The organism is Gluconacetobacter asukensis, from assembly GCF_014174375.1.
Classification (GTDB): Bacteria; Pseudomonadota; Alphaproteobacteria; order Acetobacterales; family Acetobacteraceae; genus Gluconacetobacter; species Gluconacetobacter asukensis.
Map to the genome: position 1 here is coordinate 114,240 of NZ_JABEQE010000003.1, position 57,671 is coordinate 171,910.

46 protein-coding genes, 3 tRNA genes and 1 pseudogene (2 of these 50 cut by a window edge) are annotated in these 57,671 nt (G+C 64.9%); 23 read left to right on the forward strand and 27 right to left on the reverse strand.

All coding sequences use genetic code 11. From position 1 onward, the window contains the following. On the reverse strand, positions 1-147 hold the start of the coding sequence (betB, locus tag HLH35_RS04830) for a betaine-aldehyde dehydrogenase (protein WP_182978071.1). 1,947 nt of this gene lie to the left of the window's left edge; only the first 147 of its 2,094 coding nucleotides appear in the window; its start codon is at positions 145-147; its stop codon lies beyond the left edge, outside the window. A 169-nt stretch (positions 148-316) separates the two neighbouring features. Here betB and choW point away from each other — a divergent pair, with 169 nt between their 5' ends. The 3 genes from choW to HLH35_RS04845 all read left to right on the forward strand — a co-directional run bounded on the left by choW (position 317) and on the right by HLH35_RS04845 (position 4,921). After that, a complete protein-coding gene (gene choW / locus HLH35_RS04835; RefSeq protein ID WP_182978072.1) occupies positions 317-1,165 on the forward strand; it encodes a choline ABC transporter permease subunit in 849 nt (282 codons plus the stop codon). Further along, positions 1,162-2,346, forward strand: coding sequence for an ATP-binding cassette domain-containing protein (locus HLH35_RS04840; protein ID WP_182978073.1), 1,185 nt, complete (start codon positions 1,162-1,164; stop codon positions 2,344-2,346). The genes choW and HLH35_RS04840 overlap by 4 nt, the downstream gene beginning before the upstream one ends. Positions 2,347-2,740: 394 nt before the next feature. After that, on the forward strand, positions 2,741-4,921 hold the full coding sequence (locus HLH35_RS04845) for a TonB-dependent receptor domain-containing protein (RefSeq protein ID WP_182978074.1): 2,181 nt from the start codon (positions 2,741-2,743) through the stop codon (positions 4,919-4,921). 72 nt (positions 4,922-4,993) lie between these two features. Here HLH35_RS04845 and flgH read toward each other — a convergent pair whose 3' ends face one another. The 4 genes from flgH to HLH35_RS04865 all read right to left on the reverse strand — a co-directional run bounded on the left by flgH (position 4,994) and on the right by HLH35_RS04865 (position 7,926). Beyond that, positions 4,994-5,716, reverse strand: a complete 723-nt coding sequence (gene flgH, locus HLH35_RS04850) for a flagellar basal body L-ring protein FlgH (RefSeq protein ID WP_182978075.1) — start codon at positions 5,714-5,716, stop codon at positions 4,994-4,996. A gap of 30 nt (positions 5,717-5,746) precedes the next feature. Next, on the reverse strand, positions 5,747-6,769 hold the full coding sequence (flgA, locus tag HLH35_RS04855) for a flagellar basal body P-ring formation chaperone FlgA (protein ID WP_182978076.1): 1,023 nt from the start codon (positions 6,767-6,769) through the stop codon (positions 5,747-5,749). 1 nt (position 6,770) lies between these two features. After that, positions 6,771-7,556: a flagellar basal-body rod protein FlgG gene (flgG, locus tag HLH35_RS04860; RefSeq protein ID WP_182978228.1), complete on the reverse strand. Its 786-nt coding sequence runs from the start codon at positions 7,554-7,556 to the stop codon at positions 6,771-6,773. A gap of 280 nt (positions 7,557-7,836) precedes the next feature. Next, a tRNA-Ser gene (locus HLH35_RS04865) sits at positions 7,837-7,926 on the reverse strand. Positions 7,927-8,850: 924 nt separating this feature from the next. On the opposite strand from HLH35_RS04865, the gene HLH35_RS04870 reads away from it, so the two are divergent. Beyond that, positions 8,851-9,789: an acyltransferase family protein gene (locus tag HLH35_RS04870; RefSeq protein WP_182978077.1), complete on the forward strand. Its 939-nt coding sequence runs from the start codon at positions 8,851-8,853 to the stop codon at positions 9,787-9,789. Between the two features lie 312 nt (positions 9,790-10,101). On the opposite strand, the gene HLH35_RS04875 is transcribed toward HLH35_RS04870, so the two are convergent. The 5 genes from HLH35_RS04875 to HLH35_RS04895 all read right to left on the reverse strand — a co-directional run bounded on the left by HLH35_RS04875 (position 10,102) and on the right by HLH35_RS04895 (position 11,546). After that, positions 10,102-10,178, reverse strand: a tRNA-Arg gene (locus HLH35_RS04875). A 33-nt stretch (positions 10,179-10,211) separates the two neighbouring features. After that, positions 10,212-10,517 carry an ETC complex I subunit gene (locus HLH35_RS04880; protein ID WP_182978078.1) on the reverse strand — a complete coding sequence of 102 codons (306 nt, stop codon included), beginning with the start codon at positions 10,515-10,517 and terminating at the stop codon, positions 10,212-10,214. A gap of 27 nt (positions 10,518-10,544) precedes the next feature. Continuing rightward, a tRNA-Pro gene (locus HLH35_RS04885) sits at positions 10,545-10,621 on the reverse strand. 77 nt (positions 10,622-10,698) lie between these two features. Beyond that, entirely contained in the window at positions 10,699-11,181 is a 483-nt protein-coding gene (gpt, locus tag HLH35_RS04890; RefSeq protein ID WP_182978079.1) for a xanthine phosphoribosyltransferase, read from the reverse strand. Next, a complete protein-coding gene (locus tag HLH35_RS04895; RefSeq protein WP_182964330.1) occupies positions 11,181-11,546 on the reverse strand; it encodes a tRNA-binding protein in 366 nt (121 codons plus the stop codon). The genes gpt and HLH35_RS04895 overlap by 1 nt, the downstream gene beginning before the upstream one ends. A 113-nt stretch (positions 11,547-11,659) precedes the next feature. Here HLH35_RS04895 and HLH35_RS04900 point away from each other — a divergent pair, with 113 nt between their 5' ends. Further along, the gene (locus tag HLH35_RS04900) at positions 11,660-12,937 is read left to right on the forward strand and encodes an MFS transporter (RefSeq protein ID WP_182978080.1); all 1,278 of its coding nucleotides are present in this window, start codon (positions 11,660-11,662) and stop codon (positions 12,935-12,937) included. 122 nt (positions 12,938-13,059) lie between these two features. Further along, positions 13,060-14,277 (forward strand): GGDEF domain-containing protein, encoded by a 1,218-nt coding sequence (locus HLH35_RS04905; RefSeq protein WP_182978081.1) that lies wholly within the window; start codon positions 13,060-13,062, stop codon positions 14,275-14,277. 61 nt (positions 14,278-14,338) lie between these two features. Here the strand turns inward: HLH35_RS04905 and HLH35_RS04910 are convergent, their stop codons facing one another. Next, positions 14,339-17,476, reverse strand: a complete 3,138-nt coding sequence (locus HLH35_RS04910; RefSeq protein ID WP_182978082.1) for a methyltransferase domain-containing protein — start codon at positions 17,474-17,476, stop codon at positions 14,339-14,341. A gap of 530 nt (positions 17,477-18,006) precedes the next feature. Here HLH35_RS04910 and HLH35_RS04915 point away from each other — a divergent pair. Beyond that, positions 18,007-19,131: a hypothetical protein gene (locus HLH35_RS04915; RefSeq protein WP_182978083.1), complete on the forward strand. Its 1,125-nt coding sequence runs from the start codon at positions 18,007-18,009 to the stop codon at positions 19,129-19,131. 51 nt (positions 19,132-19,182) lie between these two features. Next, complete coding sequence (locus tag HLH35_RS04920) at positions 19,183-20,139, forward strand: glycosyltransferase family 2 protein (protein WP_182978084.1); 957 nt, start codon at positions 19,183-19,185, stop codon at positions 20,137-20,139. A 4-nt stretch (positions 20,140-20,143) separates the two neighbouring features. Here HLH35_RS04920 and HLH35_RS04925 read toward each other — a convergent pair whose 3' ends face one another. The 4 genes from HLH35_RS04925 to HLH35_RS04940 all read right to left on the reverse strand — a co-directional run bounded on the left by HLH35_RS04925 (position 20,144) and on the right by HLH35_RS04940 (position 24,973). Further along, positions 20,144-22,069, reverse strand: coding sequence for a glycosyltransferase family 2 protein (locus HLH35_RS04925; protein ID WP_182978085.1), 1,926 nt, complete (start codon positions 22,067-22,069; stop codon positions 20,144-20,146). A gap of 172 nt (positions 22,070-22,241) precedes the next feature. After that, the gene (locus HLH35_RS04930) at positions 22,242-23,021 is read right to left on the reverse strand and encodes an ABC transporter ATP-binding protein (RefSeq protein WP_182978086.1); all 780 of its coding nucleotides are present in this window, start codon (positions 23,019-23,021) and stop codon (positions 22,242-22,244) included. A gap of 5 nt (positions 23,022-23,026) precedes the next feature. Next, positions 23,027-23,908: an ABC transporter permease gene (locus tag HLH35_RS04935; protein WP_182978087.1), complete on the reverse strand. Its 882-nt coding sequence runs from the start codon at positions 23,906-23,908 to the stop codon at positions 23,027-23,029. Between the two features lie 96 nt (positions 23,909-24,004). Then, the gene (locus HLH35_RS04940; protein ID WP_338029294.1) at positions 24,005-24,973 is read right to left on the reverse strand and encodes a glycosyltransferase; all 969 of its coding nucleotides are present in this window, start codon (positions 24,971-24,973) and stop codon (positions 24,005-24,007) included. 149 nt (positions 24,974-25,122) lie between these two features. On the opposite strand from HLH35_RS04940, the gene HLH35_RS04945 reads away from it, so the two are divergent. The 4 genes and pseudogenes from HLH35_RS04945 (at position 25,123) to HLH35_RS04955 (ending at position 27,517) form a co-directional block, all read left to right on the forward strand. Next, a complete protein-coding gene (locus HLH35_RS04945; protein WP_182978088.1) occupies positions 25,123-25,374 on the forward strand; it encodes a hypothetical protein in 252 nt (83 codons plus the stop codon). A gap of 58 nt (positions 25,375-25,432) precedes the next feature. Continuing rightward, positions 25,433-25,606 carry a DUF1328 domain-containing protein gene (locus HLH35_RS04950; RefSeq protein ID WP_182947497.1) on the forward strand — a complete coding sequence of 58 codons (174 nt, stop codon included), beginning with the start codon at positions 25,433-25,435 and terminating at the stop codon, positions 25,604-25,606. Beyond that, positions 25,594-26,036: pseudogene (locus HLH35_RS19850) on the forward strand (transposase); the annotation flags it as partial. The gene HLH35_RS04950 and the pseudogene HLH35_RS19850, both read left to right, overlap by 13 nt. A gap of 416 nt (positions 26,037-26,452) precedes the next feature. Next, positions 26,453-27,517 carry a tetratricopeptide repeat protein gene (locus tag HLH35_RS04955; RefSeq protein ID WP_182978089.1) on the forward strand — a complete coding sequence of 355 codons (1,065 nt, stop codon included), beginning with the start codon at positions 26,453-26,455 and terminating at the stop codon, positions 27,515-27,517. Between the two features lie 394 nt (positions 27,518-27,911). On the opposite strand, the gene HLH35_RS04960 is transcribed toward HLH35_RS04955, so the two are convergent. From HLH35_RS04960 to HLH35_RS04975, 4 genes are read right to left on the reverse strand one after another with little or no spacing between them, the layout of a single operon-like run. Continuing rightward, a complete protein-coding gene (locus HLH35_RS04960) occupies positions 27,912-29,483 on the reverse strand; it encodes an efflux transporter outer membrane subunit (RefSeq protein WP_182978090.1) in 1,572 nt (523 codons plus the stop codon). 5 nt (positions 29,484-29,488) lie between these two features. Next, on the reverse strand, positions 29,489-32,800 hold the full coding sequence (locus HLH35_RS04965; RefSeq protein WP_182978091.1) for an efflux RND transporter permease subunit: 3,312 nt from the start codon (positions 32,798-32,800) through the stop codon (positions 29,489-29,491). Further along, positions 32,797-35,964, reverse strand: coding sequence for an efflux RND transporter permease subunit (locus HLH35_RS04970; protein ID WP_182978092.1), 3,168 nt, complete (start codon positions 35,962-35,964; stop codon positions 32,797-32,799). The genes HLH35_RS04965 and HLH35_RS04970 overlap by 4 nt, the downstream gene beginning before the upstream one ends. Before the next feature lie 46 nt (positions 35,965-36,010). Then, positions 36,011-37,366 (reverse strand): MdtA/MuxA family multidrug efflux RND transporter periplasmic adaptor subunit, encoded by a 1,356-nt coding sequence (locus tag HLH35_RS04975; protein WP_182978093.1) that lies wholly within the window; start codon positions 37,364-37,366, stop codon positions 36,011-36,013. A 344-nt stretch (positions 37,367-37,710) separates the two neighbouring features. Here HLH35_RS04975 and HLH35_RS04980 point away from each other — a divergent pair, with 344 nt between their 5' ends. The 3 genes from HLH35_RS04980 (at position 37,711) to HLH35_RS04990 (ending at position 39,939) form a co-directional block, all read left to right on the forward strand. After that, positions 37,711-38,019, forward strand: a complete 309-nt coding sequence (locus tag HLH35_RS04980) for a CsbD family protein (RefSeq protein ID WP_182978094.1) — start codon at positions 37,711-37,713, stop codon at positions 38,017-38,019. A 175-nt stretch (positions 38,020-38,194) separates the two neighbouring features. After that, the gene (locus tag HLH35_RS04985) at positions 38,195-38,842 is read left to right on the forward strand and encodes a ribonuclease HII (protein ID WP_182978230.1); all 648 of its coding nucleotides are present in this window, start codon (positions 38,195-38,197) and stop codon (positions 38,840-38,842) included. Further along, entirely contained in the window at positions 38,839-39,939 is a 1,101-nt protein-coding gene (locus tag HLH35_RS04990; protein ID WP_182978095.1) for a site-specific DNA-methyltransferase, read from the forward strand. The genes HLH35_RS04985 and HLH35_RS04990 overlap by 4 nt, the downstream gene beginning before the upstream one ends. A gap of 85 nt (positions 39,940-40,024) precedes the next feature. On the opposite strand, the gene HLH35_RS04995 is transcribed toward HLH35_RS04990, so the two are convergent. The 5 genes from HLH35_RS04995 to HLH35_RS05015 form a co-directional block, all read right to left on the reverse strand. After that, positions 40,025-40,639, reverse strand: a complete 615-nt coding sequence (locus HLH35_RS04995) for an ankyrin repeat domain-containing protein (protein ID WP_182978096.1) — start codon at positions 40,637-40,639, stop codon at positions 40,025-40,027. A 187-nt stretch (positions 40,640-40,826) separates the two neighbouring features. Further along, complete coding sequence (locus HLH35_RS05000) at positions 40,827-42,962, reverse strand: VWA domain-containing protein (RefSeq protein ID WP_182978097.1); 2,136 nt, start codon at positions 42,960-42,962, stop codon at positions 40,827-40,829. Between the two features lie 2 nt (positions 42,963-42,964). Further along, entirely contained in the window at positions 42,965-45,748 is a 2,784-nt protein-coding gene (locus HLH35_RS05005; protein ID WP_182978098.1) for a DUF4159 domain-containing protein, read from the reverse strand. Beyond that, entirely contained in the window at positions 45,745-46,740 is a 996-nt protein-coding gene (locus tag HLH35_RS05010) for a DUF58 domain-containing protein (RefSeq protein WP_246384851.1), read from the reverse strand. Before HLH35_RS05010 ends, HLH35_RS05005 begins: the two co-directional genes overlap by 4 nt. Positions 46,741-46,748: 8 nt before the next feature. Beyond that, positions 46,749-47,798 (reverse strand): AAA family ATPase, encoded by a 1,050-nt coding sequence (locus HLH35_RS05015; RefSeq protein ID WP_182978099.1) that lies wholly within the window; start codon positions 47,796-47,798, stop codon positions 46,749-46,751. An 85-nt stretch (positions 47,799-47,883) separates the two neighbouring features. Between HLH35_RS05015 and HLH35_RS05020 the strand changes: the two genes are divergently transcribed. The 8 genes from HLH35_RS05020 to HLH35_RS05055 all read left to right on the forward strand — a co-directional run bounded on the left by HLH35_RS05020 (position 47,884) and on the right by HLH35_RS05055 (position 55,433). After that, positions 47,884-48,495 carry a DUF1285 domain-containing protein gene (locus tag HLH35_RS05020; protein WP_408870095.1) on the forward strand — a complete coding sequence of 204 codons (612 nt, stop codon included), beginning with the start codon at positions 47,884-47,886 and terminating at the stop codon, positions 48,493-48,495. Beyond that, positions 48,468-49,721 carry a CCA tRNA nucleotidyltransferase gene (locus HLH35_RS05025; RefSeq protein ID WP_408870096.1) on the forward strand — a complete coding sequence of 418 codons (1,254 nt, stop codon included), beginning with the start codon at positions 48,468-48,470 and terminating at the stop codon, positions 49,719-49,721. The genes HLH35_RS05020 and HLH35_RS05025 overlap by 28 nt, the downstream gene beginning before the upstream one ends. A gap of 144 nt (positions 49,722-49,865) precedes the next feature. Continuing rightward, complete coding sequence (locus tag HLH35_RS05030; RefSeq protein WP_246384852.1) at positions 49,866-51,587, forward strand: ABC transporter ATP-binding protein; 1,722 nt, start codon at positions 49,866-49,868, stop codon at positions 51,585-51,587. Positions 51,588-51,656: 69 nt separating this feature from the next. After that, positions 51,657-51,911: a type II toxin-antitoxin system Phd/YefM family antitoxin gene (locus HLH35_RS05035; protein ID WP_182964353.1), complete on the forward strand. Its 255-nt coding sequence runs from the start codon at positions 51,657-51,659 to the stop codon at positions 51,909-51,911. Continuing rightward, positions 51,908-52,174 (forward strand): Txe/YoeB family addiction module toxin, encoded by a 267-nt coding sequence (locus HLH35_RS05040; protein WP_182978103.1) that lies wholly within the window; start codon positions 51,908-51,910, stop codon positions 52,172-52,174. Before HLH35_RS05035 ends, HLH35_RS05040 begins: the two co-directional genes overlap by 4 nt. 138 nt (positions 52,175-52,312) lie before the next feature. Further along, entirely contained in the window at positions 52,313-53,404 is a 1,092-nt protein-coding gene (locus tag HLH35_RS05045; protein ID WP_182978104.1) for an HlyD family secretion protein, read from the forward strand. Continuing rightward, positions 53,401-55,011, forward strand: coding sequence for a DHA2 family efflux MFS transporter permease subunit (locus HLH35_RS05050; protein WP_275944213.1), 1,611 nt, complete (start codon positions 53,401-53,403; stop codon positions 55,009-55,011). The genes HLH35_RS05045 and HLH35_RS05050 overlap by 4 nt, the downstream gene beginning before the upstream one ends. Then, positions 55,008-55,433: an NUDIX hydrolase gene (locus tag HLH35_RS05055; protein WP_182978105.1), complete on the forward strand. Its 426-nt coding sequence runs from the start codon at positions 55,008-55,010 to the stop codon at positions 55,431-55,433. The genes HLH35_RS05050 and HLH35_RS05055 overlap by 4 nt, the downstream gene beginning before the upstream one ends. A 12-nt stretch (positions 55,434-55,445) precedes the next feature. On the opposite strand, the gene HLH35_RS05060 is transcribed toward HLH35_RS05055, so the two are convergent. The 3 genes from HLH35_RS05060 to HLH35_RS05070 all read right to left on the reverse strand — a co-directional run. Next, positions 55,446-55,952 carry an RNA pyrophosphohydrolase gene (locus HLH35_RS05060; protein WP_182978106.1) on the reverse strand — a complete coding sequence of 169 codons (507 nt, stop codon included), beginning with the start codon at positions 55,950-55,952 and terminating at the stop codon, positions 55,446-55,448. After that, the gene (locus tag HLH35_RS05065) at positions 55,945-57,369 is read right to left on the reverse strand and encodes a S41 family peptidase (RefSeq protein ID WP_182978107.1); all 1,425 of its coding nucleotides are present in this window, start codon (positions 57,367-57,369) and stop codon (positions 55,945-55,947) included. The genes HLH35_RS05060 and HLH35_RS05065 overlap by 8 nt, the downstream gene beginning before the upstream one ends. Positions 57,370-57,669: 300 nt before the next feature. Next, a protein-coding gene (locus HLH35_RS05070) for a murein hydrolase activator EnvC family protein (RefSeq protein WP_338029295.1) crosses the window boundary here: on the reverse strand, positions 57,670-57,671 show a 2-nt sliver of it. Its footprint extends 1,330 nt past the window's final position; only 2 of the gene's 1,332 nt are visible here; its start codon lies beyond the right edge, outside the window; only part of the stop codon is in view: it crosses the right edge, with 2 bases visible at positions 57,670-57,671.

A 57,671-nucleotide genomic window follows, 5' to 3' on the forward strand; every position in this document is an offset into this window, starting at 1 on the left:
TGGCGGGGAGACGCCGGCATGACGGGCGATGCGTGCCACCGTGGCGCCGGCGAAACCATGATCGACCAATATGTCGCGCGTCGCGGCCACGAGTTCCCTGCGGCGCTTCAGTTCGACCGGCGTAAGAGCGGGAGGGGGCTGTTTCATGTGCGGAATGTGGCATGTATTGAACGTCTGTTCAATGTCGATTTCGTTCCTGTAAAAGTCGGAATTCTCTCTATCACTTTCCGATTTCATTTCGTTATATGTTCATTCAGTTCGCAGGGGTATCGACGTCCGCGATATCGAACACCGAGAGACGGGGGCCGCGCGGATCATGGCGCCGGAACAATGGATCGCGGAGCACAAGATTCCGGTGGGTGCCGTCATGGCGGCCGTGGTGGATGTGGTCCGGAAGCATGGTCTGGGTGTCTTCGACGTGATCACCGATAGTGTCGGTTTCTGTGCCGATGGCCTGACCACGCTGCTGCTGGATCTGCCGCCCCTGCTGCTGGTGGTGGCCGCCATGGCGGGGGCGTGGTTCCTCCGCCGGTCGGTGGGGCTGGCGGCTCTGGTCGCGCTGGGGCTGCTGTTCATCATCAATCAGGGATACTGGAACGAGACGATGGCGACGCTGTCGCTGATCCTGTTCTCGACCCTCTTCTGCATGGCGGTCGGCGTGCCGTTGGGGATCGCCTGTGCGCATCGCCCCCGGCTGGCGCGGGCGTTGCAGCCGCTTCTGGACCTGATGCAGACCCTGCCGACCTTCGTCTATCTGATTCCGACGCTGATCCTGTTCGGGCTGGGTACCGTGCCGGGCATGATCTCCACCATCATCTTCGCCGTTCCCGCACCGATCCGCATGACGCAGATGGGCATTGCCCGGGTGCCCCGGTCGCTGATCGAGGCCGGGGAGGCTTTCGGCGCCACCGAGCGGCAGATCCTGTGGAAGATCGAACTGCCTGCCGCGCTGCCGATGATCCAGGCGGGGTTGACGCAATGCATCATGCTCAGCCTGTCGATGGTGGTGATCGCGGCGCTGGTCGGGGCCGGGGGGCTGGGGGTGCCGGTGGTGCGGGCGCTGAATACCGTGCAGGTCGATGCCGGGTTCGAGTCCGGATTCGTCATCGTGCTGCTGGCGATCATGCTCGATCGGGTCTGTCGCCCGAAGGATTCGGCTTCGTGAGCGAAGGGATCAACGCGGCGCTGGAGTTCCGCAATGTCGATATCCTGTTCGATCGCGGCAATCGTCGCGGCGCGATCGAGGCTGCGCTGGCCCGGCTTGATGCCGGCGAGACGCGCGAGGAGATCGGCCGCGCCCTGAAGGTGACCGTGGGGGTGGCGGGCGCGAACCTCGCGGTGGCGCGGGGCGAGATCAGCGTGCTGATGGGGTTGTCCGGCTCGGGCAAATCGACCCTGCTGCGGGCGGCCAATCGGCTGAATCGGCCGGTACGAGGCGAAGTGCGGATCGGCAACGGCCTGGCGTGGCTGGATATCGCGCGCTGTGATGACGATACGCTGCGCACCCTGCGCAAGACGCGCATCGCAATGGTGTTTCAGCAGTTCGGCCTGCTGCCGTGGCGGACCGTGCGCGACAATGTGGGGCTCGGGCTGGAACTGCGCGGCATGGCGCCGTCGATCCGGCGGGATATCGTTGCCGAAAAGCTGGAACTGGTTGGTCTGGCGAACTGGGCCGATGCCCATGTCCATGAACTGTCGGGTGGCATGCAGCAGCGTGTCGGCCTGGCGCGCGCGTTTGCGACCGATGCCGACATTCTGTTGATGGACGAGCCGTTTTCAGCGCTCGACCCGTTGATCCGCCGGAAATTGCAGGACGAGCTGCTGGACCTCCAGAAGCGGCTGAAGAAGACGATCCTGTTCGTCAGCCACGATATCGACGAGGCGCTGAAGATCGGCAGCCGCATCACGATCATGCGCGAGGGCCGTATCATCCAGACCGGCACGCCGGATGATATCGCCCTGCGCCCGGTGGATGACTATGTCGCTGAATTCATCCGGCACATGAATCCGCTGCCGAGCATTGTGGCCACCGCCGTCATGCGGCGCTTCCAGGACCTGCCGCGCCGGCCGGACGGGATGCTGGATGGCGGGCGCATTGCCATAGCGCCGGACTCCGCTACCGCGACGATCGCCGATCGGGCCCTGGCCATCCGACCGCATGGCGAGTGGGTGCGGGGGGCGCTCTGCGTGGTTCCGGCCCAATTGAGCCTGGGCGAGATCATCGCCTTGCGCCAGCGCAGCGGCCTGCCCGTGCTGGTCGAAGCCGAAGGGCGGCTTGTCGGCCTGTGTGACGATGCGGACATTCTTCAGGCCCTGTGCGGGGAAGCCCGCTTTCGGGCGGGATAGCGCGCGTCGGGCCCCATTTCGGGTGGGTCGCATTTCTTCAAGTGCCTGACGGATTCATCATTCCGAAATGACAATGATTGAACGAACATTCAGCTCTCCGCTTGGTTCCGTCGGACCGGCCGCCTGAACAATGGGACAGCCAACAATGAGACATGCCTCGTGTCTTCCGAGATGTCCGCTGCCGACCGGCATGGCCTCGCGAACATTCCTATCCTTTCTCTTGTTGACCTCCTGCATCGTCACGAGCCCGGATGCGGCGTTTTCGGCCGAGACGGGGAATGGGGCCGGCAAGGCTGGCGGGTCGCGGCATCGTCATGCGTCGAAGACCGATGCGCCCGCGTCCGGCCCGGCTGCAAGCCATACGGATGCCCGTTCGCGCGCGGGTGAAGACCTCATGGTGACGTCCATGCGGCATCATGCCAATGGGGCGACGGAAACCATGACCCGCACGGAGATGGACAGGTTCGTCCAAGGCAGCAGCCCGATGATGATGCTGTCGCGCAAGCCGGGTATCAATTTCGTGGCCAATGATCCGCTGGGGGTCGATACCTGGGGCTCCAGCCTGTATATGCGCGGGTTCCAGCAGGATCAGCTTGGCGTCACGCTGGATGGCGTGCCGCTGGGGGCGCAGACATACCTTCCCTATAACGGCCAGAGCATCAACTTCTCGATCCTGTCGGACAATATCGAGCGCATGGATGTCTCCGAGGGTGGTGGCGATGTGGCATTGCCTGCCACGACGAATCTGGGTGGCGCGATTCAGATCGTCTCGCGCGATCCGGCGGACAGGTTCGGCGGCAGGATTTCGCAGATGTTCGGCAGTTACAATGCTTTTCGTACTTTTGGACGCGTTGACAGCGGCAGGTTGAACGCATCGGGTACCAAATTCACGGTGTCTTACGCCCGATCCGACGGCAATAAATGGAAGGGGGATGGCGAGCAGTTTGATCAGCAGGTGAATGCCAAGCTTGTCCAGCCCATCGGGCAGGACAGCAATGTGAAGGTGTTTTTCAACTGGAACGATGCCACCCAGTTCAACTACGCCGACCAGACGATCGACATGCTGAACAAGCTTGGTCATCGGAACGATTATTACTACCCTGATTATACGCGCGCCTATCTCGCTGCCGCCGGGGAATTCAGTGGTGCCCTGGCGGCTTACGACGCGGCAGGTGGGGATGCCCTGGATGCATCCTATTTTGACGGCGTGACGCATTCGTCGAGTTATCTGGGTGGCGTGAATGCTCATCTGGTGCTGAACCGGCGTCTGGCGTGGAATTCCGTGGTCTATGGGCAGGCTGCGAACCAGTGGGGTACCTGGACGACCCCCTATGTCAGTTCTCCCAATGGTGTGCCGCTTTCCGAGCAGGTCAATTTTTCCGGAAACCAGAAGTTCGGCTTTACGACCGCGCTGGAATACAAGTTCAGGAAACATACGATCGATGCGGGTGTCTGGTACGAAAACAACCGTTACCATGTTGTACAGGATATGTTCCAGCAACCAGTGCCCGGTGAGGGTATTCCTGTCAGCGGTGTGCTGGGCAATTTTGGTACGCCGTTTCAGCGTAACTGGGGTGAGAATTTCAATACCAACAGTTTTCAGTTCCACCTCGAGGATAGCTATCGGCCGATTTCCAGCCTGACCTTCAGGGCCGGGTTCAAATCCATGCTGGTGACGACGGTCGGGGGAGCCACGGCGAACGACGCCGCCTATACCGGGCAGGAGCAGCTTGCCAATGGCAGCCTGACCAGCGCGAAGGCATTCCTGCCTCATTTCAATGGAGTATGGCATTTCCTGCCGGGGCATGAAGTCTATTTCGACGTCGCCCGCAATATGCGCGCTTACAGTTATGGCGGATATCAGCTGGGATCGACCTTTGGGGGTTTCGCCAATCAGGCAACATTCGACAGTATCAAGAATACCCTGCGCCCGGAGACGGCCTGGGTCTATGATGTTGGATATCGCTATACTTCACAGATCGTTGGGGGATCGCTCAACCTGTATCATGCGGATTTTTCCAATCGTATCCAGAACCTGACATCGGGCCCGATTACCGACCCGGTTTCCACGCCCATAGACGTTGGTGGCGTCAGCATGTACGGCGTCGACGCCGCGCTCACGCTTCGCCCGGTCAGGAATCTCTCGATTACGAATAGTATCAGCTATAATCATTCGACCTACGACGACAATATCATATCGGAAGGCGTGACCTATGCGCTGGCGGGAAAGAGGGTGGTCGCTTTTCCGCAATTGATGTACAAGGCCGATATTTCCTATAATTGGGGTCCGGCAAGTGTTTATGCCAATGCCAATTACATGTCGAAGCGCTATTTCAGTTACGTCAACGATATGTCGGTGCCGGGTTACTGGCTGACGTCTTTGGGGGCAAGCTACCGATTCGGAAAGATCGGCCCGCTGCATGATCTTAAATTCGATCTGAATATCTATAATCTTACGAACATATCGTACATTTCCCAGATTGGCGAAAATGGCCTTCCGCTCTCGGGCGATTATCAGTCGGCTCTGGCGGGCTCCCCGCGTACATATTATGGCACCGTCAGCGTCGCATTCTAGGCCTGATGCTTCAGGAGGCCATTGCCTGGATGGTATATGGGCACCGCCGATGATCCGCGCTGCGACGAGTGGTCAGAACGGCAGGACGCTATCGAGAATCTGCTGTCCATAGCGCGGTGTCTGGATCTTGCTGAGCTGGCCACGGCCGCCATAGGAAATCCGCGCTTCGGCGATCCTGTCGTGGGTCACGATATTGTCTTCGGTAATGTCCTGAGGGCGGACGACGCCGCTGACCATCAATTGGCGTAGTTCGCCATTCACGCGGACTTCCTGACGGGCCACGACGACGAAATTGCCGTTGGGTAGGACCTGGGTGATTGTACCTGCCAGGGCAAGCGTGACCGATTCGTTGCGCCGGATCGAGCCGGTGCCCGTGTTGGCGCTGGCGCTGCTTGTGTCGAGGGCCGACGAGCTGGACAGGGTCTTGCCCTGGGCACCGAAGAAGCTCGGGATGCCGAATGTCTGCGAGCCGCTGCCGGCGGCGCTGGTATTGTTGGTCACGGCCGCATTGTCGGCGATATTGACGTTGATCGTGAGCAGGTCGCCGACCTGCGATGCTCGCTGGTCCTTGAAAAAGGCTCGGCTGCCGGGCCGCCACAGGCTTCCGACTTCCGTCGGAGGGGGCTGGAGCGGGGGCATGGGCATCGTGATCGGGCGGTAATCGGGCGCCTGGGTCGGGTCCGACGTCTTCGTCATGCGGGGAGGGTGGCCGATCTCGCTCATATCGGCCAGCCCGGTGCATCCGGACACGCACAGCAATCCGGCCAGGGCTGCCCGGGACAGAGGACGTTTCATCGCAGGCAGGCTCCAGCGCATAAGCGGCGGCTATCGAAGGGACAGGTCCGCGCGCGAGGCGTCGCGCGAGGATGTCGTCAGGTGCCGCAGGGTATTTGAGTCGGAGGGGACCGGGTTGCTCCCGGCCTCGACCTCGATTTCGGATGCGCTGACCACCCGGCCTGTGACGATCATGCTGCTCGACAGATTGAGGATGTGCACGTACTGGCCCGCCCCGCCATCTTCCAGTGCGCGGCCGGTCGCCGTCAGGTGAACGCCTGGTGCGGCGAACGTGATGACTGCCGGGTCTCCCTTATGCATCAGCACTGTCCGATGCAGGTCCTGGTCGAGGACGGCGGAACCGGCGACCACGCCGCGCGTCACGGTCATGCCGTCGATATCGGCTTCGTTCGTGAATGCCCTGGAGCCAATGTGTCCGGCATAGGATTCGTCGAGCTGGACGTCGGAGGCCGAAATCACGCTGCCGGCGGGGAGGGCATGCGCATAGACAAGCAGCCGGCGCGCCGCGTGGATCACGCCGGTCAGCATGAAGGAATCCCGCGTGATATCGCCCGTGGGCTGGCCACGATAGGCTGTCGCGGAAAACCACCCGCTGCGCTGGTCCCATTTGACGTCGGACAGGACGACCGGCTTCGGGTCGTCCGGCGCGACCATCATGGGATGGAAATCGCGAAGGTCGATGGAGACGGGGCCGTTGCCGAGATCCGGCAGGTTCTGCCTGATGAGATCGGCGAAATAGGCCTGGTCCAGTATCCGGCTGGCCCGGGTGATCGTTGCCATGGCCGATGGCGATTGATCGAGCCAGTCGACGCCATATTCGTCGGCGATGGCGATCAATTGCGCGCCGCCCACCTGGATGCTTGCCCCGGGGGCAGGGCCGGGGCCGAGGGGGCGGTCCTGGCCCGGTTCGAGATCGGCGAAGAGGTCGGACAGCCTGACGGTGCCCGACGTAATGAGGGCGGTACTCCGAAGTGTCGCCGCCCGGGCATGCGTGGCGCCTGCTGCCGTCAGGGCGAGCGCGAACACTCCCGCAATTGCCACGCGTGCCGGCATGTTATCTCAGGTTCGTCAGCGTCTGCAGCATCTCGTCGGAAGCGGTGATGACTTTGCTGTTCATTTCGTAGGCGCGCTGCGCAGTGATCAGGTCGGTGATTTCGGTCACTACGTTGACCGATGATTCTTCCACGAAACCCTGCCTGACCGATCCATAGCCTTCGCTCTGGGGCGTGCTGAGATTGGCGGTGCCCGACGACGTGGTTTCGGTGAACAGGTTCTGCCCCATCGCCGCCAGGCCGTTTTCGTTCTGGAAGGTCGCCAGCTGGATCTGGCCCGCGACCTGGGCCGTCGTCTGGCCGGACAGGGTGTACTGGACCTGGCCGGACTGGTCGATGGTGATGTTCTCGGCGTTGTTCGGCAGGGAAATGTTGGGCGACAGCGGATAGCCGTCGGCCGATACGATGGTTCCGTCCTGCGACAGGGAGAATGTGCCGTCGCGCGTGTAGGCATATTCACCCGACGGCAGCGTGACCCGGAAATAGCCGCGCCCCTCGATGGCGAAGTCGAGCGAATTGCCGGTCTGTTCCAGCGTGCCCTGTTCGTTGATGCGGTAGATGCCGGCGGTGCGGACACCCAGACCGATCTGCGCGCCTGCCGGAACCAGGTCACCAGTATCGGAGCTCATGGTGCCGGCGCGTCGCAGGTCCTGATAGATCAGATCCTGGAATTCGGCGCGGCGGCGCTTGTAGCCCGTCGTGGTCATGTTGGCAATATTGTTGGAAATCGTCTCGACATTCGTCGTCTGGGCCTGCATGCCCGTATTGGCGATATCAAGCGAACGCATCATGGGATGACAGTCCTCCGGGCATGCCGCCGCGTGCGGTCACCCACTATAACAATTATAGGTCCACAATATTCGCACATGCGGTAGTCTGACGGACCGCATCCGTCTCTGCATTGCCATCGACACAGCTACGATTATGTCGCGTTCATGGCAAGGTCTTTCCCCCACCCGCGATCCGTTAAATTTCTCTGTCCAGCGGCCCTGTGCGGAACCGGGTTCAGCCGAAACCTCATGGTCGGGCACATGCCGTTCGGCGGGTTGTTTTCGCCATGGAGGGAACTGGCGGAGAGGGTGGGATTCGAACCCACGGTACGCTTGCACGCACGGCGGTTTTCAAGACCGCTGCCTTAAACCACTCGGCCACCTCTCCGGTCGGATATTAGCGTTTTATTTCAGTATCTTGGTGCCGTATTTCCAAAAATAAACCGCTGCCTGATCTTTATCCTGTGCCGAGTTTTGGGCCAGCATTGACAACCGTGTCAAGCTCTGCGCTCGAAAAGTACCGACAGATAGATTCTGTGGTCTTCACGGACATAGGCCCTGGATGCCGAATACCGATGGCAGGAATGACCGGCCCGAGCATCGTTCCTTCACCGAACGGGGCTGCGGGCCCGGCTGGTCTTTGTGCGGCTGAGGGGGATCTGCCGAATGGGCAAACCGGCATAAGAGACCGCGCATGCATTGAGGGATATTTCCGCTCCCGGCGGTATTCTGGCCCGGAATCCTGACTGTCCCTGCTGCATGGGCAGGACACCGTGCCCAATCCGCTGCGGTACGCATATCTGCCGAGGCGATAGAAAAACGCGAAGATACCAGTCGATTTCCGGTCATTCGGCATGTGACCGGACATGTAAGGATCCCAGAGACATACCATTCAGAACGGCACGTCAGGAATCGGGTCGTTAGCCTGTGGTTATAGGTAAACAACCATTTTAAAATGGACGCATTCGATTCGATGCAGAGACAATATAAGACCGGAACACAACCAGTCGCCAGGAACGCAGGGCATGGCAAAAACAAGAGTGTCTGCGGGCCGGCGGATTTTGACACCCATGACCGGTGCCGCAACGTCCCTTGCTGCCCCCCCGCATCGTCTCGATCGACGCGATGCGGGGGGCGACGATCGCGTTCATGATCGTCGTCAATACGCCCGGTAACTGGAACCATGTCTGGCCGTTCCTGGAACACGCCCCCTGGAACGGCTGTCGGCCGGCGGATTTCGTCTTTCCGTTCTTCCTGTTCCTGATGGGCTGCGTCATTCCGTTCGCGCTCGACCGCCGGCGAAAGCCGGGCCATGCTGGCCGGGCATATCGCGCGGCGGGTTCTGCTGCTGATCGCGCTCAAGCTCCTGCTCAGCGCGTATCCCCATTTCCATCTCGGCCATCTGCGCCTCTTCGGCGTTCTGACGCGCATCGCGCTGTGCTACGGCCTTGTGGCGTTGCTCTATATGGCTACCCGCAAATCCCTACCCCTGTTTGCCGTAACCTGCGGCATCCTGCTGGGCTGGTGGCTGATGCTTTGCGCCATTCCCATACCGGGTCTCGGTCTGCCGGGGCACGATGTCCCGCTGTTCGACCCTCAGGCCAATCTGGCGGCATGGCTGGATCGTATCGTGTCGGACTGGACGCTGCGTACGCTGCATACAGGTGTGCTGTATGAAAAAACCTGGGACCCGGAAGGGCTGCTTGGCACGCTACCGGCCTGTGCCTCGGTGCTGGCTGGCGTGCTGGCGGGGCAGGCTTTCCGGAACCGCAGCCTGCCCGCGCAGCGCAGGCCGTTGCTGTTTCTGGCTGCCGGTATCGTCAACCTTGCAGTCGGTCTGGGCTGGGGCATGGCCATGCCGATCAACAAGGCACTGTGGAGCAGTTCCTTCGTGCTGGTCACATCCGGTGCCGCCCTGCTGATGCTGGCCGCGTTCGATTGGGCGTTCGACATCCGGCGGGTACAGGACAGTAGTCGGGTCGCGTTCCGCACGCTGCTCTTCCTGCGCGTGTTCGGCACAAACGCCATCGTTGCCTTTCTGCTCAGCGGTTTCGTCGTCAAGACACTGATGCTCTTTCCGGCGCCCTCCGGCACGGAGCACTCGGCCTATGCCTGGCTCTATATGCGGCTTTTCGCATTCTGGGTTCCATCACCCGACCTGGCCTCGTTCCTCTTCGCCCTGGCTTTCATGGTTGCAATGGCCCTGCCCCTTGCAGCTCTTTACCGTCGCAACATCGTCATCAGACTCTGACCCGGCATCAAAGGCCGCGGTCTTTGAAAGATCGCGTCTGGACATACCATGACCTCTGTGTTCCGACGCGCCGCCCGCACGTAGTGCGGAAAGACGTTTTTCATGCATCTTACGCGGACGGGTGAGTTTTTTTTGAGTATTTTCATATGGATAGGGGGGAGCGGCTATGCTTCTGCGGTTTTCAAGACCGCTGCCTTAAGCCGTTTGGCAACGTCTCCGGCCCATCGCCGGTGTCGCGTTTCGCGAGCCGACGACGCCTTGGGGGCCGGATTTGGCCGACCGCTGTCAGGCTCCGCACCAGGGCGTTGATACTGGCGCGCCCTGCTGGATTCGAACCAGCGACCCACAGCTTAGAAGGCTGTTGCTCTATCCAACTGAGCTAAGGGCGCATGCACAGTGAAGTGTCTTCTGCCAGAGCGCGGTCAGTGCGTCCAGTTCTGGACCCGGTCGTGGCGGAAATTGTCGGCGTAGAGTTTCGGCTTGCGCACCCGTGCCACCGGCAGTTCCAGATCGTAGGGGACCGCATGCCGGTCGGCATAGGCGACGGCGCTCTCGCGGTCCGGGAACTGCAGGCGGAGCTGCGAGCGGGTATCGCGGCTGCCGGTCCAGCCCATCAGCGGGTCCTGCTGGCGGGCCTGGGTCTGGCCGTATTCGAGAATCCAGTCATGGGTATTCGCCTGGCCGGACTGGGTCGCCGTCTTCGCCTGCCTGTAGATTCGGGCCCGCATGGAACGAAACTCCCTTTGATTCTCTGCTGGTCGGGGCGCCCGGACTCGAACCGGGGGCCTCGTGTACCCAAAACACGCGCGCTACCAGGCTGCGCCACGCCCCGAACCTGGGGGCGAAGCTATGAGTCCTTGAGGGCGCTGACAAGCGCCCCACGAAATTTTTCCTTGGCCCGGGCCCGTATCAGCTTGCCGTGCTGCCCTTGCGGGCCAGGGGCGGGATGAACAGTGGCGCGGTGTCCCACGGGAACAACACCCAGGTTTCCTGCGGGACTTCGACCACGAACAGGTCGGTCAGCGGCTTGCCGGACGGTTTGGCGTACAGGCAGGCGAACACGGCCTTGGGCAGGAGCTGGCGCACGATCTGGGCGGTGACGCCGGAATCGACCAGGTCGTCGATGATCAGGAACCCTTCGCCGTCGCCGGCGGCGGCGGGCGCCTTCAGCACCGTGGGCTGGCCCTGTTCTTCCTCGTCATAGGTCACGACGGAGACCGTTTCGATCAGCCGGCAATCGATTTCGCGGGCGATGATGGCGGCGGGGATCAGGCCGCCGCGGGTGACCGCCACGATCCCCTTGAAGGGGCCGCGCGGGATCAGGATTTCGGCCAGCTGGCGGGCGTCGCGGTGAAGCTGGTCCCAGGTTACGGTTGCGTAGTTGGTGGCCATCAGAACAGCTTTCCTCCATCTGGCACGGTCAGGTCGGGTCTGATCAGGACGACGTCGCCCTTCGTGTCGGGCATGCCCAGGGTCAGGACTTCGCTCAGGAACGGGCCGATCTGGCGTACCGGGAAGTTGACCACCGCGCAGACTTGCCGTCCCACCAGCGTGTCGGGGGTGTAGTGGACGGTGATCTGGGCCGACGAGCGCTTGACGCCGATCTGCGGCCCGAAATCGATCCATAGCTGGTAGGCCGGCTTGCGGGCCGCGGGGAAGGGGCGGGCTTCCACGATCGTGCCGACGCGGATGTCGAGGCGTGCGAAGGTCTCGAAATCCGTGGGGGGAAGCGGCGCGGATGGGACGGTCTCTGTCATGGAACGGTTTTGCCCGCGCGGCGGCGGATTTGCAAACGGTCCCGTGGGCGTGATGGCGGACACGAGAGACAATGGATGGTAAAAGACGTCCGTCCGGCTATTGTCCGCCCATCATGCCAGATCATTCCGAGCAGGCGGACGAAACGCGGGAGCGGTCCGCCCCGACACCAGCGCTGGCGCGTCTGTTCAGCCATCGGGGCTTTGCCGTCTTCCTCACGGCCCGAACCCTGTCCTCGTTCTCGTCGCAGGTGCAGGCCGTCGCGGTCGGGTGGCAGATCTACATGCTGACCCATACTGCGAGCGCGCTTGGCTGGGTCGGGCTGGCGCAGTTCATGCCGATGTTCTGCTTTACGCTGGTCGCGGGGCATGTGGCCGATCATTTCGACCGGCGCTTCATAACGGCGGCCTGCCAGGCACTGGAATCCTGCGGGGCGCTGGTCATGGCGGTCGGCTCGCTGAGTGGCTGGCTGACCCCTGGCATGATCTATGGCATGGTCGCGCTGTTCGGTACGGCGCGCGCGTTCGAAATGCCCAGCCAGCAGACATTCCTGCCCGCGCTGGTACCGCCCGCCCTGTTCGCGCGTGCGGCGGCGCTGTCCTCGTCGCTGTTCCAGGTGGCCTCGATCATGGGGCCGTCGGTTGGTGGCCTGCTGTACGGCGTGGGGGCCGGGATCTGCTACAGCGTCTGCACGGTCGGGTTCGGGCTGGCGTCGGTGGCGACCCTGTGCATGCGGCTGGAAGCGCCGGCGCGGGTGCGGCGGCCCATGACGCTGGAAACGGTCATGGGGGGGCTCCATTTCATCCGCGCGCATCCCGAGATGATGGGGGCGATCTCGCTCGACCTGTTTGCCGTGCTGCTGGGCGGCGCGACCGCGATGCTGCCGCTTTATGCGGACTCGATCCTGCATGCCGGGCCGACTGGGCTGGGCGTGTTGCGGATGGCGCCGGCGCTGGGGGCGCTGCTGGTTGCCGTGATCTTCGCCCGCTGGCCGCTGAAGCGCCGGGCCGGAGAGGCGATGTTCGCGGCTGTCGCCGTCTTTGGCGTGGCGACGATCATCTTCGGTCTTTCGCGTTCGCTGGTGCTGTCGGTGGTGGCGCTGGCCGTGCTGGGGGGCGCCGACGTCATCAGCGTGGTCGTGCGCGGGGCGCTGGTGCAGTTGCGCACGCCCGATGACATGCGCGGCCGGGTGTCGGCGGTGAACATGCTGTTCATCGGGTCGTCGAACCAGTTGGGCGAGTTCGAGAGCGGCATGCTGGCCAGCCTGATCGGCCCGGTGGAGGCCGTGGTGCTGGGCGGGATCGGGACGATTGCGGTCACGCTGCTGTGGATGCGCCTGTTTCCCGACCTGCGGCGGCTGGATCGCCTGGACGATATCCGCCCGGTGCGGTGACCTGCGGGCTGCTTGCCGCCGGCAGGCTCCGTGACCTGAGGGCAGGCCGCGGGACGGGTGTGGCAGGCAGGGCCGGATCGCGGTATGATGACGTTTCGAAATGGATCGGGGTATCCGTTTTTATGCCCATCTCCACGCTGCCCGCCGGTCCCGCCATCGCGCTTGTCTGCCTGTTGATCGGCTTTCTCTGCCACGTTGCCCGTCGCTATCGTCCTGACCCGGCTTTGCGGCTGCTGGAAATCGCGACGGTTAGCGCGGCCATAGGGATTCCGCTGGTGGTGATGCGTCCGCCGGTTCCGGATCTTCTGGCGATTCCGGTGGGGAACAGTGCGCTGATGTTCTCGCTGGCGTTGTTCTGGCAGGCAGCTTGCCAGCTCAATGGCCGGCCGCTTTCCCGTATCGGGCTGGTGGTTCCGGTTCTGATATGGCTGAGCTTGTGCGCGTTGCCGCCGTTCCGGCATTCGTTCGTCATGCGGGTGGAAGTCGCGATGGCCATGGCGATCGCCCTCGTGGTGCTGGCGCGGCGCCAATTGATCCGGCTTCCGCGTGAAACCCGCGCGCGTCAGATGCTGATCCTCGTTTCCGGCCTGCATATCCTCAGCTGCGTCGGGCGGGGCGTCCTGGTGGCGTTGCCGTCGCTGGCGGGCTGGGTGCCGCTGATGCTGGCGAGCATTCCCTTCGAGATGCTGACTTATATTGTCCTGTGGCCGGGCCTGATGTTGACCTTGGTTGCCGAACGGGCCATTCTGGAGGCACGGGCGGCGGCATTGCGGGACGATATGACCGGTGTGCTGAACCGGCGGGGATTCTGGCAGATGGCGGAGGCTGTGCCGGATCGCGGCGTGCTGCTGTTCGATATCGACCATTTCAAGCGCGTCAACGATACGTTCGGTCACGCCACCGGCGACTGGGTGATCAGGCATTTCAGCATGGTGGCGACGGCGGTGGTGGGGGGCGATGCCGTCTTCGGACGGATCGGCGGCGAGGAATTTGCCGTCGCGGTCAGTGGTTTGTCCCCCGACGCATTGGGAGCCCTGGCCGAGCGCGTGCGCGCCACCTTCGAACGGACGCCTCTGTCCGGCGATCTGCTGGCGACCGTCAGCATCGGTTATGCCCCTGCCACAATCCCCGACAGGCCGCTGGGCGAACAGATGGCGCTGGCGGATGCTGCCCTCTATTGCGCCAAGCAGCGGGGGCGCAACCGCGTGGAAGCGTCCCCTCCGGAAGGTGCTTCCGTCGCCGGCGTGCCTGTTGGTATCGGTCGAAGGGCCGGTGAATCGGAGGAAAGCCGTCTCGTCGCCCTGAATGCGGTCATGGCCGATCCACAAGGGCGTGCGTGACGGTTGCGGAAGGTGGACCGGCCGCGAGGGCCATGCCTGTCCGATCATACCTGGCCGCCCATCATGCCAGGGCGGCAATGACGGAATCCTGCATCGCTTTTGCCGAGAAATGATCCTGGGCAAAGCGGGTCTGGGCATGCGAGCGCGCCAGCCATGCCGCGTCGTCATTCAGCATGTGCAGCAGGTCGTCCGCGATCTCTCGAGGCGAACGGACGATCGGCAGGATATCGGCCAGCCCCTCGATCCCTTCGGCGCCGATCGGGGTGACGGTCAACGGGACCCCTTCGTACAGGGCCTCGACCACCTTGCCCTTGACGCCGGCGCCGAAACGCAGCGGCACCACCGCTGCCCGGCTGGCATCGTAATATTCGCGGAGCTGCGCGTCGCTGACCCAGCCCGTTACGGTGACGACGGGGCCGGCCAGCGCCTTGACCCCAGCCGCAGGATGCGACCCCACGAGCAACACGCGGGCATCCGGTCGTTCGGCCAGGATCAGGGGCAGGATCTCGCGGACCAGGAAGATTGCCGCGTCGACATTGGGTGGGTGGGCGAACCCCGCCACGAACAGGATCGTACTGCCTGCGGTCGGCCGCTCGCGACGGCGGAAATCACGGAAACTATAGGGGACGACGACGCGGAAATCACAATAGGGCTCCAGCTGCCGGGCAATAAGGGCTTCGTCCTGCGACAGGTAGATGCTGGTGTCGAACATCCGCCATAACTGGCGCTCCTGCGCCTTCATGCTCTCGGCGGCCCGCATCAAGGCGGCATTGCCGGTCAGGGCTGCCTCACGCTGCATCCGTTCGAAATGCAGGTCGTGGCCGTAGAAGCACATACGCGCCTTTTTGTGCGTGAAGAGCGTGGGGAGCAGGTCATTCGCCACGGATGGACGGCTGACCAGCACGCAATCGAGCGCATTGCCCCGTTTGGCGAGCCAGGCCTGCAGGTCGCCGGGCCAACGATGGTCCAGGACCTCGATGCCCATATCCTGAAGGGGAGGGGTATAGATTGGGGAATAGAGTCGATTCTGCGGCCAGAATTTCACGACCCAGCCGGCATCGACCAGGCTGGAGAGGACCCCCATGATGGTGCGGGAGCCGGCATCGCGATCGGGTTCGGGGACATAATGATCGACGACGAGGATGATCTTGCGGTCATGCGCCTGATCGGACGCCCGCAGGAGATCGGCTGAATCGCGGAAATGCAGGCGGTCCAGTACCGATGCCCAGCGGGTCCGCATCAATTTTGCATTGACGGCCTGGTGCGCCTTTACCCCTGCCGCGATGTCCGTTCCGTGCGAGATGCCTTCATAATGAACGACGACGGAACGGGGCTCATAGACCACCTTGGCCCCGGTTTCGCGCACGCGGAAGGCCAGATCGGTATCCTCGTAATAAGCCGGCGAGAATGCGGTATCGAAACCGCCCAGCGTTTCGAACAGGTCGCGGCGGATCATGATGGCGGCGCCGGAGATATAATCGACAGACCGTCGATAATTATATTCCGGGCGTGACGGGTCCTGGTTGCGGCCCCAGTTCCAGCCGCTGGCATCCTGCCAGATGATGCCGCCGGCCTCCTGCAACTGTCCGTTGGGATAGACCAGTTTCGCCCCGGTCATGCCGATATCCGGCCGCTGGGTCAGCAGGTCCGCCAGCGCGTCGATGGCGTCCGGCATGAGTTCGGTGTCGTTGTTGAGGAAAAAGAGATAATCGCCGCGCGCCTGCCGGGCGGCCGCGTTGCAGGTTTTCAGGAACCCCAGATTCTCCGGATTGCGGATGATGTGTGCGCCTTCCACGCGATCCTGCAAAAAGGATTGGTCCTGCTGCGCGGGATAGGCATCGTCCATCACGATCACTTCGATGGATGTACGAGGCTGCCGCATGGCGATGGAGGCGAGGCAGCGCAGCGTATAATCGTCCTGTCCATAGGTGGGGATAATCACCGACACGCGCGGCGTTGCGCTGGTGACCAGATGAATGGGGAAATCGGGCATTGCCGTGAGGAGTGGCAGGGCCTTTGCCTGACCGGCACTGTGGTCCGAAAGGTGACGCATCGCACGATGGCGGCGCCATGCGCGCAGTCGGGCCGCCAACTGGCCCGTGAGCGTCCACCACGCGGCCTTCAGCAGGATACGCGCTGCCCGAGCGAATCTGGGGCTGCGGCCGATCAGATGGCGGACGGGGGCGCTGCCTCGCCAGATGGAACTGTTCTCGATCGCCTGCAACCGGCTCTCGGCCATGGCCAGTGATCGGGAGAGGTCATCAATGGTGGCCCGTGCCGCCATCTGGGCGGCATGTTCGCGCGCGGCGGCTTCTCTTATCGCGGCCCGTGCCCGGTCGGCCTCGGCCTGTGCGGCGGCCGCGCGATTGCGATCCTGCTCCGCGTTTTCCAGTTCTCCGCGCATATGGGCCATCGCGCCTTCGGCGGCGGCCCGCATGTTCGGATCGGTATCGAGGTCGCTGCGATCGATATAAAGCGAATTCGGCAGATCCGGCAGCGGCCCCGCAGATGCGAAAGCGATGAGGTAGGGTGCGGCGGGAAGATGATCCGTTGCCTCGAAATGCGTCTTTCCCTGTCGTTCGAAGACGAGCGGCATGCCGCTCGCCGGCGAGAGGATTGCGGACCCGATGACCGGCTTTTGCGCCAGGAGCGCCACGTTGGGGAAAGAGCCGGCGATGATCTGCCTGAACTCGACCGCGTTCAACTCGAGAACATGGTACGGGTTGGGCGGGGCCCCCGCCGGTGAGTAGACATCCCGGTCGGGTGTGCTGATGATCAGCAGCCCATTGGGGCGCAGCACGCGTTTCAATTCGTCCAGAAACCGGTGCTGGTCGTCCAGATGCTCCAGCGTTTCGAAGGAAACCGCGACGTCGATGCTTTGGTCGGCCAGCGGCAGGGCGCGGGCATCGCCCTGCACATAGACAAGATTGGCGTGGCGGTATTCGCGGTTGGCGTGAATGACGGATGCGGCGTCGATTTCCACGCCCGTGACCGACAACGCCACCTGGGCGAGGAGCGCCGACCCGTATCCCTCGCCGGAGGCCACATCCAGCACCGTCTTCCCGCGACACAGGGTCCGCGCCAGCAGATAGCGGTGATAATGTTCTGTCTCGATCTGTCCCGATATGGCGGAAGAGAAGCGCTCCCCGCTGAACGCGATTGAATTTTCAGGGACTTCCCGACGAATCAGCTCACCCATCCTGCCTCTCACAGCTATTTCGCCTGAGTAGCGCACTTAATCGTGCCGGATGTGTGGCATGCGCCAACCATCTGATTCCAGAGTGGAATTGGATGCTGGGCCGTAGCCGGCGGGACTGTTCCGCCCTGTTGAACCAGGGTCTTTCATCTTACGGACGGGCCTGATACGGCCGCCAGGCGAGGCCGGAGCACCGGAGGCCGGGAAAGGGAGCAGGCAGCGACCGGACCAGTCGTCGTGCCGAGCTTCTCTGTGCATCTATCCCTCTACCTCGTATTGAAAGGTGGGATAACACGGCGGCGACGGACGGGTTCCCATGGCCTCTGCTATCGCCAGTTGAGGGGGGGGCATGCAACGCGTCAGAAACGTTGGCAATGGGTAAAAATAAATATATGATTTGAAAGGGTGAATATAAAATTACGCGTTCCCTGAGAAAGTACCATATGAGCCGGATTTTTTCTGATCATAACAGAAAATTGAAGAAAGAAGGCGATATGCTTTTTTTCAAGGGAACTTTATCCGACGTTATGCGCTTGATTCTGTTTTGTTTTGGTTCCCATGCGGGGATATTATTATATTATATCGTTGTCGCAAAAGCCTTTAGCGGCTTTTCCTATTCGGCGTGCCAATGGGATTGCGGTTGGTATATCAGCATCGCATCTGCCGGGTACGATCTGCGGCCGCATCTGGGCGGCGCCGACAATGGGCAGGCCAACTGGGCGTTCTTTCCGCTGTTTCCCTTGCTCCTGCGGGCCATCCATGCCGTAACAGGCTTCAGCTACCAGCTTTCCGGCGTTCTTCTGAACAATGCCCTCTTTCCCGTGATGGCCGTGTCGGCTGCCTTGTATCTCAAGGCGAGGCGGCCTGAGACGAACGCATATGTGACCGTTCTGGTCTTCCTGGCGTCGCCATTCAGCCTGTATTTTCGGGTCCCTTTCACTGAATCCCTTTATGGGACGCTTCTGGTCGCTCTTCTGTTTCTGCTCCGCAGCGAGAGAGTCTGGCTGGCGTCCGTAGGGGCCGCCTTTTTTACCGCCAGTCGTCCCACCGCCGCGCCGCTGCTGGCCGTCATGGGGGGAACGCGCATGATGGCCCAATGCCTGCATGCCCGCCTTGCGGGGGGAGCTGCCGGGCGGCTGATGGCGCGCTCCGTCACGCAGTGTCTTGCGCTGGGGCTGGTGGGTGGGATCGGGCTTGTGGCCTATATGTTCTATCTGCATGGTCTTGTCGGAGATGCGCTGGCGTTCCAGCATATTGAGGTCGCCTGGGGGCGCCATCCCGGTAATCCTCTGGCGAATATCTGGCACGGGTTGCAGGCCCGCGACCTGAGCGCGGCGTCGTTCCTGCCTGGCCACGAGGAAAGCCAGACCTATTTCGCGCTGGCCTGCGTCGTTGCGGCCGGCCTCGTCCTGTGGGCGTTCTGGTCGGGCCTGGTCCTGGAGGCTGCCCTCGTCGCGGTCACGCTCCTGCTCTCGACATCCACCGGCCTGTGGTCCAGCACGCGATATCTTTATGCAAATCCGGTGACATTGATGCTGGTGGCCGCGTTGATGCAGAAAATGCCTCGGGCTGCCTGTGTGCTCCTCTTCTGTCTCTTTTCCATGGTACAGGCGCTTTTCGTCATTCTCTGGTACCAGGGCGCCCGGTTTCTGATGTGAGATGCCATGACGTGTGACGCGCTGAACATTCACGACCAACCGGACAGCCCCATGACCCCCTATGGCCTGGATGTCGTCATACCCTGTTACAATGAAGAAGACGCGTTGCCCGTCACGTTGCCGCGTATTCTTTCATATCTGGAAACTCTGCAATCCGATCCGCGCCTTGCATTGGGACATTGGCGCGTCATCCTGGTGGATGATGGCAGCAGGGACCGGACCTGGCGCATCATCGAGGATCACGGCAGGGCGGGACGGGTCGTGGGATTGAAATTGTCTCGTAATTTCGGCCATCAGAATGCGATGCTTGCCGGACTGACATATGCCAGCGCCGATGCAATCATTACGATGGACTGTGATCTGCAGGACGATATCAACACGATCGAGGCGATGCTGCTGTCCTACCAGGACGGCTTCGATCTGGTGCTGGGTGTGCGCTCTTCCCGCGCGTCCGATACGTTTTTCAAGAAAGGCACCGCGCGCCTCTATTACAGCCTGCTGACGCTTTTCGGGGTCAATATCATCGAAGATCACGCCGATTACCGATTGATGTCGCAGCGGGCGCTCCGTGCGCTGCTGGCGCATCATGAGGTCAATCTTTTCCTGCGCGGCATCATTCCGGCCATCGGATTCAAGACGTCAATCATTCCCTATGTGCGACAGGCCCGGGAATTGGGATGCAGCAAATATACGCTGGGAAAGATGCTCGCTCTTGCGATCGACGGCATTACGTCCTTTTCGGTCCTTCCGCTCAGGATGATTGCCTTGTTCGGTATCGCGGTCTTCCTCGTATCGTCCGTCACGGGCCTGTGGGTTCTTGTGGAGCGGTTTGTCCATAGTGCCACCGTCGTCAGCGGCTGGGCATCGACGATGCTGCCGTTGCTGGCACTGGGTGGCCTCCAGATTCTCTCCATCGGCATCCTGGGCGAATATATCGGCAAGATTTATCTGGAAACGAAGCGCCGGCCCAGGTTCATCGTCGAAACCACGACGGGTCAGACGTGCTGACAGGCTATCGGTTTGTCGCGGGCGCGGTGCGATAGCGTGGTTGGCGTCGGGGAGGGGAAGCGAGGGTACAGTCCGCGTTCTCCAGAGTATAATTCGGGCTGTAATATGGGTCGTTCAACAGAATGTCGCCCCAGCGGGCGACCATGATGTCTGCCTCGCGCTGGAAGCGCGCCGCGTTCGGACCCATCCTGTCATGTCCGCGCGATGCGCTTTCATGATGATAGAGTTCCGCGAACGGGGTCCAGACGATGCGCAGGCCGAGTTTGCGGATTTTCAGGCAGAGATCGACATCGTTGAAGGCGATGGCCAGGTTGGTCTCGTCCATGCCGCCGACCTGCTGCCAGACGGCGCGCCTTACGGCGAGGCAGGCGGCGGTGACGGCGCTGGCGCTGCGCAGCAGATTCAGAACCCCGAACGGACCCGGTTCCTCGCGGTGCGCGCCGACCAGGAAATGCCCGCCGATGCGGCCGATGCCCAGGACGGTTCCGCCATGTTGCAGCCGGCCATTCGGGTAGAGCAGCCGGCAGCCCACGGCACCGATATCGAGCCTGATCGCGTGCGATACCATTTCACGCAGCCAGCCGGAATCGATGATTTCGATATCGTTGTTGAGCAGCAGCAGGATGTCTCCGCGTGCCTCGGCGGCGGCCTGATTGGTGAGATGCGCGAAATTGAACGGGCCGGGCAGGGCGAGGACGCGCACGCGTGGATCGGACAGGACGGCTTGCAGCAGGGCCAGCGCATCGGGCTCGGTGCTGCCATTATCGGCGATCAGTACTTCGATGGCCGGATAATCCGTCTGCTTCAGCAATCCGTCGAGACAGACGCGCAGCAGGTCCGCCCGGTTGCGGGTGGGGATCAGGATCGACACCAGGGGGGCGGGTTCCGGCACCGGAAAGACGATCCGGTGATAGATCCCGGCGGTGGGAAGGATGTCGGCCGCGACGTTGCGTGCCCGCAGATGGTCGGCGATGGCCCGGCCGGCCACGGCGACGCACCGGGCCATCGCGGTTTCCGAAAAGGATTGCGTGCCTGTCTGCTGGCGCCAGTGATACAGGACGCGCGGGATATGGCGCACGGCGTCCGGTCCGCAGGCAGCCGTCGCGCGCAAGGCGAGGTCATGGTCCTGGGCGCCCTCGAAACCTTCACGAAAGCCGCCGACGGACTGGATGAGATCGCGCCGATAGGCCGTGAGGTGGTTCAGCAGATTCTGGCCCAGCAGCAGGTCGGGATCGAAGTCCGGCTTGAAATAGGGGCTGTAGCGCCGGTCCTGGCCGTCGATCTTGTCCTCGTCGGTGTAGATGATCCGTGCTTCGGGATGATCGACGATCTCGGCGGCCAGTTCGTACAGCGCATCGCGCGGCAGCAGGTCGTCATGGTCCATCAGGACCACCCATGCGCCTTGCGCCAGGCCCAGCGCGGAGTTGGAAGCCGCCGAGATATGGCCGCGCACGGGGCGCCTGATGACATGCACGCGCGGATCGGATGCCGCGATCTCGTCGAGTATCCGGGTTACATGGGGGGCGCTTGAGCCGTCATCGGCCACGCAGAGTTCCCAATCCGCATAGATCTGGGACTGGAGCGATGCGATCGCGGCGCGCAGATAGGGTTCGGGCGTTTCATAGGTGGCCATGACGACCGAAAGCAGCGGACGGTATGGGAAGCGGGCGATATCGGCACGCATGGCCGCTTCGTCCGCTGCCGTGATCATTCCCTGTTCGGCCACCCAGCGTTCGTAATCGGCACGCGCGATATGCCCGGAGCGGAACGGCATGATCGACGGCAGGACAAGATGGGTGACGGGACGTAGGGCACGTTTCAACCGCGGATGCTGCCGCACGAAGCGATGCGCCGCATTGACGACCTGATGGACGCTGTCGGTGGCCAGCCTGCGGATTGCTGGCGGCACCCATCCGGTGGATCGGATCATGGATCGCTTTCCCTGGTGTTCGACCAAATCGGCAGGTGGCGGCAGCGTGTCTGTCTCCGCCCGCTGGCAGGGTCGCGAGAGCGGCAGAGGCGGCCTGGATGGGACGTTTTCGCATGCCGCTTTTCTCAGCCGGGACGATTACGCGGAAAGCGCCTGCCGGTTCGGTGGTGCCTTATGGCACTGGATCAACTCTTGCCAGTTCCCTGAACGCCGAAGGGGGCAGATAGCGCTCCAGTATATCCATCGGGTGTCCGTCCCCCTTGATCTGGCCGTTCTCGATCCAGAGCAATCGATTGCACCATTCGACCAGGATCGAAGGAGAGTGGCTGGCCAGCACCAGGATGTCGGCGTGGCGTACCATGCCTTCCACCCTTTTCTTGGCTTTCTCCATGAAGACGGCGTCGCCGGCGAGAATCCACTCGTCCATCAGCAGGATCTCGGGCGGGAATGCGGTTGCCATGGCGAAGGCAAGCCGAATGGTCATCCCGGAGGAATAGTTGCGGACCGGAAGGTCGAGGAAATGTCCGAGTTCGGAAAAATCCTCGACATCCTTGATCAGTTCCATCGTTTCCGAGGGCGACAGGCCAAGATAAAGGCCACGGAGCCGGATATTTTCCCGCCCGGTGAGCTGGTGGTTCATGCCCTGTCCCGGGTCCAGCAGCGCCGTCAGCCGTCCTTCTGCCGACAGGACGCCGCCCGTTGGCTGGTAGATGCCTGAAAGAACGCGCAGGAGGGTCGTCTTTCCCGATCCGTTCGAACCGATCAGCCCGAGGCGGTCGCCGGAATTCAGGGAAAAGGAGATGTCGTGAAGGGCCTGGACGACCGGACGGTTGCTGGTGTCGTGTCCAAAGCGGGCCGAGGCTTGTCCGAGAATGGTCTTCTTCAGGGAGCGACTGTCGCTGTGATAGAGCGGAAAGGAAATCGTGATGTTGGATGCTGTGAGGTTTGCCATTGTATTCAGACCCAGAAGGCGATCCGGCCGCGCGTTCGCGCAAAGGCGATCCATGAGAAAAGGATAAGGAAACCGGAAATGACCAGGGCCCAGGCCCAGGTGGTGACGGTCAGGGGCGTGCCCAGGAGAGGGGCCCTGAGGATTTCGAACAGATAATAGAACGGATTGAAGCGGAGCAGAAAAAGCGCCTCGCGGTGGCCGGTCAGGATATTGGTGTTCCACATGACCGGCGTTATGAAGAAAGCGATCTGCATGACGGCGGAGATGATCTGCGGCACGTCGCGAAATCTGGCGCACAGGGCCCCGAAGAGCAGCGAGAAGGCGAAGGCGTCGACAAGCCAGAGGCCGAATGCCGGTACCGCCATAAGGGAATAAAGGGACTGGTGGATGCCCATGATCGCGAATACCGCGATGATGATAATAATATTATGGGCAAGGATGATCGTGTTTCGGACAATGCTGCGTGCCGCATGCACCGTGAAGGGCATGCGCATGCCCTTGATGACCGTGTCGGACTCAATGAAGCAGGCGCAGCCGTCGGTCACCAGCGCATTCAGGTAATTCCACGCGATGATGGAGAGCGACAGGAACGGAAGGTAGCTGTGGATGTCCGTATGGAACAGGTCGGCATAGATGAAGGCCATGGCCGCCACCTGCACGCCCATCGAGGCGGTCAGCCAGAACGGCCCCAGTGCGGAGCCGCGATATCTGAGCTTGATGTCGAGAAAGCCCAGGACCGCGATGAGTCTCCAGAGATGCATCCCTTCGCACAGGTCTGTCCATGCCAGATGAAACCGTTGCTTCCATCCGCGATCGGCGGACAGATGGAAATGGACCGGTTTTCGAAAAGCTCCGTCGCGCTGCATCGTGGGGGCTGCTTTTGTCATGATAGTGGAGCCTTGATACCCTTATATCCGCCAGGGGGGCGACCATACGCGGATCGAAGCTTGGGAGGCAAACCGGTCCCGGCCGGTGAGCCGGCCTCACCCCAGGACGAACCAGAGGCGGAAGACCATCTGCTCGGCCAGGGCGACCCGTTGCATCTCCGGGGTCCGGCGCAGGAGCCGGGAGCGCGCCAGCCAGCCGGCCGGGCCAGGGATATCCAGCGCCTGACGGAGCCTGGCGAGGAGGGCTGCATTCTGCTCCGTCAGCAGGTCGGCATGGCGGAGAAGCTGTGCCACGTTGGCGCGGAAGGTGGACATGAAGAGCGCCGGCCCCCGCCGCAGGGCCGCCAGCGCGCGGGCCGCGACATGCGCGGGCGCGCCCACGGCGTTGCTCTGATGCTGGCGGTAATAAAGGGTGGGCTGGTTGTCCGTGACCACCTGGCCGCCGGCGCCGCTGACCAGCAGGTAGCTCCACCAATCATGCAGGGTGCCGGCCGGCGGCGGCATGGCCGCCCGCACCAGCCGGATCGCCGCCGGCGAGAGCATGACGGTGCAGCCCGTGGCGATATTCTGGGTCAATGCCATGGAAAAAGCGGGCTCGGGTGGCAATGCGGGTGACGGGCCGAGTCGGGCGAGTGCCGAATCCGTCAGGAGCTGGCGGGAACAGTACAGGGCCGGCCTGTCCGCCTCATGGAACGGCGACAGGGCGCGCGCGGCGCGGTCCAGCTTGTCGGGAAACCAGACATCGTCCTGGTCGCAGAAGGCAGCCGCGTGGCCGGCCGGCACGTGGTCCAGCAGGAGGCCGAATGATCCGGCCACGCCCAGGCGGCCCGCGCTCTGTGTGATCTGCACGCAGCGTCCGGCGGGCTGGCTGGCGGCGAAGCGCTGCATGATCTGCGTACCATCGTCGGTCGAGCCGTCATCCCGCCAGACGAGGCGCCAGTCCGCATGCGTCTGCTGCCCGAGCGAGCGAAGCAGCGCGTCCAGAAACGCGGCGCCGTTATGGACAGACAGCAGGATGCAGACCGGCATGGGGCCGCGCGGAGGATGGCTGTCGGAACTGTTCACGCGGAGATCCCGTGCTGGAACGTTGGGTCACGGAGGCCGGGATGGGGCAGCAGCCTGCTGGACGGAGAACGGCCGCGATTTGAAAACGCTGCCTTCGTCCCACATATATCCTGTGTTGCTATGTTTACGAAGAAGATTGGGGCGTCATCATGACCGACGGACAATTTGAAACGAAGCTGGAAGAAGGGGTCGGCCGGCTTCAAGATGGGCTTGGCGGCCTGGTGGGCGATCCTGCGCTTCAGGTGAAGGGGAAAGGACGGGTGCTATGTGCCAAGGCGCGCTCCGCCTGTTTCGGGGCCAGTGGCGCAGTGCGCGATCTGACGGTGGATCAGCCGCTGGTGGCGGTTGTGACGGCCGCTCTGGCGGGGTTTGCCCTGGCCATGGCGTGGGTGCGTCGTTGAGGAACCGGCGGGCGGGCTTAGCGTTGGTCCCGCAAGGACTGTCCATGGAGCGTGAATGATGTTGAAGCTGGCACTCTTTTTTCTGGTGATTTCGATCATCGCCGGCCTGTTCGGATTTACTGGAATTTCTGCGGCATCCGCCGGTATCGCGAAAATCTTGTTCTTCCTCTTCATTCTCGCGTTTGTCGTTTTCCTGCTGATCGCATTGCTGACCGCCAAGACAATCTTGTGACGACACACTCCGGGGCGCCAGGCGACCCGGAATCTTTTCCTTCGGCCAATCTGCTGCGCCATTCGCTGGATTTCGTTGCCTGGACGATCGCAAATCCGCCTTGGCCGCCTTTGCCCAAAGCCCCTGGGGCCGGAAATATGCGCCCATCGTCCCGCCCTGGGAACGGGCCTGGGAGGAAGGTTCCCTTCTATGCCTTCCCCGCCGAGGTCCGAAAATTGATCTACACCGCCACTGCCACAGAGCGCCAAGCTGAGGCGGCCCGTCCGAGCCAGGGGGGCATTTCCCCAATGATGACGCGGCGCTCAAGCTCGTCTTCCTGGCTTTGAGCCGGGCTGAGAAAGAATGGATCATGCCGCCGAGGGAATGGTCCATGGCAAAGGCCCTGTTCGCCATCCTCTTCGGTGAGTGCTTCGCGCACGCCGCCGTTTGATCAATAACGTGAACAACGCCTCGCACACGAAATTTCTGACAGTCCCTCTTCGGCCATAGCCGGGGCGGCAATTCGGGCGGCCGCCATAACTGCACAACTCAGAGCCTGTTTGGAAATGCGCGCTGGCGGCGATCCGACGCGCGTTTCCTGTGCTTCGGTGCTCACGGCCATCAAGGCCGCTCCGCTCCGATGCTCGGAAACACACGACGGGCGCGACCCGTTCCGGGCCGCTCTCGCTCACCAGCACGCATTTCCAAACAGGCTCTTAGAAAATTAACCACACAGGTCAATTTCTGTGACTGTTGGTATAACGGTCAACTCGGATTGCCATGTCGAGGCTATTCAATTGCCGGGTGGCACCTGCTGCAGGAGTGGCCGATGTCAGTTGAAATGACAGTATATTTGGAGATTGGTTGATGGGAAAAAATCTTTTGATTGCGCAGTCTGATATGACAGAAGCCTTTTTTTTAGAGGGGGAAACGGACTTTCTTTTGATAACCTTCAATCATCTTTCCATTAGAGCTAACGGATCCGATTTTTGGGGCAGAAGCATCGCCGAAAAAGCTGGCTTCAACTGTCTCGGCTTTATGAGCAAGACGCCTCACTGGTTCCCAAGAAACGATCGCATCTTCGAGAACGAGTCGGTAAAGAAGATCTTGGATAGATTTTCCACCAAGATAATATACGGGCACAGCATGGGCGGGCATGCCGCATTGAAGCATAGCAATAGACTGGGTGCGAGTGTGGTTATTTGCTTTTCTCCACAATATTCTATTGATCCATCGATTACGCTTCAGAATGACACAAGGTTTCATAGGAGATTTAATCCGTCTTTAAATGAAAATATGAGTATAATTCCTTCTGATATTAAAGGTGATATATTCGTATTTACCGATCAGAAGATGCCGCAGGACAGGTTTCATGTTGACTTGCTGCGAGGCGTAACTAATTTTCATGATATAGTGATGCCATATGCAGGCCATGAAACTGTTCAATGTTTTGCGGGTACATCCAAAATAATCACGTTAATCGATTCATGTCTCTCTCTTGATTATCAAAATATCAGACGAATGGCTTCAATTTATAGAAGAAGTTCTATATATCGAAAAAAGAACGTTATGATCAATTTATCAAGAAAATTAGCTCGCAGCAAAAATTTCGAAAAAATGATAAAATTAACGGAATATATGGAAGAAATTATTCCGCATGACCCGATCGTTTTTGACATAAGGAGTAATGCATACTTAAGAATGGGGATTTTTTCGGAGGCATTGAGTAACATAGAAGTTGCCATTCGTATGAATCCGCAACGATCTGGTTTTTACAAGCAAAAGGCGTTAGTGTTGGAGCGAATTGGAGATTTGGACGAAGCTCTGAAATTTGCCGAAATAGCTCTGAGTATTGAGCCGCATAGAGACGATCATAAAAAGACCGTTGCGTTCTTTTCCTCTCGCGTTAAGAAAATCTCTACAATCTGCTGATGAGGAAGATCGCGTCATGGATCACCGCCAGGGCCAGAAGTCAGCGCGCAGCATTCGCGTGCCGGCTGTGTGCCGCGAGTCGCTTCGGGTCAGGGATTGAATAATCTTCTCGTAGCTTCACCGCCGCCGTCATCAGCGAGATCCTCCCAAAAACAAGAGAATCAGTACCAACGCCGATCATTACTTCACACACCTGTCCTGCCAGAGGTTATTTACAAGAGGACGGTCAGTGCCTTCACTTTCTTGGCCGCCATAAAAAAGCCCCCTGGATCTTTCCAAGAGGCTTTTTACGCATCAGGCAAATTTTGGCCTTCGTCTTGGACTTCCAAAAAATCTTTCGGTTATTACAGTCCTGTCATAGTCGTCCGAAGGACAAAAACACAAGAAAATCAAATCATTGATTTTTATCTTTTTGAATGAACGACGGCAGGAACGGATTGTCGGTCTGTAGCGATGCCTTCGATGGCAGGCGCGCTGCGTTCCATCCTCCACCCAGAGCCTGAATCAGGGACACGCTGTCGACCATGCGCTGCTGCTGGATCGACAGGGTTGTCTCGGCAATGCCGAGGGCCGTGTTCACGTTGGTGATGACGGTGGTGTAGATCTGTGTCCCGGCTTCATACTGATTCATCGAGACCTGGACGGCCTTGTTGGCGTAGTCCAGCGCGATGTCCTGCTGTGCGGCCTGCTGGGCGAGGATGCGCAGGTTGGACAGCTGGTCCTCGGTGCCCTGCAGCGCTGTCAGCACGGTCTGGCGGTAGGTGGCCACCGCGCTGTCGTACTGGGCGTCGGCCGAATGGACGGCGGCGGTGCGCGACCCGCCGCTGAACAGGGTTTCGGTTGCCGACGCGCCCAGCGACCAGACGCGGTTGGCGACGCTCATCAGGGAGGTCACGGGATCGCCGCCGCTCTGTGAATAGCTGGCATTGATCGTGACGTCGGGGAAGAAAGCGGCGATGGCGGCGCCGATCTGGGCGTTGTACTGCTCCATCGCGCGTTCGGCGGCGGCGATGTCCGGGCGGCGTTGCAGCAGGTCGGCCGGCACGCCGACCGGAATGGGCGGGATGGCGCGGCTGAGTTCGCCCGGCTTGATCGTGAGTTCGGCGGGGGAGCGGCCGACCAGGACGGCGATGGCATGTTCGTACTGGGCACGGGCGATGCCGGCCTGGATCAGCGATGCGCGGTTCTGTTCCAGCTGGGTGCGGGCCTGCATCACCGCGGTCGGATCGGACACGCCGGCATCGAACTGGTTCTGGGCGATTTCCAGTGCCCTGGTATTGAAGGCGACGTAGCGGCGCAGCAGGTCCTGCAGCGAATCCTGGTAGCGCAGGTTGAAATAGGCCGTCGCGAGCTGTGCCTGGTAGGACAGGGTCGCGTTGGCCAGGTCGGCGGCGCTGGCCTGGGCGGCGGTCACCTGGCTCTGGATATTGCGGCGGATCTTGCCCCACAGGTCGAGGTCCCAGCTGGCGCTGGGGCCGATGTTGTAGGAATTATAGACCGTGCCGGCATTGGCATAGGAGTTGCCGGAAGATGAGACGGATGAACCGCCATGGCCGGCGCGGTTGAAGCCGATGCTGCCGCTGATGGTCGGGAATAGCTGCGCGCGCACGCTGTCGATCGTGGCGCGGGCCTGGCGGTAATTCGCCTCGTACATCTTGACGTTCTGGTTCGAGATCGCGACCCGCGATTCCAGATCGTTCAGGATGGGGTCGTCATAGATCGTCCACCAGGCATTCTTGGGCAGTTCCGCCATGGCCGGCTGGGCCTTTTCCCACCCGGGGGCCGGCACCAGCTCCTTGAACCGGGCGGAAACCTGGGCGGTGGGGCGGTGGTAGGACGGGCCGACCATGCAGCCTGCCAGCACCAGCGGGGACAGGACGGCGCCCAGCAGAAGGGCATGCCGGCGCGGCGCGCGGGCGCCGGGGCGGGATGAGGGGGCGATCGATGGGGAGCGCGGCAGGGACATCCGGGTCAGGCATCCTGTTGGAAAAGGGGACCCCGCCGGCCCTTCAGGGCGTTGGCCAGGGAACGATAATGGCGTCGGCACCACAGGCCGAAGCGGTCGAGATACAGATAGACGACAGGGGTGGTGTAGAGCGTCAGGGCCTGGCTGACGACCAGCCCGCCGACGATGGCGATTCCGAGCGGGCGCCGCAGTTCCGAACCGTATCCCTGGCCCAGGATCAGCGGCAGTGCCCCCAGGGCGGCGGCCAGTGTCGTCATCATGATCGGACGGAAGCGCAGCAGGCAGGCGGCATGGATGGCCTGTGCCGCCGGCTGGCCGCGCCGTTCGGCCTCGATCGCGAAATCGACCAGCATGATGGCGTTCTTCTTCACGATGCCGATCAGCAGGATCACCCCGATCATCGCGATCAGCGAGAAATCCTCGCCCGCCAGATCCAGCGCCAGGAGCGCGCCGACGCCGGCCGAGGGCAGGGTGGAGAGGATGGTCAGGGGATGGACATAGCTTTCGTACAGGATGCCCAGCACCATATAGACCGCCGCCAGCGCGGCCAGGATCAGCAGCGGCTCGTTATTGACCGATTTCTGGAGCTGGCCGGCATTGCCGGCGAAGCTGCCATGGATGGTCGCGGGCATGTGCAGGCGCACCATTTCGGCACTGACGATCTGGATTGCCTGTTGCAGGGGCACGCCGGTCGCGACGTTGAAGGAGACGGTCGCGGCGACCGACTGGCCCTGGTGATTGACGGAGAGCGGCGTCAGTTGTGACGCGACGGTCGAGACGACGCCGATCGGGACCATCGTCTCGGAATTGGTCGAAACCGCCGATCCGCTGGACGCCGAGGTGCCGCCGGCCAGGCTGTTGGCGATCTGGTTGCGGAAGGACTGGCTGCTGAGGCTGGTGGCCTGGCTGGACGTGGACGAGGTGGGGACCCGGATCGTGTTCGACCGTGTCCCGCCTCCGGCGGACCCGCCGGCGGTGCTGATCCAGGCCTGCTGGAGGCTGGCGGGGTCCTTCCAGAACCTCGGTTCGACCTCCATCACCACATGATACTGGTTCAGCGCGTTATAGATGGTCGATGCCGAGCGCTGCCCGTAGGCGTCGTACAGCGTATTGGCCACGAGTTGCGGCGTGATCAGCGTGCGCGCCGCCGTTTCGCGGTCGAGGGCCACATTGAGGGCCGAGCCGCCCTGCTGCACGTCCGACGAGACATCGGTCAGTTCCGTATGTTTCTGGAGTGCGGCGACCAGCTTGGGCATCCACGCATAGAGTTCGGTCGGCGAGTCGGATTGCAGCGTGTACTGGTACGAGGCATTGGACTGGCGCGCGCCCATCCGCAGCGCGCCGGGTGCCATGGTGTAGAAATGCGCGCCCACCATGTTGCGCAGGCGGGCGCCGATGCGGGCGATCGTGGTGCTGGGCGGCCCGGCGCGCTGCGATTTGTCCTTGAGCACGATGAACATGTTGGCCTGGTTGGACGAGCCGCGGCCGCCGGTGAAGCCGGTGATGGAGGCGACATCGCGATCCGCCATCACGGCCTTCTGGACCTCGTCGATCTTGCCGACCAGGGCCTGGAACGAGATCGACTGGTCGCCCTGCAGATGGCCCATCAGCATGCCGGTGTCGCTGTCGGGAAAGAAGCCCTTGGGCATGTGGATGAACAGCGCCACCATCAGCACGACGGTGCAGGGCAGCGACAGCAGCACCAGGCGCGGATGGGCCAGGGCTGCCTCCAGCGTGCGGCCGTAGCCCTGCTGCATGGCGTGCAGCATGCGTTCCAGCACGGCGGCGATGCGCCCCCAGAGGCGTCCCCAGGGGCCGGTGGCGGTTCGTGTCGTGTCGTGTGCGGGCAGGAACAGCGCCGCCATCATCGGCGTGAGGGTCAGCGACAGGATCATGGAGACGATGATCGTGATCGACATCGTCATGGCGAATTCGTGGAACAGCCGCCCGGCGACCCCGCCCAGCAGCAGGATCGGCAGGAAGACCGCGATCAGGGACATGGTGATCGAGAAGACGGTGAACGCGACTTCCTGCGCGCCCAGCAGCGTGGCTTCCAGCCGGCCCTTGCCCTCTTCCAGGTAGCGGCTGATATTTTCGATCACCACGATCGCGTCATCGACGACGAAGCCGGTGGAGACCGTCAGGGCCATCAGCGACAGATTGTCCAGCGAATAGCCCAGGAGCTGCATGGCCCCGAAGGTGGCGATGATCGATGTCGGCACCACGATGGCCGGGATCAGCGTCGTGCGTACCGACCGCAGGAAGACCAGCACCACCAGCACCACCAGAACGACCGAGATGATCAGGGTATACTGGGTGTCGGCCAGGGCGGCGCGGATGGTGACGGAGCGGTCCAGGACGCTGTGCAGCTCGACATTGGGCGGAAGGGCGGCGCGCAGGGCGGGGATTTCGGCCTTGATCTGGTCGATGGTGCGAATGACGTTGGCGCCGGACTGGGCGAAGATGATCGCCAGGACCGCCGGCTGGCGGTTGTAATAGCCGGCGTTGCGCACATCTTCGACGCCGTCATTGACGGCCGCCACGTCCGACAGGCGCACCGGGCGGCTGTTGTGATAGGCGATGATCAGGTCGCGATAGGCCTGGGCATTGTGGGCCTGGTCGTTGGTATCCAGCGTGTAGCGCGTGCCCTCATGGTCGATGAACCCCTTGGGCGTGTTGGCGTTGGCCGAGGCCAGGGCCGCGCGCACGTCCTCGAACCCGATCCCGAACTTGTAGAGCGGCAGCGGATTCATCTCGACGCGCACCGCGGGCAGCGAACTGCCGCCGACCTCGACCTCGCCCACGCCGCGGATCTGCGACAGATGCTGCTGCAGGACGTTGGATGTCAGGTCGTAGAGCTGTGACATCGTGCGGGTCTTCGATGTCAGCGCCAGGATCATGATCGGCGCGCCGTTGGGGTTCGCCTTGAAATAGCTCGGGTTCTGGCGCAGCGACGTCGGCAGGTCGGCGCGGGCGGCCTGCAATGCGGCCTCGACATCGCGGGCAGCGCCGTTGATGTCGCGGTTCAGCGCGAATTGCAGGGTGATCCGGACCTGGTTCTGCGTCGACTGGGACGTCATTTCCGTCAGGTCGGCAATCGCGCCCAGGCGCCGCTCCAGCGGGGCGGCGACCGAGCTTGCGATTTCCTCGGGCGATCCGCCGGCCTGGCGGGCCTGGACCTGGATGACCGGGAAATCGACATTCGGCAGGTCGGCCACCGGCAGCGCCTGATAGCCGATGATGCCGGCGATCAGCAGCGCGATCGTCAGCAGCGTCGTCGCGACCGGCCGAAGGACGAAGAGCCGGACCGGATTCATATCGCGGTCTGTTGCGGCGGCGGCACGTTACGCGTCGTCGAGCCGAAACGCCGCCGCAGATCCAGGCTGATCCGGTCCATCAGCAGGTAGATGACCGGGGTGGTGAAGAGGGTCAGCAACTGGCTGAGCAGCAGGCCGCCGACGATGGCGATGCCCAGCGGACGGCGCAGTTCCGACCCGGTGCCGGTGCCGATGACCATCGGCAGCGCGCCCAGCATGGCGGCCAGCGTGGTCATCAGGATCGGCCGGAAGCGCAGCAGGGCGGCGTGATGGATGGCCTTGATCGGCTCCATGCCCTCGATCCGCTCCGCTTCCAGCGCGAAATCGATCATCATGATGGCGTTCTTCTTCACGATGCCGATCAGCAGGACCAGGCCGATGATGCCCATCACGCCCAGGCCGGCGCCGCTGAGCTGCAGGGCCAGCAGGGCGCCCACGCCCGCCGACGGCAGGGTGGAGAGGATGGTGATGGGGTGGATGAAGCTCTCGTACAGGATGCCCAGCACGATATAGACCGCGACCAGGGCCGCCAGGACCAGCCACATCTCGTTGCCCAGGCTGTTGCGGAAGGCCGCCGCCGTGCCCTGGAACGAGGTCTGGAAGCTGGCCGGCAGGTGCAGGCTGCTCTCGACCCGGTCGATCGCATTCGTGGCCTCGCCCAGCGAATAGCCCGGCGCGACGTTGAACGAGATCGTGGTGGCCGGGAACTGGCCGACATGGGTGATCAGCAGCGGTGCGGTGCTGCGGGTGACGGTGGTGACGGCGCGCATCGGGACCAGGCCCGAGGTCGGCGCGCGGGTCGGGCCCGAGGTGCTGCTGCCCGAATTGCCGCTGATGCCCGGCAGGTACAGCTTGTCGAGCGACGCGAGGTCTTTCTGGAAGGCCGGATCGGCCTCCAGGATCACGCGATACTGGTTGGACTGCGTGTAGATGGTCGAGATCTGGCGCTGGCCGAACGAATCATACAGCACGTTGTCGATCGTCTGCGGGGTGATCGAGTAGCGCGCGCCGGTGGTGCGGTCGAGCGTCACATGGGCCACCAGCCCCTCGGCCTGGAGGTCCGACGTGACGTCGGACAGGGCCGGTTCGCGGCGGAGGGCGGCGATGACCGTGGGCACCCAGGTGCGGAACTGGTTGTAATCGGGATTTTCCAGCAGGAACTGATACTGGGTGGCCGAGACCGTCGTATCCAGCGACAGGTCCTGCACCGGCTGGAGATACAGGCTGGCGCCGGGGATGTCGGCGGTTTCCTGCTGGATGCGGGCCGAGATCTGGGCGGCGGTTTCGGACCGGTCGTCATGCGGGCGCAGGTTGATCAGGAACCGTCCCTGGTTCAGCGTCACGTTCTGCCCGTCGACGCCGATGAAGGATGACAGGCTGACGACATCCTTGTCCTGCAGGATGCGCTGGCCCAGTTCCTGCTGGTGGGCCGCCATCGCGTCGAAGGACGTGGATTGCGCCATGACCGAGATGCCCTGGATTACCCCCGTATCCTGCACCGGGAAGAAGCCCTTGGGGATCGACCAGGCCAGCAGGCCGGTCAGGCCCAGCGTGGCGACGAAGATGGCCAGCGTCAGCTTCTGGTGGCGCAGCACGACCGTCAGCGCCCGTCCGTAGGACGCGATGACCGATTCCGTCCAGCGCTCGACCGTGGCCGACCAGCCGCGCGCGTCCGGCCCGTGCGGGCGTTCGCTGAGCAGGCGGGCGCACATCATCGGCACCAGGGTCAGCGAGACCACCGCCGACAGCACGATCGTCACCGACAGGGTGATGGCGAATTCATGGAACAGGCGGCCCACCACGTCGCCCATGAACAGGAGCGGAATCAGCACCGCGATCAGCGAGACGGTCAGCGAGATGATGGTGAAGCCGATCTCGCCGGCGCCCTTGAGCGACGCCGTCATCCGGTCGTCGCCCATTTCGATGTAGCGGGCGATGTTCTCGATCATCACGATGGCGTCGTCGACGACGAAGCCGGTCGCGATGGTCAGCGACATCAGCGACAGATTGTCCAGCGAGAAGCCCATCAGATACATGATCGCCAGCGTGCCGATCAGCGATAGCGGGACCGACAGGCTGGGGATGATCGTCGCGGGGATGTTGCGCAGGAAGACGAAGATCACCGCGACCACCAGCACCATCGCCAGCACCAGCTCGAACTCGACATCGGCCACCGAGGCGCGGATGGTGGTCGTGCGGTCGGTCAGCGGCGTGATGGTGATGCCCGGCGGCAGGGCCTGGCGCAGTTGCGGCAGGGCGTATTTGATGTTGTCGACCACCGAGATGACGTTGGCGCCCGGCTGGCGCTGCACGTTCAGGATCAGGGCCGGCGTGGTGTTGGACCAGGCGGCGAGCTGGGTGTTCTCGGGACCCTGGACGACGGTGGCGACGTCACGGATGCGGATCGGGCCGCTGTTCTGGTAGGCGATGACCTGGTTGAGCAACTGGTCGACGCTGGCGATCTGGCCGTCGACGCGCAGGGTGGAGGCGCGCTGCGCGCCGTCGAACGTGCCGGTGGGCGAATTGACGTTGACGTTGCCGATCGTGGTGCGGAGCGTGTCCATGTCCAGGCCGAACGAGGTCAGCTTGGGCACGTTGACGCGCACGCGGATGGCCTTGCGGTTGCCGCCCGACAGCGTGACCAGGCCGACGCCCGAGATCTGGCTGATCTTCTGCGCCAGGCGGGTGTAGACATAGTCCTCGACCTCGGTCAGCGGCATCGTCTTCGAGGTGATGCCCAGCGTGAGGACCGGGGTGTCGGCCGGGTTGACCTTGGCATAGATCGGCGGGGCCGGCAGGTCGGTGGGCAGCAGCATCTGCGCCTGGTTGATCGCCGCCTGGACTTCCTGCTCCGCGACGTCCATCGACATGGTCAGGCCGAACCGCAGCGTGACGATCGAGGCGCCGCCGGAGGATTGCGACGTCATCTGGTCCAGGCCGGGCATCTGGCCGAACTGGGTTTCCAGCGGCGCGGTTACCGACGTGGCCATGACGTCGGGCCCGGCGCCGGGATAGAAGGTCTGGACCGTGATGGTCGGGTATTCGACCTGCGGCAGCGCCGAGACCGGCAGGAAATGATAGCCCAGCAGACCCGCCAGCATGATGGCGAGCATCAGCAGCGTGGTGGCGACCGGGCGTTCGATGAACAGGCGGGACGGATTCACGCACGGCTCTCCGGCTGAAGGCGACGGGTCTGATGTCGGGCCGGAATCACGGTTGGGGCTGCCCGCCGGACGTGCCGCCAGAGGTGCCACCGGTCGTGTCGCCCTGGCCTGCCGTAGCGTGGTGGCGATGACGACCCTGTCCGGCCGCCGGGGTGGCCGTGTCGCCCTGTGGGGCGGGGGCGTCGGTTGCGGTCGGGATCGTGACCTTCGCGCCGGCATGCAGGTGGTCGGTGCCGTCGGTCACGACCGACTCGCCTTCCTTCAGCCCGCTGGTTACGACCACGCTGTCACCATGCGAGGTGCCGGTCTTGATGTCGCGGACCTCGACGGTGCTGTCGGACTTGACGACATAGACGAACGATCCGTTCGGCCCGGTCTGCACCGCGTTGGTCGGGAGCAGCAGCACGTCATGCTCGGTATTGACCAGCAGGTGCGCGTTGACGAACTGGTTCGGGAACAGGGTCTCGTCCTGGTTGGGGAAGATCGAGCGCATCTTGACCGTGCCCGTCGCGGTGTCGATCTGGCTGTCCAGCACGCTGACGGCGCCATCGGCGATCTTGCGCGTGTTGGTGCTGTCCCAGGCTTCGACCGGCAGGGAGATGCCGCTGTGCAGCCGTTCGGCCACCCGGCCCAGTTCGGTCTCCGGCAGGGTGAAGATCACGGAGATCGGCTGCATCTGGGTCAGGATGACCAGGCCGTTGGTCTGGCCGGCGGTGATGTAGTTGCCCATGTCCACCTGGCGGATGCCGACGCGGCCATCCACCGGGGCGATGACATGGCAGTAGGTGATCTGCAGCTTCTCGTTGTCGACCTGGGCCTGGTCGACCTTTACGGTGCCTTCGAGCTGCGCGACCTTGTATTGCTGGTCGACGGCGGTCTGGGCCGCGATGCTGTTCTGGTGGATCAGGCGCTGATAGCGGGCATTATCCACCCTTGCCTGCTGTAGCTGCGCCATGTCGGATGCCAGTTGCCCCTCGTACTGGGCCAGCAGCACTTCGTAGGGCCTGGTGTCGATCAGTGCCAGAAGGTCGCCCTTCCTGACGTGCTGGCCCTCGGTGAACAGCACCTGCATCAGGTAGCCGTCGACGCGCGACTGGACCGTGACGTTGGTGATCGGGATCACGGTGCCGAGCTCGGTCAGTTCGACCGGCATGTCGCCCTTGTGCACGGTGGCGACCGCGACCGGCTGGACGTCCGTTGCCATCTGACGGGCGTGGCGCCCGCCGCTGCCGCTCTGGCCGTGCGGCCTGAGGAAGGCCGCCGCGATGACGGCGGCGCCGACCAGCGCCGTGCCCCACAGCAGGAGGCGGCGGCGCGATTTCTTTCCGGCGCTGCCCTGCCGGCCGGGCCCTGTCGATTGCTGAGCGGGCAGGTCGGACGGGTCCAGAGTCGGTTTGTCCATGGTCGTCGGGTCTTCCTCAATCCAATGACGTCGGGCACGTCAGGCGTGCGATTTGTGGGGGCAGTGTTAGCAGCTACGCGAAAAAAAGATGCCTAAATCCTTGCTTAGGAAACCGTCTAGAAATGTAACAATTTTTGACGCACGCCAACTGTCTGCCGTGCGTTTTCGGCTGATGGCGTCGTCTATTCCATTGGTGGCGGGATCGTGATGCCCGCGATAGCGTGCCATCCGGGCCGGATGATCCGGTCCGCCCGGGGGGCGGGATGCGCAACCGGGGTGCATTCGATCCGTTTCCATAAGACAGGCCCCCGCGCGGGGCGGGTTCGTTTGGAGGAGTAAAAGGCATGACGGAATCCGGTAACGAAACGTTTGTCGAGAAGGCAAAGGGCGCCATCGAGGAAGGGACCGGCCGCCTGAAGGACGCGGCGGGTGGCCTGACGGGCGATCTGGGCATGCAGGCGGAAGGCAAGGTCGATCAACTGAGCGGCATGGCGCGTCGCGAATTCGCCGAACTGTATGAAGAGGGCGAAGGCAAGGTGGAGAAGGCCGTGCTGTTCGTGCAGGACCGGCCCCTGCTGTCGGTGGCGATCGCGGCTGTCGTCGGGCTTCTGGCCGGGTTGATCCTGCTGCCGCGCCGGGCGGCGAAGGGCTGAAATCCCGCCGGCCCGAGTCCCTAGCGGAGACGATTTTTTCCGTTTGAAAGGACTCGGCATGGAATCAGCATCTTGCGCAACATGACGTAAAGATGGTTTCCATCCCTTCAGGACGTGATTCGGTGTGCGAATCGGGCGACAGGCGCCCGGCTCGGCCCGGTTCGGGATGGGGTGGATGCCGGATTACACGCGCGAGGCGCAGCATGGGGGCCGGGTCGCCGGAGTGGATGAAGTGGGCCGTGGCCCGCTGGCGGGCCCGGTCGTGGCGGCCGCGGTGATCTTCGACGGCGGCGTGCCGGACCGGCTGGCCACTCTGCTGGACGATTCGAAGAAGCTGTCTGCCGTGGCACGGCAGCGCGCCTATGTCGCGCTGCGTGGCGCCCGGGGGGTGCATGTCGCGGTTGCCGCGGCCTCGGTCGCCGAAATCGCGCGCCTGAATATCCTGCATGCCGCCTTTCTGGCGATGCGGCGCGCTGTCGCGCGCCTGCCTGTGCGGCCGGACCTGGTGCTGGTGGATGGAAATGCCGCCCCCGATTTCGGGTGCCGGACGGAATGTGTCGTGGGTGGCGACGGCGAAAGCCTGTCGATCGCGGCGGCGTCGATCGTGGCCAAGGTGGTGCGCGACCGGCTGATGGAGCGTCTGGCCGTCCGCTGGCCCGCTTATGGGTGGGAGCGCAATGCCGGTTACGGCACCCCCGAGCATCGTGCGGCGCTGTGCGATGTCGGCACCACGCCGCATCATCGCGCGGCGTTCGGCACCGTCCGGCAATTGTCGCTGGGCCTGCCCGTCGATGGCAGCGAAGCAGCCTGGGGTGTGTCATGAGCGGCGCGGTGATGATGGAACTGCCCCTCGACCAGATCCTGCGCGGGGATTGCATCGAGCTGATGCAGACCCTGCCGAGCGGGTCGATCGACTGTATCTTCGCCGATCCGCCCTACAACCTCCAATTGCGTGGAGAGCTGCGCCGCCCCGATGACAGCATCGTGGACGGGGTGGACGATGATTGGGACAAGTTCAGCGACCTCGCGGAATATGACCGCTTTACCCGGGCCTGGCTGGGCGAGGCGCGCCGCCTGCTGCGCAAGGACGGCACGATCTGGGTGATCGGGTCGTATCACAATATCTTTCGGATCGGCGCGATCCTGCAGGATCTGGGGTTCTGGATCCTGAACGACGTGATCTGGCGCAAGTCGAACCCGATGCCGAATTTCCGGGGGCGGCGCTTCACCAATGCCCATGAGACGCTGATCTGGGCGGCACGGGGGGCCGACAGCCGCTATCGTTTCAACTACCAGGCGATGAAGGCGCTGAACGACGACGTGCAGATGCGCTCGGACTGGTACCTGCCGCTGTGCACGGGTGGCGAGCGGCTGCGCAATGCCCATGGGCTGAAGCTGCATCCGACCCAGAAGCCCGAAAGCCTGCTGCATCGGGTGCTGGTCGCCTCGACCAATGTGGATGACATCATCCTCGACCCGTTTGCCGGCACGGGCACCACGACGGCGATGGCGCGGCGTCTGCGCCGCCGCTTTATCGGGATCGAGCGCCATCCGGATTATGCGGAAGCTGCGATCGGCCGTGCCCGGCGCGAGCGCCCCGTGCCCCTGGACAGTGTGCTGACGACGCCTGCCCGGCGCGAGACGCCGCGTGTGCCCTTTGGCAGTCTGGTCGAACGGGGCCTGCTGCCGGCTGGAACGACGGTGTATGACCGGCATCAGCGCGTATCCGCCACCGTGGCGCCCGATGGCACGCTTGTCAGCGGCACGCAGCGCGGGTCGATCCACAAGCTGGGGGCGCTGCTGACCAATGCCCCGTCCTGCAATGGCTGGACGTTCTGGCATCTGTTGCGCGACGGCCAGATGGTTCCGCTGGATGTCTTGCGGACCGAGATCCTGTCGCAGGACAGCGCGGCGAGCTGAACGCCTGGCTGGCCATGGGCTCCGGGCTCGGTCACCCCTTGGGATCAATTGATCCCAAGGGGTGAGACGACCCTGAAGCGGAGCGTCAGCCGCCGCCGAAGCCCAGGAAGCCGATTTCGGGGCGGGGGGTGCCGTTGTCGCGGGGAGCGGTGCGGCTGGTTGCCATCATCACGCCCGACCGGGACCCGTGGCTGGTGCCGTCGATGGTCAGATGGCCGTTGCCGCCGCGCATGGTGATGCCCGAATGGGTGGTCGAGGCCGCGATGACGTGCTCGTCGTCCAGCGTGCGGAGCGACAGCAGCAGGAAGGTGATGTCGTTGCGGTTCAGGTCGATCGCCATGTCCAGCGGCGTCTGGCCCAGAACATTATGGCCTTCCATGTCGGCGCCACGATTCAGGGCTTCCTTGGCCGCGCCGAGGCTGCCGCGATTGATGGCGTCGAACAGGGCGGCGGTCGGGTTCAGGTCGCCATTGGCGTGGCCGCTGACTTCCTCGTTCGCCTCGGCGCCGGGGAGGGCGGCCGGCGGGGCGGCCAAGCGTGCGGCGCGCCGTGCCTCGGCCTGCTTCGCCGCATCGGCGGCATCGGCTTCGGCCTCATCGTCATCCGATTGGGCATAGGCGAAATGCGTCGGGGCCATGATGACCGCGCTGCCGGTCAGCAGCGCGAGGAAGAGAAGGCGGATACCTGTTCTGACAATCATTATTCGTCTCAGTAACATTCGTCTCGATGACAGGCGCGACCTGTTCGGGGCGGATGCGGACCGCCCGATATGGACCGGCTTGCCGGACGCGTACCCGGCCCCCTTTCATAATCCAGATCAGGCCGCGATGCGATGGAAATCGCAAGATCGTGAGTCATGTTGCCGTCGGGCCGCGTGGCAACGCGGTTCAGCGGCCCTCGCGCCACCAGCCCGTCAGCAGGAGTGAGGCGGCCAGCGCCAGCACCAGCCAGACCGGCAGGAGCGGGCTTGCGGTTCGGCCGGTGACCAGGCGGGCGTCGCGCTGGGGAAAGCCTATCCAGTCCGATCCCGCCACGCGGCCCGACGCCGGGGGATGCAGCGCGGGCAATTGGAGATGGTCCGGATCGTCCCCAAGCCAGAACACGCCGCCGCCCGTCTGGGCGGCGAGCGGAGCCGTGACCGTCGCCGTGGCCCGCAGGTCCGACCATTCCACCGGATCGTCCTGGGCGGGGGCGGCGAAGGCGCGGTGCGTCCCGTCATCGGCCATCCAGATGCCCTGCCGGGTTGCCGGCGCATCGGCCTGGGACAGGCCGATGCCGGTGGCATGCAGCGGCACCTGGCGCGTCGTGCCGTCGGGCGCGGTGATGGTGACCGCGTGAGGTGCGGCGGGGGCGGCGGTGCGGCGGGTCACGACGATCCGGCCGTCGGTGATGGTGGCCGTGAGTTGTTCCTCTTCCAGCTCGGGCTCTTTCATCAGCCAGTGCGAGACGTGGCGCAGCAGTTCGGATTGCGGGCCGCCGCCGCCCTCGCCATGCGACCAGAGCCAGATCTGGTCGGACAGGAGGAAGGCGACGCGGCCCCGGTCCACCCGGTCCAGCACCAGCAGCGGGGTGTGGTTCGGGCCGTCCATCAGGACCTGTCCGTGGACGGAATCGGTCCGCAGGACCCGGTACCATGGCCCCCATTCGGCATCGTGCCCGTCCGGCGCGCTGCCGGCGCCCGGCAGGCCCGCCGTGACGGGGTGGCGGTGGCCGTCGGCCGTGAGGGCGGGGCGGAAGCGCTGTTCCACCAGGCCGCCTTCGACCGGGACATGGGCCGGCAGGATGTCGCCCAGCGGCGTATCCTGCAGGGAGCCCGCACCGAGGAATTCCGGGCCGCCGATCAGCAGCAGGCCGCCGCCCTCGCGCACATACTGGGCGATGTTTTCCAGATAGGCGCGGGGCAGGATGGCGCGGTTCTCGAACCCGTCCAGGATGATCAGGTCGAACTGGCTGATCTTCTCCTGGAACAGTTCGCGCACCGGAAAGGCGATCAGCGCGAGGTCGGACAGCGGCGTGCCGTCATCCTTGTCGGGCGGGCGCAGGATGGTGAAATGCACCAGATCGACCGACGGGTCGGCCTTCAGCAGGCGGCGCCAGACCCGCTCGCCCTGGTTGGGGGTGCCCGAGACCAGCAGCACGCGCAGCCGGTCGCGCACCCCGTTGACCCGCACCACGTCCTGATTGTTGGCGGTCGAGACTTCACCCGCGAGGGCCGAGACCGACAGCCCGACCAGCATGGGGCCGGGATGGGTGACGGGCAGGGTGATGTCCTGCGGCTGGCCGACGCGGACGGTCTTGTGCAATGGGGGCTCGCCGCCGCGATCCAGCGTCAGCTCGACCTCGGCGCCGGTGTCGGGATGGGGGCCCAGATCGTCCACCTGCACCCGCAGCGTCGCGGTCTGGCCGACGATGGCGTAGGGGGGCGCCTGGAGGATGCGCAGGCGGCGGTCGGTTTCCTCGCCCTTTGCGGTCAGCAGCACATGCAGCGGAAGAATTGTGTGCCGGCCGCCGGAATCGGCGGGGCGCAGCCGTTCGGGCCCCTGGGCCGGGGTGTCGTGAACCTGTCCGTCGGTGAGCAGGATGGCACCGGCCAGGCGGGCCGGCGGAATGTCGGCTGCCGCCTGGTCCAGGGCCGCGAACAGGCGGGTGCCCTGGCCATGGCCGTCGCGCACGGTGACGGTGCGCAGGGTCAGCCCCGGCACATGCGCGGCTTCGGCCTGGAGGCGTTCGGCCGCCTGGTGGGCGATTGCGGCGCGCTGTCCCACGCCCATGGAGGAGGATTGGTCGACCACCAGAATGGCGGTTTCGGGCAGGGCCTGCCCGGTTTCGCTGATGCGTTCGGGGCCGGCCAGCCACAGCAGGACGATGGCCGCCGCCGCCGCGCGCCACAGCGTGCCGCGCGCCCGGCGCAGCAGGCCGGCCAGCAGGACGAGCGTGGCCAGGAGCGCCAGCGTGTAGAGCAGCCAGGAGGGCAGCAGCGGCGAGAAGGACAGCATGTGCCGCAGGGTGGTGAGGTCGGGCATGGTCATTCCCCCAGCCGCCGCAGCAGGGCGGGGACATGGACCTGATCCGCCTTGTAATTGCCCGTCAGGGCATAGAGCACGGCATTGACGCCGAACCGGTAGGCGGTGACGCGCTGGGTGGCCCCCTCCGGTACCGTGGCGTAGGGCGTGTTGCCCTGCTCGTCGACGGCCCAGGCATGGGCCCAGTCGCTGGAGCCGATGATGACCGGGCTGACGCCGTCATTGGCGCTGTCGCCCTCGCGCGCCACCCAGACGGGCAGCCCGTCATAGCGGCCGGGGAAACTGTGCAGCAGGTAGAAGGTGTGGGCGAGCACGTGCCGGTCGGTCAGGCGGGTAAGGGGGGGCACGTCCAGCCCCCTGGTCATGCGGCGCAGCGCCGCTGCCGTGCCGGGGGCCTGGGCGGCGAAGCCGGCGCCTTGCGGAGTGTCGGCGCCGGGTGCTGTGGGATCGACGCCCTGGCTGTCGATCAGCAGGATGCCGCCATGGCGCATATAGGCGTTCAGCGCTGCCGTGCGCGCCGGGTCGATCGTCGCGTCGGCCGCGACCGGCCAGTAGAGCATCGGATAATAGGACAGATCGTCGCGGCCCGGCACCACGCCGTCCGGATGGCCCAGCACCGCCGAGGTCCGGGCGTTGGTGTAATCCGACAGGCCTTGCAGCCCCTCGCGCGACACGGCGTCGAGATCGGCATGGCCGGTCAGGATATAGCCCAGCCTGGTTTCAAGGGCCGCGCCGGGGACGCCGTCCGGCGCGGGTTGGGCGCGGGCGGGGGAAGACAGGGTGGCCAGCAGCAGGGCGCCCGTCAGGGCTGCCCGTCCGGCCGGGAGGCGGCCGGCCCGCAGCAGCAGGGTCAGCGCCGCGTCCAGCGCCAGCAGCAGCAGGGCGGCGGCGACCAGCCAGGGGCCCAGCGCGCGGTCGCGGGGCTGGCCCCCCAGCGTGACTTCGTGGCCGATCGTGGCCTGGGCGGCGAGCGGGCCGATCGCATCGCCCAGATTCAGGGCGCGGCGGCTGGCGCGCGGGCCGTACAGGCCGGGCGGATGGGCGGGAGAGGGGGGCGCGGCCCCGAAAGCGTCGGCCGGGAGTGCCCGCGCGGCGGGTGGGGGCGGGCTGAGGACCGCGTCGGCATCCAATGTCATGTAGGGGGCGAGCAGGCTGTGGTCGGCCGGGGCGTCGACGCCGACCGAGCGTTCGGCCAGCCGGCGCAGCATGTCGACGAACAGGCCGGAGAGCGGCAGGTTCGACCATTCGGCCGTGCTGGTGACGTGGAAGAGCACGATTTCGCCCGCGCCCAGTGCGGCATGGGTGACCAGGGGCGTGCCGTCGGTCAGGCGGGCCCAGCTATGGGTGGCCAGATCGGCCGCCGGGCGGGCCAGGACCTGGCGCGAGACCGTGACGTCGGCGGGAACGGTCAGGCCGTGGAAGGGGGAATCGTCGGGGAATGGGGCCAGATGTTCCGGCTTGCCCCAGGACATCGCGCCGCCGAGCTGGCGTTCGCCCGACATCAGCGGCACGGGCAGCAGGGCGTCGGGCAGGGGGGATGAGGGGACATCCGCATCCGCGATGCTGTCGGGGGCGGTGGGGTCGTGGTCCGGGCTGCCGTTCAGGAGGGGGCCGGCGAAGCGGATCAGCATGCCGCCCTTGCGCACCCATTCGGTGACGGCACGGCGGGTTTCGGGGCTGTCCAGCGCGCCGTCGGGTGCGATCAGGATCGAGAGCGGACGGGCCAGCAGCGTGGCGGCCGGGCCCTCGCGCAGTTCGGCGGTCGGGGACAGGGCGCGGCGGAGGTAGAACAGCGTGCCCACCAGGGGCGTATCGGTGCCGGCGACGCCGATCAGCCCCACCGGGCGGCGCCGGTCGCCCTCGTCCAGCAGGCGTACGCCGGCCGGGCCTTGCATGTCGCGCAGGACCAGCCGGCCGATCCGGTTGCGCAGTTCGGCGGGCAGCGCCACCTCGGCCGTGCCCTGCCGGGCGCCGGCCGCGACGGGCACCGGCACCAGTGACAGCACGCCGCCATCCGTGGCTTCGGCCCGCACCGTCAACTGGCGCGGATGGGGCGAGGGCAGGGTGTTGACGGCGACGTGCAGTTGCTGGTCGCCGGTCGCGGGGGCGGGGGTCAGGACCGCGATCGTCGCATCGCGGTCGATCAGGGTTTCGACGGGGCCGAGTGCTGCCAATGCGGCGGCGAAGGCGGGGTCTTCCGTGCCGGCCAGCCCGTCGGAGACGTAAGCCACCCGCCCGTGCCACCCGCTGGCGGCCAGGTCGCGCAGGGCCTGTGCCGCGGCGGCGCGGTCGGTCGGCCAGGGCATGGGGCGGGAGGAATCCAGCATGCCGCGCAGCATGGACGGTGGCGTCGGCGCGCCGATGGACGGGGCCTCGCCGGCCGGTCCCGGTGCGGTTGTCAGCAGGCGGACAGGGTGGGTTGTGCGATCCAGCAGGGCATCGATGGCCGCCAGGCGCAGGGGCCAGTCCGGCACGGCGGCCCAGCCATTGTCGAAGACCACGAGCAGGTTGGTATCCGGGCCGCCGGGCGCGGGTTGGCCGGTGCGGTCCTGGCGGAGGATCGGGCCGGCCAGCCCGACGATCAGCGCCGCAAGTGCCACGCAGCGCAGCAGCAGCAGCCAGAGCGGGGCGGTGGCGGCCTGCGTGACCCGGGCCCGCAGGCCGCGCAGCAGCATGATGGCGGGGAAGGCGCGGCGCTGGGGCGGCGGCGGCAGGGTGCGCAGGAGCAGCCACAGCACCGGCAGGATGGCCAGCGCCGCCAGCAGCCAGGGAAGCTGGAAGATCATGGGCGCTCTCCCCGCCCCGACAGGGCGGCGTGCAGCGCCAGCAGGGCCTCTTCCGGCCGCTGGTCGGTCGCGTGGCGGATCAGCAGATGGCCGTTGGTGCGGCACAGATCGGCCAGGGCCGCCTGATGGCGGGCATAGGCGTCGCGATAGGCGCCGCGCACCTGTTCGACGCCGGAAAGGGTCAGCGTGTCCTCGCCTTCCAGGCCGGAAAAGCGCACATGCCCCGCGTAAGGGAGTTCGGCCTCGGCCGGATCGTTGACCAGCAGGAGCAGGGCCCGGGCCGGTCGCGCCGTCAGGCCGCGCAGCAGCGCCCCCATGGCCGGCAGCCCGCACAGCCCGTCGCCCACCAGCACCACCCGTGCGTGACGGGGCACCTGCTGCGGATGCGGCAGGCTGGTATCCTCGGGGTCATGCGCCATGGTCCGCATCAGGGCGACCGCCAGCCGGTCCAGCGCCGCCCGGCCGCCGGGGGGGATGTCGACCGGTTCGCCCGGCGTCAGCAGGCGCACGCGTTCGCCCTGGCGCAGCAGCAATGCGCCCAGCGCCAGGGTCAGCAGGATGGCGGACTCCGATTTCAGCGGGAGCGTCGGGGCGGAGCGCCAGCGCATCGAGGCGCTGGGGTCGCACCACAGGCAGACGGTCTGGGCGGCCTCGGCCTCGGTCTCCCGGACATAGGCCCGGCTGCTGCGGGCCGATTGGCGCCAGTCGATGCGCGTGACCGGCTCGCCGGGCTGGGCGGGGCGGAACTGCCAGAAATCCTCGCCCGGGCCGGCCTGGCGGCGTCCGTGGTGGCCGGCCGCCACGGTCGCGGCGATGCGCTGGGCCGATAGGATCAGCGACGGCATGCGCGCGGCCAGGTTTTCCGCCGCCGCCAGAGGGATGGCGGCCGGATGCATGCCGGCGTCGGGCGTTTCCGTTACCGGGACGTGCCGCGCCAGCGCGCGACGCAGGTATGCGGCCGCGCGGCCGGGCAGGGAGGGGGGCCGCGTCATCGCGACGGTCAGTCCAGCGTGCGGAGCAGGCCGTCGATCAGGTCCGGCAGGCGCCGGTTCTCCGCCCGGGCGGTGAAGGTCAGGGACATGCGGTGCGCCAGGACCGGCTGGGCCAGGGCCGCGATGTCGTCGATGCTGGGCGACAGGCGGCCGTCGAGCAGCGCGCGGGCGCGGGTGGCCAGCATCAGCGCCTGTGCGGCGCGCGGGCCGGGACCCCAGGCCACGGAGTCGCGGATGGTGGCATCCTGCGTCGTCTCAGGCCGGGCGGCGCGGACCAGCCGTACGATGGCGTCCACCACCCGGTCGCCGACCGGCAGGGCGCGGACCAGGCGCTGGGCCTCGACCAGGTCGCGGTCGGTCAGCACGGGGCGGGGCACCACGTCCTGGCTGCCGGTGGTGGCCAGCAGCATGGCGCGTTCGGCGGCCTCGTCGGGGAAGCCGAGCGGGATCTGGAGCATGAAGCGGTCGAGCTGGGCTTCGGGCAGCGGGTAGGTGCCTTCCTGCTCGATCGGGTTCTGGGTGGCGAGGACGTGGAACGGGTGGGGCAGCTTGTGGTCGGTGCCGGCGATGGCGACCCGGTGTTCCTGCATGGCCTGGAGCAGGGCGGACTGGGTGCGGGGGCTGGCGCGGTTGATTTCGTCGGCCATCAGCAACTGGCAGAAGACGGGGCCGGGGACGAAGCGGAAGCTGCGGCGGCCGTGCTCGTCCTCATCGAGGATTTCGCTGCCGGTGATGTCGGACGGCATCAGGTCGGGCGTGAACTGCACGCGGCGGGCTTGCAGGCCCAGCACCGTTCCCAATGTCGTGACCAGCAGGGTCTTGCCCAGGCCGGGCGCGCCGACCAGCAGCGTATGGCCGCCGGCCAGGATGCTGGTCAGGGTCTGGTCGATGACCGTGCGCTGGCCATGGATGACGCGGCCGATTTCGGCCCGCGCCGCCTGGAGCAGCCCGCCCAGGCGTTCGGCCTGTGCGAGGTCGGCGGTGGCATCCGATGCCGTGAAGGGAGGCAGGCCCGGCGCGGTGCCGGAGGCTGAGGGCAGGGCGTCCGATATCGTCATGCGTTCAATCTGACAGGTCTGGGGGTTTCATCAAGTCGGGGATGATCCCTATATCGGGGGTCGGATGATTCAACTGGCGTGGGTTATGCATTTGGCTGACGATCTGAACAGGCACGCCGTGGCGTCTTTCGAGACTGTCGGATGTTCCCCGCGGCGTGCCGTCGCGTCCGCGCCGTCGTCATGCGGGGCGTTGCCGTTCCGGATACAGCGCGACGGGACGTGGCTTTATCGCGGCACGCCGATCCGTCGCAAGCCGATGGTCTGCCTGTTCGCGTCGGTGCTGACCCGTGATGCCGAGGGGGCGTACTGGCTGCAGACGCCGACCGAGCGCGGCACGATCGAGGTCGAGGATGTTCCGTTCGTGGCGATGGAGCTGCATTGGAGCGGCTGCGGGCGTGATCAGGTCCTGTCCTTTCGTACCAATGTCGACCTGGTGGTGTGTGCCGGGCCGGACCATGCGATCCTGGCCGAATGGGATGTTCCCTGCGAGGAATGCGGCACCGGCCCGGTTCCCTATCTGCATGTGCGCGACGGCGCCGGGGCCTATCCGATCCAGGCCCGGATTGCCCGTTCGGTCTATTACGAGCTGGCGGCCCTGGCGGTTCCCGGCACCTGTCGCGGTGTGCCGTGCCTGGGCGTATGGAGCCAGAATGTTTTCTTTCCCCTCTCGTGCCTGCCGGCCGGAGAGGGGAGCTGACGCGCGGCGAGGAGCCGGCCGTCGAACTGGCGGACCGGCTGGCGGCGCTGCCGCCGGACATACGGCATGGGCTGGGGCGGCTGTGGGGGCTGCTGCCGGAGGCGCGGCTGGTCGGCGGGGTTGTGCGCGACCTGCTGGCCGGACGGACGGTGGCCGATATCGACATGGCCACGCCGGAACCGCCCGAGCGCGTGCAGGCCATCCTGACCGCGGCCGGGATCAAGGTCGTGGCCACCGGACTGGCCCATGGCACGGTGACGGCCGTGATCGGCGGCCGGCCGTACGAGATCACGACCCTGCGGCGAGACGAACGGACGGACGGGCGGCACGCGGTCGTCGCCTGGACGGGCGACTGGAGGGAAGACGCGGCCCGGCGGGATTTCACGATCAATGCGATGTCCTGCGACCGTTACGGCGTGGTGCATGATGATTTCGGCGGCCGGGTGGATCTGGCAGCCGGGCGGGTGCGTTTTGTCGGGGACGCGTCGGCGCGTATTCGCGAGGATGCGTTGCGGGTACTGCGCTTTTTCCGTTTCCATGCCCGCTATGGGCGGGGCGTGCCGGATGCGGAGGCGATGGGGGCGATTACGGCGCTGCGCGACCATCTGTCCCGGCTTTCGGCCGAGCGGGTGTGGTCGGAGCTGCGGCGCATCCTGGTCGGCCCCGGTGTGGTCGCGACCCTGGAACTGATGGATACATGCGGCGTGCTGGCCTGCCTGCTGCCGGAAGGGTGCGACCTGCCGGCGCTGGGGCGGCTGATCGGGACCGGTGCGCCGGATGATTCGGTGCTGCGGCTGGCGGTGCTGGCACGCGCGGCGCCGGACGTGCTGGCCGGCCGCCTGCGCCTGTCGCGGGCCGAGACGGCGGCGCTGGCGGCGATCCGGTCGGGGAAGCTGCCCGACCCGGCGCTGGATGAGGACGGACGCCGCCGCCTGCTGGCCGACGAGCCCGCCCAGGCCCTGGTCGGGCGGAGCTGGCGGGTTCAGGCGGAGCGGCTGGGGACGCGATCGCCCGCGTGGGACGCGTTGCGCGCCGACCTGCTGGCCCGTGCGCGGCCGGTCTTTCCGCTTGCGGGGCGGGACCTGATGCAGGCCGGCATGGCGCCCGGCCCCCGTATGGGGCAGGTGCTGGGACAGGTCCGCGCATGGTGGCTGGCGGGCGGATGCCGCGCCGGGCGGCGGGAGTGTCTGGCCTATCTGGAGCGGCTGGTGGCCGGCCCTGCCTGATTCCGGGCGCTGGGCGTTGCTTTCTTTGTCACCCATGGCTTGGTAAAGGGCTGCATGAACGTCGTTTCGTCCCGGACCCCGGTTTCTGCCCCGCCTGTGCCGCCGCCGGCCCGGCCCACGGGCACTGATGTGCGTGAGCGGGGCATGGACCTGCTGCGGCGGGTGTGGCGCGAGGATGTGCGCCGCCATCGCAGCCGGATCGCGGCGGTGATCGGGCTGACGATCCTGATGGCGTCGCTGACCGGACTGTATCCGCTGGTCATCCAGCGGGCGCTGGACATGTTTGCCGACCATGATCCGCGCATCCTCTACCAGGTGCCGGCGCTGGTGATCCTGATCACGACCGCCAAGGCGCTGTCGCAATACGGCCAGACCGTCGCGGTGCAGAACCTGGTGCTGGTGGTGATCCGCGGGTTGCAGGAGCGGATGTTCGCCCATCTGCTCCATGCCGACATCGCCCGTGTGGAGCGCGAGGCGCCGGCGCAGCTTGCGGCGCGGTTTACCACCGATGCCGTTTCGATCCGCGAGGCGATGATCCGCGTCGTCAATTCGCTGGGCGATGTCGTCACCGTCGCCGGGCTGGTGGTGTCGATGTTCTACATGGACTGGGAGCTGAGCCTGATCGCGGCGGTGCTGTATCCGATCGCGGCGGTGCCGATCCAGCGCCTGGGCAAGAAGGTGCGGCGGGCATCGGGCGGCATGCAGGAACGGATGGGCGAGACCTCGGCGCTGCTGACCGAGAGCTTTTCCCAGGCGCGGACGGTGCGGGTTTATCGTCTGGAACAGGCGGAAGCGAAGCGGGTCGATCATGCGTTCGACCAGTTGCATGCGGCGTTGCTGCGCATTGCGCGGGGGCGGGCGCGGGTCGATCCGGTGCTGGAAGTGCTGGGTGGGGCCGCGGTGGCGGCCGTGCTGGGCTTTGCCGGCTGGCGCGCGGCGCTGGGGGGCGCGACCCTGGGCGATTTTTCGGGCTTCGTGGCGGCGCTGCTGCTGGCGTCGCGTCCGTTGCGGGCGCTGGGGTCGCTGAATGCCGCCATGCAGGAAGGGTTTGCGGGGCTGGAGCGGATCTTCGCCGTGATCGACGAGCCGGCCGATATCGTCGAGGCGCCCGATGCAAGGCCGCTGCCCGAGGGCAATGGGCATCTGCGTTTCGAGGCGGCGTCGTTCGTCTATCCCGATGGGCGGGTGGGGCTGGACGGGCTGAGTTTCGATGCGATGCCGGGCCTGACGGTGGCGCTGGTCGGCCCGTCGGGGGCGGGAAAATCGACCGCGCTGTCGCTGATTCCGCGCCTGCATGACGTCAGCGGCGGGCGGATCGTGCTGGATGGGATGGATCTGCGCGCCGTGAGGCTGGCCGACCTGCGCGATGCCATTGCCTATGTCAGCCAGGATACGCTGCTGTTCGACCTGTCGGTGGCGGACAATATCCGGGTCGGCCGGCCGAGTGCGACGGACGGGGAAATCCGCGCGGCGGCGCGGGCGGCGGCGGCGGAGCCCTTTATCGATGCGCTGCCCGAGGGGTTTGCCACCCGCGTCGGTCCCGGCGGGCAGCGCCTGTCGGGCGGGCAGCGCCAGCGCGTGGCCCTGGCCCGGGCCCTGCTGCGCGATCCGCGCGTGCTGCTGCTGGACGAGGCGACCAGCGCCCTGGACAGCGAGAGCGAGGCGCTGGTGCAGGAGGCGCTGGGCCAGTTGCGCCAGGGGCGGACGACCATTGTGGTGGCCCACCGGCTGTCGACCGTGCGCTCGGCCGACCTGGTGGTGGTGCTGGCCGACGGGCAGGGCGTGGAATGCGGAACCCATGCCGACCTGATGGCGGCCGACGGGCTGTATGCCCGCATGGTACGGACCCAGGCTTTCGGTCTCTGAGCCGCTGCTGCCGTGGCGCTTGTAAATGTACCGGCAGGCGTACATTTATGGGGCGAAGGAGATCGGATCATGCAGGTTCTGACCTATTCGGAAGTCCGGACCCGGCTGAAGGACGTCATGGAGCAGGTGACGGACAATCATGACGAGGTGATTGTCACCCGCAAGAACGGCAAGCCGGTGGTCATGGTCTCGCTGGAAGAATGGAATGCCATCCAGGAAACGATGCACCTGCTGGCGTCACCGGCCAATGCGCAGAGCCTGCGGGCGTCGATTGCCCAGCTTGAGGCCGGGCATGGCGGGGAGCGGGCGCTGATCGAACCGTGAAACTCGTTTTCTCGGATCTTTCATGGGAACAATATCTCTATTGGCATGAGACCGATCCGAAGGTCTTTGCCCGGCTCAATGCCCTTATCAAGGAATGTCGGCGCCTGCCCTTTCAGGGGACCGGGAAACCCGAGCCGCTGAAGGGTGAGTTATCGGGATGGTGGTCGCGTCGTCTGACCCAGCAGGATCGGCTTGTCTATCGTGTTTCCGGCCGGGGTGAGGGGCAGGCGCTGGAGATCGCCCAGTGCCGCTATCATTACTGAGCGGGCCTGTTCGGGGCTTTCATTGCGCTTGTCGAAGCAGGGCGGTTGATGGATCGGGTTCTTCGTGCCATGGATTGACCGACCGGTTCGGTCATTCGATCGGGCCGGCGCCATGAGCTGGAAGTCAAGAGGAACCGTATGGCCGAGCAAGACGGCGCAGGGTCGGGCGACAAGCCGGAAGAATCGCGCAAGAAGAAACCCAACCCGCTGATCCGTGTCGGCCTGATCCTCTTCGTGGCCGCCATTGTCGTGGGGGGTGGGATCTACTGGTTCCTGACCCGTCATGACATCGAGACGGATGATGCGTTTACCGCCGGGCGGGCGGTGACGATCGCGCCGCATGTGCGCGGCTACGTGACGGAACTGCTGGTGAACGACAACCAGTTCGTCCGTGCCGGCCAGCTTCTGGCGCGGATCGACGACCGCGACTATCGCGCGGCGCGCGACAATGCGGCGGCGACGCTGCAGATCGCGCAGGCGCAGGCGGCCGGGGCGCAGTTCGGCCTGGCGGTGGCGCAGAAGGATTTCCCGGGGCGCCTGCTGATGGCGCAGGGCCAGTTGCAGGCCGCCCAGGCGCAGCAGTTCCGGGCCGAGACCGATTATCGCCGCCAGCATGCGGTGGCGCGTGCCGCCACCACGCAGCAGGATATCGATTATGCCACGGCGGCGCTTCAGGCCGCGAAGGCCCAGGTGACGCAGGCCGAGGGCAATCTGCGGATCGCCGAGCCGGTAGAGGCCAATATCTCGACCACCCAGACGCGGATCAGCCAGTACGATGCGCAGATCGCGCAGGCGCGGGCGCAACTGGCGCAGGCCGAGCTGAACCTGGGCTGGACGGAGATCCGCGCCCCGCATGACGGCTGGATTTCGCAGCGCAATATCGAGCGCGGCAGCTTTGTCAGCGAGGGGCAGTCGATCTTCTCGGTCGTCGAGCCGGAGGTCTGGGTGATTGCGAACTACAAGGAAACCCAGCTGGCCCATATGCGGCCGGGACAGAAGGTGGACATTGCGGTGGATGCCTATCCGTTCCTGGACCTGAAGGGGCATGTGGATTCGATCCAGCTTGGCACCGGTGCGACCTTCAGCGCCTTTCCACCCGAGAACGCGACCGGCAACTATGTGAAGATCGTGCAGCGCGTGCCGGTGAAGATCGTGATCGACCAGGGCATGCGGCCCGACCTGCCGCTGACGCTGGGCCTGTCGGTTGTGCCGACGGTGCATACGGAATGAGCGGCGGCCCGGCGGCCGGCGCGTCCGCCCCGGCGGAGACGCCCCCAGCGGAACAGCCATGGAAGCCCCGTGCCAATCCATGGCTGATTGCGGTCGTCGTGACGGTGGCCGCGTTCATGGAAATCCTGGACACGACCATCGTCAACGTCTCGCTGCCGCATATCGCCGGCAGCCTGTCCTCGACCTATGACGACGCGACCTGGACCCTGACATCCTATCTGGTGGCCAACGGCATCGTGCTGACCATCTCGGGGTGGCTTGGAAAACTGCTGGGCCGAAAACGCTATTTCCTGATCTGTATCTTCATGTTCACCGTGTCGTCGTTCCTGTGCGGCATGGCGACCAGCCTGCCGGAACTGATCGTGTTCCGGCTGATGCAGGGTTTCTTCGGCGGGGGGCTGCAGCCCAACCAGCAATCGATCATCCTCGACACCTTCCCGCCCGAGAGGCGGGCGGCGGCGTTCGGGCTGACGGCGATCGCCACCATCGTCGCGCCCGTGATCGGGCCGGCGCTGGGCGGGTGGATTACCGACAATTATTCCTGGCGCTGGATCTTCTTCATCAACGTGCCCGTGGGGCTGGCGGCGACCTTCGCCGTGTCGATGATCGTGGAAGACCCGCCCTGGGCGCGGAAGCAGAAGGCGCCGCTGGACATTGTGGGGATCGGGCTGATCGCTATCGGGTTCGGCTGCCTGGAGGTGGCGGTCGATCGCGGCGAGGATGAGGACTGGTTCGGGTCGTCGATGATCCGGACCATGGCGGTGCTGGCGGTGCTGGGGATTGGCGGCGCGGTGGTCTGGCTGCTGCGGACCAAAAGGCCGGCGGTGGATCTGCGGGTGTTCAGGGACCGCAATTTCGCGACCGGCACGCTGCTGATCGGGGCGGTGGGCGCGCTGCTCTATTCCGCCGCGATCATCGTGCCGCAATTCGCGCAGCAGGTGATGGGCTATAACGCCACCCTGTCGGGCCTGATCCTTTCGCCCGGTGGTATCGCGGTCATTGCCCTGATTCCGCTGGTCGGGCGGTCGATGAAATATCTGAGCCTGCGGACGCTGATCGCGATGGGCTTCTTCTTCATGGGGGTCTCGCTGTTCTGGTCGGCGCATCTGGTGCCGTTGCTGGATTTTCGCCATCTGGTGCTGTTCCGCATGAGCCAGACGGCCAGCCTGGCCTTTCTGTTCGTGCCGATTTCGACCATCACCTTCGCCACCCTGCCGCGCGAGCTGAATGCCGATGCCTCGGCGCTGTTCAGCATGGCGCGCAACGTGCTGGGGTCGATCGCGATTTCGGGCTCGACCGCCATGCTGACCGAAATCCGCCAGGCGCATCAGACGCAGATGGTGCACTGGATGACGCCGTTCCATCAGCCCTATAACGATTATCTGGCGCGTGCGCGGCAGGCCGCTTCGGGGCATGGGATCGCGCCGGGGGCGGTCAATGCCGTGGCCCAGCATCGGCTGTTCGTGGAGTTCACGCGGCAGATCGCGATCCTGGCTTACAACGAGGTGTTCATGATCCTGGGGATAGGGGCGTTTCTGGTGGTGCCGTTCTGCTTCCTGCTGTCGCCGATCAAGGGGGGCGGCAAGAAGCCGTCGGCGGGACATTGAGCGCCGGCCGCGACACGCGAGGGCGGGTGATCAACGTCGTCTCGGCCGCGATCGTGCGGGAGGGGGCGCTGCTGGTGGTGCGCAAGCGCGGTACGGAGAGCTTCATGCTGCCGGGCGGCAAGGGCGAGCCGGGCGAGGGCGAGACCGAGACCCTGCAACGCGAGCTGCATGAGGAGCTGGGGTGCAGGCTGCATGCTGACGGGTTGGCGCTGCTGGGGCGATTCGAGGCGCCGGCGGCCAATGAGCCGGGATGCGTCGTGCGGGCGGCGATCTATCGCGGCGATCTGGATGGCACGCCCGTGATTGCGGCGGAGATCGCGGAGATGCTGTGGCTGGACGTGGTGGGCACGGACGAACCGCCCATCCGGCTGGCCCCGCTGCTGAGCCGGCATGTGCTGCCGGCATTATGCGAGGCCTTGTAGCCTGACGGGACGTTACGGTCGCGGCTGCGCGTAGGCGGCGAAATCGTCGGCCAGGGTGACGTAGATGGCGCGCTTGAAGCCGACATTGCGCTCGGGCAGCGTGGCCAGGTCGACCCATTGCCAGGCATCGAATTCCGCCGGCTGGTGGACGTCCAGACGAATGTCGGCATCGGTGCCGGTGAAGCGCAGGGCGAACCATTTCTGGGTCTGGCCGCGATAGCGGCCGCCGAGGGCCTTGCCGATCAGGGCTGCGGGCAGGTCATAGGTCAGCCAGCGGGGATGGGCGGCGATGATCTCGGCCCGGTCTGTCCCGATTTCCTCGAGCAGTTCGCGCAATACGGCCTGTTCGGGGTCTTCGTCGGCGTCGATGCCGCCCTGGGGGCATTGCCAGACACCGTCTTCCATGGGGCCGCCTGCGCCCTGCATGTCGGTGCGGCGGCCGATCAGGACCTGTCCACGGTCGTTGAACAGCATGGCCCCGACATTGCGGCGATAGGGCAGATCTGCCGCGTCAGTCATGACGCGGCAGGTTTGCCGGCGAGGCATCGGCCGTGTGCGGGCCGGTCGCCATCGCGCGGACGATCTTGAGCCCCTGCTGCAACTGGAAGTCGGTTACGGGTTTCGTGAGGTCGAAGGCGGGCCAGTTGGCCGGCGGCTCGCCGGGGATGGACGAGACGATCGGCGGCAGGTCGACGCGCGTCGGCGGCTTGGCGGTGTTGCCGCCCTGGTTCTTGATGATGTGGCTGAGATCGGCCTCGCGGATGCTGTAGCCCGGGTCCTCGCGGGTTTCGCGCACCGTCACGTCGGGGACGATGCCCAGGCCCTGGATGGAGCGGCCCGACGGCGTGTAGTAGCGCGCCGTGGTCAGGCGCAGCGCGCCGTCGCCGGGGATGGGCAGGATGGTCTGCACCGATCCCTTGCCGAAGGATTTCTCGCCGACCAGCACGGCGCGCTGATGGTCCTGCAGGGCGCCGGCGACGATTTCGCTGGCCGAGGCCGAACCGCCATTGATCAGGACCACCATCGGCAGGCCGTCGGTGATATCGGTGCCGTGCGCGTCCCAGCGCTGGCTTTCCTGCGCGTGGCGGGCGCGGGTCGAGACGATTTCGCCATTGCGGATGAAATCGGAGCTGACGGCGATGGCCTGGTTCAGCAACCCGCCCGGATCGGAGCGCAGGTCCAGCACCAGGCCGGTCAGGTGGCCATGGGCGTCGGCCTTCAGCTTGCGGTAGGCGGCTTCCAGCCCCGGCGAGGTTTCCTCGTTGAATTCCGACACCCGGATATAGCCGGTCGAATCGTACAGGGCCGACTTGATCACCTGGATATGGATGACCGCCCGCGTCATGGTCACGATGAGCGGCTTGGGCGTCTTCTCGCGGATCAGGGTCAGGGAGATCTTGGTATCGGGCTTGCCACGCATGCGCTGCACGGCCTCGTCCAGCGGCAGGCCATCGATGTTCTTGCCGTCGATGGCGACGATATAGTCGCCGGTCTTGATGCCGGCCTTGGCGGCGGGCGTGTCGTCGATCGGCGAGACGACGCGGATGTGGCTGTCATCGGCCTGGACTTCCAGCCCCAGCCCGCCGAACTCGCCCTTCGTGCGGGTTTGCAGGTCGGCGTACTGTTTTTCGGTCATGTAGGAACTGTGCGGGTCGAGGCCGCTCAGCATGCCGTTCAGCGCGTTGATGATGAGTTCGCGGTTCGACACCTGGTCGACGTAATTCGCCTTCACCTGCTCCAGCACGTGGCCGAACAGCGACAGGAGGCGGAAATTCTCGGCCGGGGAATCCGAATCGCTGTCCTTGGCCAGGCTGGCGGCCAGCGCGTTGGATGTCAGGCTGCTCCCTGCCGGCAGGGAGAGGTGGGCGATTTGTGGCCCCGCCGCGATGCCTGCCAGAAAGGCGCAGCCAAGCAGCAGGCCGGTGCGGAACGTCATGCCATGCGTCTCCTGAGTGAAACCGCCCCTGCCGTGGACGGTGGGGGCCCACGCCGTTCGGGAACGGCATGTACCGTCGTCATTGCCGCGATCTTATACCGAACTCGTGCCGGGCGGAAACCGCCGAGAGCCTGTTTGTAAATGCGCGCTGGTGGCGATCCGACGCGCGCTTCCTGTGCTCCGATGCTCACGGCCCATAAGGCCGCTCCGCTTCGGTGCTCGGAACCGCACGCCGGGCGTGCCGCTTTGCGGCACTCTCGCTCACCAGCCCACATTTCCAGACAGGCTCTGGGCAGGGGACT

Bases quoted from the DNA above. Each gene is read 5' to 3' on its own strand.
- choW (WP_182978072.1), top strand. From the start codon at position 317: ATGGCGCCGGAACAATGGATCGCGGAGCACAAGATTCCGGTGGGTGCC.
- HLH35_RS04845 (WP_182978074.1), top strand. From the start codon at position 2,741: ATGGTGACGTCCATGCGGCATCATGCCAATGGGGCGACGGAAACCATG.
- flgH (WP_182978075.1), bottom strand. From the start codon at position 5,716: ATGAAACGTCCTCTGTCCCGGGCAGCCCTGGCCGGATTGCTGTGCGTG.
- flgA (WP_182978076.1), bottom strand. From the start codon at position 6,769: ATGCCGGCACGCGTGGCAATTGCGGGAGTGTTCGCGCTCGCCCTGACG.
- flgG (WP_182978228.1), bottom strand. From the start codon at position 7,556: ATGCGTTCGCTTGATATCGCCAATACGGGCATGCAGGCCCAGACGACG.
- HLH35_RS04870 (WP_182978077.1), top strand. From the start codon at position 8,851: ATGCTGGCCGGGCATATCGCGCGGCGGGTTCTGCTGCTGATCGCGCTC.
- HLH35_RS04880 (WP_182978078.1), bottom strand. From the start codon at position 10,517: ATGCGGGCCCGAATCTACAGGCAGGCGAAGACGGCGACCCAGTCCGGC.
- gpt (WP_182978079.1), bottom strand. From the start codon at position 11,181: ATGGCCACCAACTACGCAACCGTAACCTGGGACCAGCTTCACCGCGAC.
- HLH35_RS04895 (WP_182964330.1), bottom strand. From the start codon at position 11,546: ATGACAGAGACCGTCCCATCCGCGCCGCTTCCCCCCACGGATTTCGAG.
- HLH35_RS04900 (WP_182978080.1), top strand. From the start codon at position 11,660: ATGCCAGATCATTCCGAGCAGGCGGACGAAACGCGGGAGCGGTCCGCC.
- HLH35_RS04905 (WP_182978081.1), top strand. From the start codon at position 13,060: ATGCCCATCTCCACGCTGCCCGCCGGTCCCGCCATCGCGCTTGTCTGC.
- HLH35_RS04910 (WP_182978082.1), bottom strand. From the start codon at position 17,476: ATGGGTGAGCTGATTCGTCGGGAAGTCCCTGAAAATTCAATCGCGTTC.
- HLH35_RS04920 (WP_182978084.1), top strand. From the start codon at position 19,183: ATGACCCCCTATGGCCTGGATGTCGTCATACCCTGTTACAATGAAGAA.
- HLH35_RS04925 (WP_182978085.1), bottom strand. From the start codon at position 22,069: ATGATCCGATCCACCGGATGGGTGCCGCCAGCAATCCGCAGGCTGGCC.
- HLH35_RS04930 (WP_182978086.1), bottom strand. From the start codon at position 23,021: ATGGCAAACCTCACAGCATCCAACATCACGATTTCCTTTCCGCTCTAT.
- HLH35_RS04935 (WP_182978087.1), bottom strand. From the start codon at position 23,908: ATGACAAAAGCAGCCCCCACGATGCAGCGCGACGGAGCTTTTCGAAAA.
- HLH35_RS04945 (WP_182978088.1), top strand. From the start codon at position 25,123: ATGACCGACGGACAATTTGAAACGAAGCTGGAAGAAGGGGTCGGCCGG.
- HLH35_RS04950 (WP_182947497.1), top strand. From the start codon at position 25,433: ATGTTGAAGCTGGCACTCTTTTTTCTGGTGATTTCGATCATCGCCGGC.
- HLH35_RS04955 (WP_182978089.1), top strand. From the start codon at position 26,453: ATGGGAAAAAATCTTTTGATTGCGCAGTCTGATATGACAGAAGCCTTT.
- HLH35_RS04960 (WP_182978090.1), bottom strand. From the start codon at position 29,483: ATGTCCCTGCCGCGCTCCCCATCGATCGCCCCCTCATCCCGCCCCGGC.
- HLH35_RS04965 (WP_182978091.1), bottom strand. From the start codon at position 32,800: ATGAATCCGGTCCGGCTCTTCGTCCTTCGGCCGGTCGCGACGACGCTG.
- HLH35_RS04975 (WP_182978093.1), bottom strand. From the start codon at position 37,366: ATGGACAAACCGACTCTGGACCCGTCCGACCTGCCCGCTCAGCAATCG.
- HLH35_RS04980 (WP_182978094.1), top strand. From the start codon at position 37,711: ATGACGGAATCCGGTAACGAAACGTTTGTCGAGAAGGCAAAGGGCGCC.
- HLH35_RS04985 (WP_182978230.1), top strand. From the start codon at position 38,195: ATGCCGGATTACACGCGCGAGGCGCAGCATGGGGGCCGGGTCGCCGGA.
- HLH35_RS04990 (WP_182978095.1), top strand. From the start codon at position 38,839: ATGAGCGGCGCGGTGATGATGGAACTGCCCCTCGACCAGATCCTGCGC.
- HLH35_RS04995 (WP_182978096.1), bottom strand. From the start codon at position 40,639: ATGATTGTCAGAACAGGTATCCGCCTTCTCTTCCTCGCGCTGCTGACC.
- HLH35_RS05000 (WP_182978097.1), bottom strand. From the start codon at position 42,962: ATGCCCGACCTCACCACCCTGCGGCACATGCTGTCCTTCTCGCCGCTG.
- HLH35_RS05005 (WP_182978098.1), bottom strand. From the start codon at position 45,748: ATGATCTTCCAGCTTCCCTGGCTGCTGGCGGCGCTGGCCATCCTGCCG.
- HLH35_RS05010 (WP_246384851.1), bottom strand. From the start codon at position 46,740: ATGACGCGGCCCCCCTCCCTGCCCGGCCGCGCGGCCGCATACCTGCGT.
- HLH35_RS05015 (WP_182978099.1), bottom strand. From the start codon at position 47,798: ATGACGATATCGGACGCCCTGCCCTCAGCCTCCGGCACCGCGCCGGGC.
- HLH35_RS05020 (WP_408870095.1), top strand. From the start codon at position 47,884: ATGCATTTGGCTGACGATCTGAACAGGCACGCCGTGGCGTCTTTCGAG.
- HLH35_RS05030 (WP_246384852.1), top strand. From the start codon at position 49,866: ATGGACCTGCTGCGGCGGGTGTGGCGCGAGGATGTGCGCCGCCATCGC.
- HLH35_RS05035 (WP_182964353.1), top strand. From the start codon at position 51,657: ATGCAGGTTCTGACCTATTCGGAAGTCCGGACCCGGCTGAAGGACGTC.
- HLH35_RS05045 (WP_182978104.1), top strand. From the start codon at position 52,313: ATGGCCGAGCAAGACGGCGCAGGGTCGGGCGACAAGCCGGAAGAATCG.
- HLH35_RS05050 (WP_275944213.1), top strand. From the start codon at position 53,401: ATGAGCGGCGGCCCGGCGGCCGGCGCGTCCGCCCCGGCGGAGACGCCC.
- HLH35_RS05060 (WP_182978106.1), bottom strand. From the start codon at position 55,952: ATGACTGACGCGGCAGATCTGCCCTATCGCCGCAATGTCGGGGCCATG.
- HLH35_RS05065 (WP_182978107.1), bottom strand. From the start codon at position 57,369: ATGACGTTCCGCACCGGCCTGCTGCTTGGCTGCGCCTTTCTGGCAGGC.